The 55164-nt window shown below is 65.5% G+C and carries 55 protein-coding genes (1 of these 55 only partly in view); 15 read left to right on the top strand and 40 right to left on the bottom strand.

The window, feature by feature from the left end; genetic code table 11:
- The 3 genes in view from ACTJKQ_RS13090 to ACTJKQ_RS13080 are tightly spaced (at most 35 nt apart) and all read left to right on the top strand, a layout consistent with a single transcriptional unit that may run on beyond the window.
- On the top strand, nucleotides 1–553 hold the 3' portion of the coding sequence (locus tag ACTJKQ_RS13090; RefSeq protein WP_015014896.1) for a response regulator. It extends 116 nt beyond the left edge of the window; the window shows 553 of its 669 coding nt (coding positions 117–669); the start codon falls outside the window, past its left edge; its stop codon occupies nucleotides 551–553.
- Nucleotides 554–562: 9 nt separating this feature from the next.
- Entirely contained in the window at nucleotides 563–1951 is a 1389-nt protein-coding gene (locus ACTJKQ_RS13085) for a sensor histidine kinase (RefSeq protein WP_440597173.1), read from the top strand.
- Nucleotides 1952–1986: 35 nt separating this feature from the next.
- Entirely contained in the window at nucleotides 1987–3036 is a 1050-nt protein-coding gene (locus ACTJKQ_RS13080) for a Bug family tripartite tricarboxylate transporter substrate binding protein (RefSeq protein ID WP_440597060.1), read from the top strand.
- Between the two features lie 46 nt (nucleotides 3037–3082).
- Here ACTJKQ_RS13080 and ACTJKQ_RS13075 read toward each other — a convergent pair whose 3' ends face one another.
- From ACTJKQ_RS13075 to ACTJKQ_RS13020, 12 genes are all read right to left on the bottom strand, one after another.
- Nucleotides 3083–4372, bottom strand: a complete 1290-nt coding sequence (locus ACTJKQ_RS13075; protein WP_440597059.1) for a type IV pilus assembly protein FimV — start codon at nucleotides 4370–4372, stop codon at nucleotides 3083–3085.
- 143 nt (nucleotides 4373–4515) lie between these two features.
- Nucleotides 4516–4728, bottom strand: a complete 213-nt coding sequence (locus ACTJKQ_RS13070) for a DUF2788 domain-containing protein (RefSeq protein WP_056064510.1) — start codon at nucleotides 4726–4728, stop codon at nucleotides 4516–4518.
- Nucleotides 4725–5588, bottom strand: coding sequence for a DUF2189 domain-containing protein (locus tag ACTJKQ_RS13065; RefSeq protein ID WP_440597058.1), 864 nt, complete (start codon nucleotides 5586–5588; stop codon nucleotides 4725–4727). Before ACTJKQ_RS13065 ends, ACTJKQ_RS13070 begins: the two co-directional genes overlap by 4 nt.
- Nucleotides 5589–5700: 112 nt before the next feature.
- Nucleotides 5701–6408: an HAD-IA family hydrolase gene (locus ACTJKQ_RS13060; RefSeq protein ID WP_015014902.1), complete on the bottom strand. Its 708-nt coding sequence runs from the start codon at nucleotides 6406–6408 to the stop codon at nucleotides 5701–5703.
- Between the two features lie 100 nt (nucleotides 6409–6508).
- Entirely contained in the window at nucleotides 6509–7585 is a 1077-nt protein-coding gene (locus ACTJKQ_RS13055; protein WP_440597057.1) for a LacI family DNA-binding transcriptional regulator, read from the bottom strand.
- Nucleotides 7582–8607, bottom strand: a complete 1026-nt coding sequence (locus ACTJKQ_RS13050; protein WP_440597056.1) for a 2-hydroxyacid dehydrogenase — start codon at nucleotides 8605–8607, stop codon at nucleotides 7582–7584. The genes ACTJKQ_RS13055 and ACTJKQ_RS13050 overlap by 4 nt, the downstream gene beginning before the upstream one ends.
- On the bottom strand, nucleotides 8604–9554 hold the full coding sequence (locus ACTJKQ_RS13045) for a sugar kinase (RefSeq protein ID WP_440597055.1): 951 nt from the start codon (nucleotides 9552–9554) through the stop codon (nucleotides 8604–8606). The genes ACTJKQ_RS13050 and ACTJKQ_RS13045 overlap by 4 nt, the downstream gene beginning before the upstream one ends.
- Nucleotides 9551–10297 (bottom strand): sugar phosphate isomerase/epimerase family protein, encoded by a 747-nt coding sequence (locus ACTJKQ_RS13040; protein WP_440597054.1) that lies wholly within the window; start codon nucleotides 10295–10297, stop codon nucleotides 9551–9553. Before ACTJKQ_RS13040 ends, ACTJKQ_RS13045 begins: the two co-directional genes overlap by 4 nt.
- Before the next feature lie 90 nt (nucleotides 10298–10387).
- Complete coding sequence (locus ACTJKQ_RS13035; protein ID WP_056638118.1) at nucleotides 10388–11167, bottom strand: amino acid ABC transporter ATP-binding protein; 780 nt, start codon at nucleotides 11165–11167, stop codon at nucleotides 10388–10390.
- A 27-nt stretch (nucleotides 11168–11194) separates the two neighbouring features.
- Nucleotides 11195–12001, bottom strand: coding sequence for a transporter substrate-binding domain-containing protein (locus ACTJKQ_RS13030; protein WP_056747112.1), 807 nt, complete (start codon nucleotides 11999–12001; stop codon nucleotides 11195–11197).
- Between the two features lie 63 nt (nucleotides 12002–12064).
- Nucleotides 12065–12718, bottom strand: a complete 654-nt coding sequence (locus ACTJKQ_RS13025) for an amino acid ABC transporter permease (protein ID WP_440597053.1) — start codon at nucleotides 12716–12718, stop codon at nucleotides 12065–12067.
- An 11-nt stretch (nucleotides 12719–12729) separates the two neighbouring features.
- Entirely contained in the window at nucleotides 12730–13401 is a 672-nt protein-coding gene (locus ACTJKQ_RS13020) for an amino acid ABC transporter permease (protein ID WP_015014910.1), read from the bottom strand.
- Between the two features lie 202 nt (nucleotides 13402–13603).
- Between ACTJKQ_RS13020 and hemH the strand changes: the two genes are divergently transcribed.
- The 3 genes from hemH (at nucleotide 13604) to ACTJKQ_RS13005 (ending at nucleotide 17929) form a co-directional block, all read left to right on the top strand.
- The gene (gene hemH / locus ACTJKQ_RS13015; RefSeq protein WP_395453776.1) at nucleotides 13604–14716 is read left to right on the top strand and encodes a ferrochelatase; all 1113 of its coding nucleotides are present in this window, start codon (nucleotides 13604–13606) and stop codon (nucleotides 14714–14716) included.
- A 241-nt stretch (nucleotides 14717–14957) separates the two neighbouring features.
- Nucleotides 14958–17441: a Lon protease family protein gene (locus ACTJKQ_RS13010; protein ID WP_440597052.1), complete on the top strand. Its 2484-nt coding sequence runs from the start codon at nucleotides 14958–14960 to the stop codon at nucleotides 17439–17441.
- A 122-nt stretch (nucleotides 17442–17563) separates the two neighbouring features.
- Nucleotides 17564–17929: a hypothetical protein gene (locus ACTJKQ_RS13005; protein WP_440597051.1), complete on the top strand. Its 366-nt coding sequence runs from the start codon at nucleotides 17564–17566 to the stop codon at nucleotides 17927–17929.
- Between the two features lie 806 nt (nucleotides 17930–18735).
- On the opposite strand, the gene ACTJKQ_RS13000 is transcribed toward ACTJKQ_RS13005, so the two are convergent.
- The 4 genes from ACTJKQ_RS13000 to ACTJKQ_RS12985 form a co-directional block, all read right to left on the bottom strand.
- On the bottom strand, nucleotides 18736–19623 hold the full coding sequence (locus ACTJKQ_RS13000; protein WP_440597050.1) for a lysophospholipase: 888 nt from the start codon (nucleotides 19621–19623) through the stop codon (nucleotides 18736–18738).
- Between the two features lie 71 nt (nucleotides 19624–19694).
- Nucleotides 19695–20495, bottom strand: a complete 801-nt coding sequence (locus tag ACTJKQ_RS12995) for an alpha/beta fold hydrolase (protein ID WP_440597049.1) — start codon at nucleotides 20493–20495, stop codon at nucleotides 19695–19697.
- Nucleotides 20496–20669: 174 nt separating this feature from the next.
- On the bottom strand, nucleotides 20670–21095 hold the full coding sequence (locus ACTJKQ_RS12990) for a hypothetical protein (RefSeq protein WP_440597048.1): 426 nt from the start codon (nucleotides 21093–21095) through the stop codon (nucleotides 20670–20672).
- Nucleotides 21096–21311: 216 nt separating this feature from the next.
- Complete coding sequence (locus ACTJKQ_RS12985; protein WP_108498796.1) at nucleotides 21312–22010, bottom strand: class I SAM-dependent methyltransferase; 699 nt, start codon at nucleotides 22008–22010, stop codon at nucleotides 21312–21314.
- Nucleotides 22011–22154: 144 nt separating this feature from the next.
- On the opposite strand from ACTJKQ_RS12985, the gene ACTJKQ_RS12980 reads away from it, so the two are divergent.
- From ACTJKQ_RS12980 to ACTJKQ_RS12970, 3 genes are all read left to right on the top strand, one after another.
- Nucleotides 22155–23036 (top strand): LysR family transcriptional regulator, encoded by an 882-nt coding sequence (locus tag ACTJKQ_RS12980; protein ID WP_440597047.1) that lies wholly within the window; start codon nucleotides 22155–22157, stop codon nucleotides 23034–23036.
- Between the two features lie 113 nt (nucleotides 23037–23149).
- A complete protein-coding gene (locus ACTJKQ_RS12975; protein WP_056747101.1) occupies nucleotides 23150–23398 on the top strand; it encodes a DUF2805 domain-containing protein in 249 nt (82 codons plus the stop codon).
- 128 nt (nucleotides 23399–23526) lie between these two features.
- Complete coding sequence (locus tag ACTJKQ_RS12970; protein WP_156379521.1) at nucleotides 23527–23694, top strand: hypothetical protein; 168 nt, start codon at nucleotides 23527–23529, stop codon at nucleotides 23692–23694.
- Between the two features lie 43 nt (nucleotides 23695–23737).
- Here the strand turns inward: ACTJKQ_RS12970 and ACTJKQ_RS12965 are convergent, their stop codons facing one another.
- The 8 genes from ACTJKQ_RS12965 to ACTJKQ_RS12930 form a co-directional block, all read right to left on the bottom strand.
- Entirely contained in the window at nucleotides 23738–24763 is a 1026-nt protein-coding gene (locus tag ACTJKQ_RS12965) for a phosphotransferase enzyme family protein (protein ID WP_440597046.1), read from the bottom strand.
- Nucleotides 24764–24897: 134 nt separating this feature from the next.
- Entirely contained in the window at nucleotides 24898–25635 is a 738-nt protein-coding gene (locus ACTJKQ_RS12960) for an SDR family NAD(P)-dependent oxidoreductase (protein WP_440597045.1), read from the bottom strand.
- A gap of 47 nt (nucleotides 25636–25682) precedes the next feature.
- Entirely contained in the window at nucleotides 25683–27233 is a 1551-nt protein-coding gene (locus ACTJKQ_RS12955) for a cryptochrome/photolyase family protein (protein WP_440597044.1), read from the bottom strand.
- Complete coding sequence (locus ACTJKQ_RS12950) at nucleotides 27230–28546, bottom strand: DASH family cryptochrome (protein WP_440597043.1); 1317 nt, start codon at nucleotides 28544–28546, stop codon at nucleotides 27230–27232. The genes ACTJKQ_RS12955 and ACTJKQ_RS12950 overlap by 4 nt, the downstream gene beginning before the upstream one ends.
- Nucleotides 28543–28716, bottom strand: coding sequence for a DUF2256 domain-containing protein (locus ACTJKQ_RS12945; RefSeq protein WP_440597042.1), 174 nt, complete (start codon nucleotides 28714–28716; stop codon nucleotides 28543–28545). The genes ACTJKQ_RS12950 and ACTJKQ_RS12945 overlap by 4 nt, the downstream gene beginning before the upstream one ends.
- Before the next feature lie 3 nt (nucleotides 28717–28719).
- A complete protein-coding gene (locus ACTJKQ_RS12940; protein WP_440597041.1) occupies nucleotides 28720–30294 on the bottom strand; it encodes a deoxyribodipyrimidine photo-lyase/cryptochrome family protein in 1575 nt (524 codons plus the stop codon).
- A 23-nt stretch (nucleotides 30295–30317) separates the two neighbouring features.
- Entirely contained in the window at nucleotides 30318–31325 is a 1008-nt protein-coding gene (locus ACTJKQ_RS12935) for an NAD(P)/FAD-dependent oxidoreductase (protein ID WP_440597040.1), read from the bottom strand.
- 11 nt (nucleotides 31326–31336) lie between these two features.
- Nucleotides 31337–31903, bottom strand: a complete 567-nt coding sequence (locus ACTJKQ_RS12930; RefSeq protein WP_440597039.1) for a lipocalin family protein — start codon at nucleotides 31901–31903, stop codon at nucleotides 31337–31339.
- 116 nt (nucleotides 31904–32019) lie between these two features.
- Here ACTJKQ_RS12930 and ACTJKQ_RS12925 point away from each other — a divergent pair, with 116 nt between their 5' ends.
- Nucleotides 32020–32262, top strand: a complete 243-nt coding sequence (locus ACTJKQ_RS12925; protein WP_056064575.1) for a glutaredoxin family protein — start codon at nucleotides 32020–32022, stop codon at nucleotides 32260–32262.
- A gap of 169 nt (nucleotides 32263–32431) precedes the next feature.
- Here ACTJKQ_RS12925 and ACTJKQ_RS12920 read toward each other — a convergent pair whose 3' ends face one another.
- The 15 genes from ACTJKQ_RS12920 to ACTJKQ_RS12850 all read right to left on the bottom strand — a co-directional run bounded on the left by ACTJKQ_RS12920 (nucleotide 32432) and on the right by ACTJKQ_RS12850 (nucleotide 49878).
- Entirely contained in the window at nucleotides 32432–32899 is a 468-nt protein-coding gene (locus ACTJKQ_RS12920; protein ID WP_056747093.1) for a DM13 domain-containing protein, read from the bottom strand.
- Between the two features lie 41 nt (nucleotides 32900–32940).
- A complete protein-coding gene (locus ACTJKQ_RS12915; protein ID WP_440597038.1) occupies nucleotides 32941–33807 on the bottom strand; it encodes an alpha/beta fold hydrolase in 867 nt (288 codons plus the stop codon).
- A 175-nt stretch (nucleotides 33808–33982) separates the two neighbouring features.
- Entirely contained in the window at nucleotides 33983–35149 is a 1167-nt protein-coding gene (locus tag ACTJKQ_RS12910; RefSeq protein WP_056064584.1) for an ABC transporter substrate-binding protein, read from the bottom strand.
- Between the two features lie 102 nt (nucleotides 35150–35251).
- Nucleotides 35252–37408, bottom strand: coding sequence for a D-(-)-3-hydroxybutyrate oligomer hydrolase (locus ACTJKQ_RS12905; protein WP_440597037.1), 2157 nt, complete (start codon nucleotides 37406–37408; stop codon nucleotides 35252–35254).
- A gap of 93 nt (nucleotides 37409–37501) precedes the next feature.
- Nucleotides 37502–38575 carry a branched-chain amino acid ABC transporter permease gene (locus ACTJKQ_RS12900; RefSeq protein WP_440597036.1) on the bottom strand — a complete coding sequence of 358 codons (1074 nt, stop codon included), beginning with the start codon at nucleotides 38573–38575 and terminating at the stop codon, nucleotides 37502–37504.
- A 16-nt stretch (nucleotides 38576–38591) separates the two neighbouring features.
- Nucleotides 38592–39578: a branched-chain amino acid ABC transporter permease gene (locus ACTJKQ_RS12895; protein ID WP_056064590.1), complete on the bottom strand. Its 987-nt coding sequence runs from the start codon at nucleotides 39576–39578 to the stop codon at nucleotides 38592–38594.
- A 115-nt stretch (nucleotides 39579–39693) separates the two neighbouring features.
- Entirely contained in the window at nucleotides 39694–40431 is a 738-nt protein-coding gene (locus ACTJKQ_RS12890; protein ID WP_056064594.1) for an ABC transporter ATP-binding protein, read from the bottom strand.
- Entirely contained in the window at nucleotides 40428–41210 is a 783-nt protein-coding gene (locus ACTJKQ_RS12885; RefSeq protein ID WP_440597035.1) for an ABC transporter ATP-binding protein, read from the bottom strand. The genes ACTJKQ_RS12890 and ACTJKQ_RS12885 overlap by 4 nt, the downstream gene beginning before the upstream one ends.
- 82 nt (nucleotides 41211–41292) lie before the next feature.
- The gene (locus ACTJKQ_RS12880) at nucleotides 41293–42777 is read right to left on the bottom strand and encodes an extracellular catalytic domain type 2 short-chain-length polyhydroxyalkanoate depolymerase (protein WP_056064600.1); all 1485 of its coding nucleotides are present in this window, start codon (nucleotides 42775–42777) and stop codon (nucleotides 41293–41295) included.
- A gap of 185 nt (nucleotides 42778–42962) precedes the next feature.
- On the bottom strand, nucleotides 42963–44156 hold the full coding sequence (locus tag ACTJKQ_RS12875; RefSeq protein WP_056064604.1) for a substrate-binding domain-containing protein: 1194 nt from the start codon (nucleotides 44154–44156) through the stop codon (nucleotides 42963–42965).
- Nucleotides 44157–44307: 151 nt separating this feature from the next.
- Nucleotides 44308–45819, bottom strand: a complete 1512-nt coding sequence (locus ACTJKQ_RS12870) for a sigma-54 interaction domain-containing protein (RefSeq protein WP_121942500.1) — start codon at nucleotides 45817–45819, stop codon at nucleotides 44308–44310.
- 118 nt (nucleotides 45820–45937) lie between these two features.
- Entirely contained in the window at nucleotides 45938–46576 is a 639-nt protein-coding gene (locus tag ACTJKQ_RS12865) for a DUF2325 domain-containing protein (protein WP_440597034.1), read from the bottom strand.
- A 222-nt stretch (nucleotides 46577–46798) separates the two neighbouring features.
- On the bottom strand, nucleotides 46799–48304 hold the full coding sequence (locus tag ACTJKQ_RS12860) for a tripartite tricarboxylate transporter permease (RefSeq protein WP_056064614.1): 1506 nt from the start codon (nucleotides 48302–48304) through the stop codon (nucleotides 46799–46801).
- Nucleotides 48305–48316: 12 nt separating this feature from the next.
- The gene (locus tag ACTJKQ_RS12855; protein WP_440597033.1) at nucleotides 48317–48835 is read right to left on the bottom strand and encodes a tripartite tricarboxylate transporter TctB family protein; all 519 of its coding nucleotides are present in this window, start codon (nucleotides 48833–48835) and stop codon (nucleotides 48317–48319) included.
- 83 nt (nucleotides 48836–48918) lie between these two features.
- Nucleotides 48919–49878, bottom strand: coding sequence for a Bug family tripartite tricarboxylate transporter substrate binding protein (locus tag ACTJKQ_RS12850; protein ID WP_056064618.1), 960 nt, complete (start codon nucleotides 49876–49878; stop codon nucleotides 48919–48921).
- 129 nt (nucleotides 49879–50007) lie between these two features.
- Here ACTJKQ_RS12850 and ACTJKQ_RS12845 point away from each other — a divergent pair, with 129 nt between their 5' ends.
- From ACTJKQ_RS12845 to ACTJKQ_RS12830, 4 genes are all read left to right on the top strand, one after another.
- Nucleotides 50008–50691, top strand: coding sequence for a response regulator transcription factor (locus ACTJKQ_RS12845; RefSeq protein ID WP_056065161.1), 684 nt, complete (start codon nucleotides 50008–50010; stop codon nucleotides 50689–50691).
- Nucleotides 50688–52127, top strand: coding sequence for a sensor histidine kinase (locus tag ACTJKQ_RS12840; protein ID WP_440597032.1), 1440 nt, complete (start codon nucleotides 50688–50690; stop codon nucleotides 52125–52127). Before ACTJKQ_RS12845 ends, ACTJKQ_RS12840 begins: the two co-directional genes overlap by 4 nt.
- 17 nt (nucleotides 52128–52144) lie before the next feature.
- Entirely contained in the window at nucleotides 52145–52576 is a 432-nt protein-coding gene (locus ACTJKQ_RS12835) for an RNA-binding S4 domain-containing protein (protein ID WP_116747503.1), read from the top strand.
- Nucleotides 52577–52845: 269 nt separating this feature from the next.
- Nucleotides 52846–53841 (top strand): hypothetical protein, encoded by a 996-nt coding sequence (locus ACTJKQ_RS12830; RefSeq protein ID WP_440597031.1) that lies wholly within the window; start codon nucleotides 52846–52848, stop codon nucleotides 53839–53841.
- A 7-nt stretch (nucleotides 53842–53848) separates the two neighbouring features.
- Here the strand turns inward: ACTJKQ_RS12830 and ACTJKQ_RS12825 are convergent, their stop codons facing one another.
- On the bottom strand, nucleotides 53849–54442 hold the full coding sequence (locus ACTJKQ_RS12825; RefSeq protein WP_440597030.1) for a recombinase family protein: 594 nt from the start codon (nucleotides 54440–54442) through the stop codon (nucleotides 53849–53851).
- Between the two features lie 455 nt (nucleotides 54443–54897).
- Here ACTJKQ_RS12825 and ACTJKQ_RS12820 point away from each other — a divergent pair.
- The coding region (locus ACTJKQ_RS12820) for a hypothetical protein (RefSeq protein WP_440597029.1) at nucleotides 54898–55164 on the top strand (267 nt) is incomplete at its 3' end.

Below are 55164 nucleotides of genomic sequence, written 5' to 3'. Positions count from 1 at the left end.
GCTGCAGCAGCACGACAACTACGACGCACTGGTGCTGGACCTGGGCCTGCCCGGGCTGGACGGGCAGGCGGTGCTGCAACGCCTGCGCGACCGCGACCAGCGCCTTCCCGCGCTGATCCTCACAGCACGCGACTCGCTGGACGAGCGCGTGCGCTCGCTCAACGCGGGGGCCGACGACTTTCTGGCCAAGCCTTTCGAGCTGGCCGAGCTGGAGGCACGCCTGCACGCCCTTGTGCGCCGCGCGCGTGGCAACGAGCACCAGCGCCAGGCCTGCGGTGCGCTGGTATACGACAGCGCCCGCAAGCAGTTCACCCTGCGCGGCGAGCCCCTGGCCCTATCCCCGCGCGAACATGCGGTGCTGCGCGTGCTGGTGCAGCGCAGTGGCGAGCCGTTTTCCAAGCAGCAGATCCTGGACCGCGTGTTCACCGACGATGACGATGTGCACCCCGAAGCCGTGGAGGTGTTTGTGCACCGCCTGCGTAAGCGGCTGGATGGCAGCGGTGTGCGCATCACCACGCTGCGCGGCCTGGGCTACGCGCTAGAGGCCGACTGACCAATGGCAATGGGCCTGACCGCGCGCCTTCGCCGCGCCAGCCTGTGGCGCCTGCTGGCCATGCTGTTGCTGCCGCTGCTGGCCCTGGTGACGGGCGTGGAGCTGTGGATGACCCGGCACGATGCGCTGGAGGCCGCCAACGCGGCCTACGACCGCTCGCTGCTGGGCGCGCTCAAGTCCATCGACGCCAACATATCCACCGCCTCGGGCGGCCTGTCGGCCGAGCTGCCGTACAGCATGCTCGAATTCTTTGAGCTCACGGCCAGCGGCAACGTGTACTTTCGCGTGGCGTCGTCCGACGGGCTGGTGGAGCTGGGCAATGCCGACCTTCCCCTGCCCGACGGCCCTCTGGAGCCCGGCGTGCCGCGTTTTTATGACGCCACCTACTTTGGCGAATCCGTGCGGCTGGCGGCCTACCGCCGCGCGCTGGATCGTGCGGAGCCCGCATCCACCGTACTGGTGCAGGTGGCCGAAAGCACCCGGTCGCGGCAGGATTTCACCGTCCGCTTTGTACGCCGCGCGGTGCAACGCGATGCGCTGGTGTTGGCCCTGATGGTGCTGGGCACCGCCGCGCTGCTGGCCGTGGCACTGCGCCCGCTGGCGCGGCTGGCGCGCGAGGTGCAGGCCCGCAACGGCGACGACATGACCCCACTGGCATCCAACGACCTGCCCGCCGACATCCGCCCGCTGGTGGACGCGGTCAACCAGCAGATGGCGCGCACGCAAGACCTGGTGGCGCAGCAGCGGCAATTTCTGGACGACGCCTCGCACCAGCTGCGCACCCACCTCACCACGCTGCAGATGCAGATCGACTACGCGCGCCGCGAGGGCGACACCGCGCAGGTGCAGCACACGCTGGCTGCCATCGGGGGCGAGATCGCCCGCGCCACCCACAGCACCCAGCAACTACTAGCGCTGGGCCGCAGCGACACAGCGGCGGTGGAGCTGACACCGTTTGACCTGGCCGCGCTTCTGCGCACGGTGGCGCTGGAACTGCTGCCCCAGGCGCGCGCCAAGCAGATCGACTTTGGCATCCATACGCCCTCCGCTGGCATCGAGGCCGTGGGCGACAGTGGCTTGCTGCGCGAGGCCCTGACCAATCTGGCCGCCAATGCCATCGCCTACACCCCGGCGCTGGGCACCGTCACCGTGTCGGCCGCGGGTGACAGCCTGGGCTGGAGCATCTGCGTGGAGGACAACGGCCCCGGTCTGCCCGCCGAGGAGCGCGACGCACTGGGCCAGCGCTACCGCCGCGGCTCGCAGGCTACGGCGGGCGGCTCCGGCCTGGGGCTGGCCATTGCGCGGTCGATTGCCGAGCGGCACCGGGGCAGCCTGCGGCTGCAGGCGCGCGCTGAAGGGCCAGGGCTCCTGGCGATACTCTGGTGGCCCCGCGCCTGACACAGTCTGCTGAACAAGTGAACGCTCCATACCCCATGACGCAGCCCTTGCCCACCACAGACCGCCCGCTGAACGCGCCTTGCAGCCGCCGCCAGCTGCTGCAGACGCTCGCCGCATACACCACCGCTGGCGCAGGCCTCGCCCCTTTTCCGGCGGCTGCAGACGCATCGCGTGAGCCAGCAGAGTGCATTGCGCCCTCACGCCCCGGCGGTGGATTTGACCTGACCTGTGGTCTGGCCTCGCAGGCAATTCAGGCCGTGCGCCCTGGCCGCACGCCGCTGCGCACCCGCTACCTGCCCGGCGGCATCGGCGCGGTGGCATTTGACCAGGTGGCCACAGGCCGCCTGGGGGGACCCGGCACACTGGTGGCGTTCTCCAGTGGCTCACTGCTCAACATGGCGCAGGGCCGCTTCGGCCCACACCCGGTGAGCGCCGTGCGCTGGATAGCGACGCTGGGCAACGACTATGGAGTGGTGGCTGTGCACCGCGACGCCCCCTACCAACGCTTGCAAGACGTAGTCGCCGCGCTGCAAAAAGATACAGGCCGCGTGGTGTTTGGTGCCGGCGGCACGCTGGGCAGCCAGGACTGGGTCAAGGCCGCGCTGCTGGTGCGCGCGGCGGGGCAAGACCACAAGCGCATGCGCTTTGTGTCGTTCGAAGGCGGTGGCGAAGCGCTCAAGGCTCTGGGCGGCAGGCACATCGACATCTTCACCGGCGATGCGGCCGAGGCCACCCGGGCCGCTGCAGAAGGCCTGCCGGTACGAATCCTGGCAGTGCTGGCCCCCGCGCGGCTACCCGGAGCCCTGGCCGCCCTGCCCACCGCACGCGAGCAGGGCATTGACCTGCAATGGACCACAGTGCGCGGCCTTTACATGGCTGCCAGCGTGCCCGATGCCGACGCCCACGCCTGGACGACCGCCCTGCAGGAAGCCCAGGCAGCGCCTGGCTACGCGGCCCTGTGCGCCCGCCATGGGCTGTACCCCTTCGCGCTGAGCGGCGCGGCGCTGGATGACTATGTGCAGCGCAGCCTGGCCGACTATCGCCGCCTGGCGCAGGATCTGGGGCTGCGGTCCTGGCCGCGTTGATCTGCGCTGCGCACCACCTCCTGAGCGATTGGTCCGCTGACCGTCCCTACGCGGGCAAGGCACCCACTCCTTGTAGTCCGGGCAACCCAGCAGGCCGGTCATCGGCCGGTAGCACTGCTGTGCGGCGCTCGGCCTCAGCGTCTCCCGCTGCGGGCAAGGAAGACTGCGCCACATAGGCCGTCAGGGTGCTGCGCCACTCTTCGTTCGATGCGTCCATGGCGTGTCGCATGCGCGCCAGCAGCCAGCCTGCTGCCCCGACCGTCAAGGCCAGCATAGCCAGAAGCCCATACACCAAGGACGCCGGGAAATGCCCCGCATTCAGCTGTTCCACACGGGCCAGCAATGCGAGCGTGGCCTGATGGTCTTGCTCGGCCTGCGCGCGCATGCGATCCACTTCCACCTGCAAGGCCTGCATGCGCGCGCCGGGGGATCCCGCGCCGTCCGGCGCGTTGACCTCCGCAGCCGAAGCCGCCACCGGCATCAATGTTGCGCCGTCGGACGGAGCCCCTTCGCCCGAGGCGGGTGGCGTGACCAGCGCCGTCAACGGCTCCATCACCAGCCGGGGCTTGGAAGGTCCAGGCGCAACAGATGCCGCTGCTGGAGCCACCGAGGCGGTGGACGATGCCGACGCCTGTGCGGGGGGCGCTGCTGCGGCCTCAGGCGCCATGCTGGGCGCGGTGCTGGGTGGCTCCTGAGGCGCCGTCTGCGCAGTGCTGGTCGCGGAAGCCACTGCCGCTGTGTCAGCGGACGGGCCGCGCGCAACGGGAGCCCCCGCAGACTTTGCGGCCAGTTTCGTGCCCTTGCGGGCTACCCGGCTGGCGGCCGACGCCTTGCGCGGCCGCGAGGGGCCCATTGCGGGTACAGACGACGCTTCTCCGGCAGCCACCCCAGCCGCCCGTGAGGGGGAGGCATCTGCCAACGGCACCTCCCAGGGAATCGCCACTGGCTTCAGCCCGGCCGCAACGGTGGCGGGCAGATCGGCCAGAAAGGTGTATTCGCGCGTCACCCGGCCCGTGCAATGCACGGAGACCTGGGCCGTCAGCACCGGCTCGTCGGCCAGATGGGAGGACTGCACCCGCAGCACCGGGTTGCGCTCCGGTTCGCTCGGCCGCACGCTCACCTGGACACGGCCTGCCGGCACGGCCACATCGCCGGACACCAGCCGCGCTTGCGGGCACAAGGCATCCACCGACATGCCGGGGTCCAGCTGGACTTCAAAGCCCAGGTCGATGGGCTGTCCCAGCCACACCTTGCCTTGCGGCGCGCCCAGGGACAGGGCTTCCGCCGCCTCGGCCAGCAGCGCCAGGACGACGACGATCAGGGAGTTACGAAGCATCACAACCACCTCCAGCCATTGCAATTAGTTTCTACAGGAAACAAAACACAACGGAAAGAAATGAATGCGCAGGCCTCAGTGCCAGACCCCGGACAGATCGCGGTTGGGTGCGCCTGGCGTTGAGCAACGGGCCGTGTGGCCCGCTACCGTTCCAGCCACCACTGGATCACCACCTTGGCCAAGAACCCCAGAAAACCCACGCCCAGGCCCAGGAAGAGCACGAAGGTGCCAAAGCGTCCGGCCTTCGATTCCCACGCGAGCTGCCCGATGATGAACAGCATGTAGGCGATGAACGCCCCCACCCCGTAGGTGAGGAAGAAGCCCGAGATCTGCGCCTCGGTAAATCCAAAAATCACGATGTCCCTCCAGGCCGGCGCACAGGGGCAGCTGGCACTGCGGAGGCCACCAGGTCACGCTCGGGCAGGCTGGATGCATCCACCAGGTCGCGGTATGCGTGCCAGCTGGCATGCCCCAGCATGGGCATCACAGCGATCAGGCCCAGCAGCAGGGAACCCAGGCCCAGCAAGGTAAAGCCCAGGATGATCGCTGCCCAGAACGCCATCGGCACCGGGTTGGTGATGACCGCCTGCCAGCCCGTGAGCACCGCCTGCAGCAGCGTGGCGCGGCGGTCCAGCAGCAGCGGCATGGCCACCACGCTGGACGCAAAAATGGGCGCGGCCATCAGGCTGCCCAGCGCCAGCCAGATTTCAAACAACCAGCCGTCACGCGCCATGACCACGTGGCGCAAAAAGTCGAGCGGTGTCTCGATGGGCACGGGCGCCAGCAGCGTGATGAGCGCCGCAGATGTCATGACCCAGCCCGAGGCGGCCAGCGCCAGCAGGGCCCCGAACTGCAGCATGCACCAGTAGTCGCTGCCCCATTTGTTCACATGGCTGTTCTGCCAGTTGAGCCAGGTCTTGAGCACCACGCCCAGGTTGGCGGCTTCGCCACGCTCCAGCGCACGGCTCAGCGCATACAGGCTGGTGGCCAACACCGGCGCCACCACCAGAAAGCCCGACAGAGCCCCCGCCAGCAGCCAGAAGCGGTGGTGTGCCACTGCAAAGATGGCGGCGCCAAACAGGGTGAGCGCCAGGCCATGCGCAAAACTGATCCAGCCCGCCCGCGCCATGTCGCGCCAGGCCAGCACCAGCCAGGTCATGGGCTGCATCATGCCGATGGTGCGGATGGCGGGCAACGGGGGGGGAGTACGGGGCATGGTGGGAGGGGTCGCTGAGCGACGATGGAGTGTGACTCGATCGGGCTGCGGCATCAACCGCCGCGCGCCCAAACCTTGACCTGAGGCAAGAAACCGAACCCTGTAGAACCCGTCAGGCCAACAGCCGGCACAGCGCCGTAAGGCTGTCCACCGTGGCATGGGGCGGTGTGTCGTCGTGCGGCCAGGGGTGGTTGGCACTGTTGATCCACACCGCCTGCATGCCTGCGTTCAGCGCGCCCTGCGCATCCAGCGTGGCGTCGTCGCCCACGTGCAGCACCTCGTGGGGCAGCACGTCCACGGCCGTGGCGGCCGCATGGAAGATGCGCACATCGGGCTTGGCGATGCCAAAGTCCGACGCGCTGATGCTGTGGCGAAAGTAGTGGCCGATGCCAATGCGGTGGATATCGGCATTGCCGTTGGACACCGCCACCACCGGGTAGCGCGCTGACAAGAAAGCCAGCGTGTCGTGCGCATCGTCAAACAGCTCCACCCGCTGGCGCTCGGCAAAGAACAAATCAAACGCCGGTTCGGCCAGCGCGGGCTCGTCACCGGCCTGCGTCAGCGCCAGCCGGATGGACTCGCGCCGCAACGCGCTCAGGTCGCCCTTCAGGTCAGGGCGCAGGGTCACCATCTGGTTGCGGATGGCGCGCAGGGCCTCGGTGTCCGAGAAGAGTGCCGCTGTGGCGGGCGCGTGGTGGGTCAGCCAGTCCAGCAGCACACTTTCGGCCCGCGTGATGGTGGGCCAGATGGGCCAGAGCGTGTCGTCCAGATCGATGGAGATGGCGCGGATGCGGGAGGTGTCCAGAGAGGGATTTGGCACAGGGCGCACCTGAAGGATGAAGGCGAAAAAAGAGGCCCCGGCGATGCACCAGGGCGAGGGCCGCAAAGCATACCGCAGGCCTTTGCGGAATGCAGTGCGTTCAACCCGGGTCTGGCGGGCCCCCAGGCCCCAACGAAGATCCGCGCACCACCAGCAGCCCGGGCAGCAGGCTCTCGCGCGCAGGGCCTTCCAGGCCGTTGATGCGCTCCAGCAGGCACTGCGCTGCGCGTTGCCCGATGGCATCGGTGGGCTGGGCCACCGCGCTCAGGCCGGGCCGGATCAGCGACGCCCATTCGGGGTCGTCAAAGCCTACGAAACCCAGCTGTTGCCCAAACGTCCACCCCAGGCGCGAGACGGACGCTGCCACCCGCAGCGTGACCACCGAATTGCCCGCCACCACCGCGCAGCGCTCACCGGGCCGGGCCTGCCGCAGCAGATCGGTGAGTGCCTGGTCCAGTACGTCGTCGCCCTGTTCGGCCGCCAGCTCCAGCACTGTGCCGCGCACCGCCGAGCCCTTGGAGGACACCAGCGCACGAAAGGCCTCCGTGCGCTCGATGCGGGAACTCACACCCAGCAAGGGCTGGGTGATGTAGAGCAGGCGCTGCCAGCCTTGCTGCTGCAGATGGGCGCAGGCTTCGCGCATGGCGCCCTGGTTGTCCAGCGAGACGAAGTCTGCAGCCAGCCCGGCATGGCGCCGGTCCACCAGCACGGCGGGCTTGCCGTGCAAGGTGTTCACATCCGCCTGCCCCTCGCCCTGCCCCAGCGTATTGAGGATGAAGCCATCCACCTGGTAGCTGGCCAGCGCGTCGATGGCCGCGCGCTCGCGCTCGCGGTCGTTGCCCAGGTTGAACAGCATGACCAGGTAGCCCGCGTCCTGGCAGGCTTTCTCGGCCCCGCGCAGCACAGCCACCGAATAGGGGTTGGTGATGTCGGCCACCACCAGGCCAATGAGCCGCGAGCGGCCATGGCTCAGCGCCTGGGCCATGGGGCTGGGCACATAAGCCAGCTTGGCGATGGCCGCCTCGACCCGCGCGGCAATGTCGGGGCTGAGCAGGCGTTCGCGGTGGTTGAAGTAACGCGACACCGTGGCCTTGGACACACCGGCCTCGGCCGCCACATCGGCGATGGTGGGACGGACGCGCGGCGCGGTGGAGGGCGCGGGTGTCGGCGGGCTCATGCGGGCACGGCGTTGTACACAGCAGCGGGCCGTTCGCCCGCCAGGGCCTGCAGCAGGTTGGTGGTGGCCAACGCGGCCATGGCATGGCGCGTGTCGTGCGTGGCCGATCCAATGTGCGGCAGCGGGGTCACGCGCGGGTGGGTGCGCAGGGGGGACGCCAGCTGCAGCGGCTCGGTGGCAAACACATCCAGCCCCGCTGCGCGCAGCGGGCCATGGTCCAGCGCGTGCAGCAGGTCTTGCTCCACCACGGTGGCACCCCGGCCGCCGTTGATGAAGATGGCGCCGGGCTTCATGGCTGCAAACAGTTCGGCGTTGACCATGCCCCGTGTGCTGTCCGACAAGGGCAGCATGGCCACCACAAAGTCCGACTGCGCCAGCAGCGCAGGCAGCGGCGTGTGGATGGCCTTGCCCTGTAACTCAGGGGCCTGGGTCGCCAGGTCCACCGGGCGGCGGGCGTGGTACATCACCGGCATGCCGAACCCCAGTGCGGCGCGGCGCGCCACGGCCTGGCCAATGCGGCCAAATCCGAGCAGGCCCAGCGTCTTGCCATGCACATCGCTGCCAAACAGGTCTTCTCCAATATTCTTGGTCCACCGGCCCTCGCGCACCAGCTGCGACAGCTCCACCAGCCTGCGGCTGGTGGCCATGAGGAGGGCAAACACCGAGTCTGCCACCGTTTCGTCGAGCACTCCGGGGGTGTGGCACAGCATGATGCCGCGCGCCTGCAGCACGTCCAGCGCGTAGTTGTCCACGCCCACCGAAATGCTGGACACCGCCTGCAGCCGGGGCGCACGTGCCAGCACGGCGGCATCGATGGGAAAGCTGGAGCCGATGAGCCCATGCGCCTGCGCCAGCGCTGCGTCAAACCGCGCGCGCTCGTCGGGCTTGCGCGGGTCGGCCACTGTCACGTCGTGCACGACAGTCAACCGCGCGAGCTGGTCGGGCGGCAGCTCGCGAAACACCAGCACTTGCTTGCGCGCTGGGCTTGTGCTGCCGTCTGTTGAAGGTAGCGGCAGGCTCACAGGCCCGCCTCCTGCAGCTGGGCGCGGGTGGGCAGCCCCTCGGTGTCGCCCAGCACCTGCACGGCGCGGGCACCAATCCAGGCGCCACGGCGCACGGCGGCGGGCACAGTCAGGCCTTCCAGCAAAGCGCTGATCACGCCCACCGCAAAGCCATCGCCCGCGCCCACGGTGTCCACCACCTGGGCCACGGGCACGCCGGGCACGCGGCCGGTGCCGGCCACGTCGCTGTCGTAGTACGCGCCCTCGGGCCCGAGCTTGACCACCACCAGCTTGGCGCCGCGCTCGCGGTAAAAACGTGCCACACCCTCAGGGGTGGTTTCGCCGGTCAAAAACACGCCCTCTTCCATGCCCGGCAGCACCCAGTCGGCATAGGTGGCCAGGGTGTTGATCCAGTGGCGCATGGTCTCGGGTGACGACCACAAAGTGGGGCGCAGGTTGGGGTCGAAGGAGATGGTGCGGCCTGCAGCGCGCATCACCTCCAGCGTGCGGATGGCGGCCTGCAGGCTGGTGTCGGAGATGGCGGCAAACACGCCTGTGGCATGCAGGTGGCGCGCGGACTGCAGCCAGGGCTCGTCCACATCGGCAGGCCCCATCTGGCTGGCGGCAGAGCCCTTGCGGTGGTATTCCACCTGCGGGTCGCGGCCATCCATCACGCGCTCCTTGAACTGGAAGCCCGTGCGCTGCGTGGCATCACACACCACGTGCGAGCAATCGATGCCCTCGCCCTGCATGGCGGCCAGCAGCGCGCGGCCCATGGAGTCGGTGCCCAGGCGGCTGGCCCAGCCCACCTTCAGGCCCAGGCGCGCGAGGCCGATGGCCACATTGGTCTCAGCCCCGGCCGTGCGCTTGTGGAAGCCGGTGGCGTTCTCCAGCGGGCCGGGCTCGTTGGCCACCAGCAGCAGCATGGCCTCGCCAAACAGTGCCACGTCGAAGACTGAATCACTCATGCAGCCTCCCGTGCAGCGCGGATAAAGGCCACCTGTTCGCGCGTGACAGCCACCAGGTCGTCACCCACCAGTGGGTATTCAATGGCATGCGGCACATCGGCAGGCAAGGCGCGCAGCACGGCGCGCCAGGGCGCCACCGAATCGGCCAGCGGCACCGCCACCCACTTGGCGGGCAGCCGCTGCACGCCCTTGCAGTGCACATAGCGCACATAGGGTGCCAGTGCCTGCGCGGCCTGCAGCGGGCATTCGCCCTGCCAGTGCCAGTTGCCCATGTCAAAGGTCATGCCCAGGTCGAGCCCCGCCTGCGCCTGGGCTGCAAAAAACGCCTGCATGGCCGCCAGCGTGCCGGCGGTGGCGGTCTGGTCGTTCTCGATCACCAGCTCCACCTGCGGGGCGGCCTGCAGCAGGGCCTTGAGGCGATGCAGCGAGGCATGCGACGAAGGACCAAAGCCACCAATCGACATCTTCAGGCGCGGCGCGCGCAGCACCTGGGCGGCCTGCACGCCGCGCGCCAGGGCAGCTTCATCCAGCTCGCCCTGCGCGGTCCACAGGCCTTCGGGGCTGGAGTACACCGCCGCCCGGCCCGCCAGCGCTGGCAGCTCGGTGGCCGCATCGCGCAGCAGCTCGCCACGCACCTCCACGCCGTCCGCGCCCGCTTGCTGGGCCAGGTCGGTGCACCACAGCTGGCCGTGGCGTCCTGTTTCGGCCGCGCCGAAGGAGGACAGGGAAATCAATACCTTCATGTGTTTCTTTCAGGCCGCGCCCCCACGGGGCGAAGTCCATCAACCGCACGACCTGTCAGGTCTCAATGTGCGTGGGTCTGTGCGTGGGTCTCAATGTGCGTGGTGGGAACTCAGGATCTGGCCCAGGAACTGCCGCGTCTTGTCGTGCTGCGGCTGGCCGAAGAACTGCTGCGGCGGCGCCTGCTCCAGGATCTTGCCGTCGGCCATGAAGATCACCCGGTCGGCCACGCTGCGGGCAAAGCCCATCTCGTGCGTCACGCAGAGCATGGTCATGCCGTCTTCGGCCAGGCTGATCATGGTGTCCAGCACTTCCTTGACCATCTCGGGGTCGAGCGCCGAGGTGGGCTCGTCAAACAGCATCACCTTGGGCGCCATGCACAGCGCCCGCGCAATGGCCACGCGCTGCTGCTGCCCGCCCGACAACTGGCTGGGGTGCTTGTGCGCCTGCTCGGGGATGCGCACGCGGGTCAGGTACTTCATGGCCACTTCTTCGGCCTGCGCCTTGCTCATGCCGCGCGATCGCATGGGGGCCAGCGTGCAGTTTTCCAGAATGGTGAGGTGCGGGAACAGGTTGAACTGCTGGAACACCATGCCCACTTCGGCGCGCACGGCATCCACGTTCTTGCCGCCAGCGGTCAGGTCGATGCCATCGACCTCGATGCGGCCCTTTTGCACCGTCTCCAGCCGGTTGATGCAGCGAATCAGCGTGGACTTGCCTGAGCCCGACGGCCCGCAGATCACGATTCGCTCGCCGGGCCGCACCGACAGGTTGATGTCGGTGAGCACCTGGAAGCTGTCGTACCACTTGTTGACCCCTTCCATGCGGATGATCGGCGGCGTGCCGGGGGCGGTCGTGACTGCGTCGCTCATCAATGGCTCCTTATCGTTCAGGCAGGCTTACTGCAGCTTGGGCAGGTCAGCGCCCAGCCACTTCTGGTACAGCTTGTTCAGCTCGCCATTGGCAGTGTTGCGTGCCACAAAGTCGTTCACGGCCTTGGTCAGCTCGTCCTGGCCGGGGCGCAGGGCAATGCCCATGGCTTGCTGCAGCAGGTTGAACTTGTTCTCGAAGGTGTTGGCGGGCACGCGCTTGGCGATCTGCGCCGCCACGGTGACCGAGCAGCCAATGGCATCGACCTGGCCCGAGATCAGCGCCTGCATGGCCGACGCGTCGTCGTCAAAGCGGCGGATCTCGGTACCCTCAGGCGCGGCCTTGGTCACGGCCACGTCCTGCGTGCTGGCGCGGGCCACGCCCACACGCACGGTCTTCAGGTCTGCCGCGCTCTTGATGTTGGCGCCCGTCTTGCCGTACAACACAATGGTCGCGGCCGCATAGGGCTGCGAGAACTGCACCTGCTTGGAACGCTCGGGCGTGATGGCGAGCGACGCCACCAGCACGTCGACCTTGTTGGTCAGCAAAAACGGGATGCGGTTGGGGCCAGTGACGGGCACGATGTTGGCCTTTACGCCCAGGTCCTTGGCCAGCAGCTTGGCCACGTCGGCGTCGTAGCCGTCGGGCTGGTTTTGGGCGTTGGTGGTGCCGTAGGGCGGAAAGTCCACCAGCATGCCGATGGTGATCTCACCCTTCTTCTTGATGTCCGCCACGGACTGGGCCGAGGCCAGCGGCGCAAAGGCCGTGAGCGCGGCACCCAGGCCCAAGGCGGCCAAAGCGGCGGTGGCAGTGCGGCGTTGCAAAGAAAAAGTCATCGCATGTCTCCTGGTGGTTGGTGTGAACGAGAACAGAAAGAAAAGAGGATGGCGGCGCGCGGGTCAGCGCGCCAGAGCGCGGGCGCGCTTGCGCTCCATGCCTGCGGCCAGCAGCGACAGCGGCCAGCAGATCACGAAGTACAGCGCGGCCACAGTGGTGAACACATGCAGCGGCTGAAAGGTGGCGTTGTTGATGATCTGCCCTGCCCGCGTGATCTCGGTGAAGCCGATGATGGCCGCCAGCGATGTGCCCTTGATGATCTGCACCACGTAGCCCACCGTGGGCGGCAGTGCAATCTTGAAAGCCTGGGGCAGCACCACAAACCGCATGCGGGCCACGTACTTGAGGTTCAGGGCCTGGGCGGCCTCCCACTGGCCGCGTGGCACAGCCTCGATACACCCGCGCCAGATCTCGGCCAGAAACGCCGCGCTGTTGAGCACCAGCGCCACGCCCGCCGCCACCCAGGGGTTGATGTCAAACCCCAGCACGGGCGCACCAAAGAAGATGAGGAACAGTTGCAGCAGCAGCGGCGTGCCCTGGAACACCTGGATGAACACGCGCGATGCATTGCGTGCCGCAGCGTTCTCTGAGGTGCGCGACAGCGCCACCACCAGCCCCAGCAGCGCACCGCCCACGAAGGCAATGGCCGACAGCGCCAGCGTCCACTGCGCGGCCTGCACGATGAAAAGAAACTCGGAGAGTCCGAAGGTACGCATGGTCGGTCTCCTTATCGGCGGTCTGGGTAGTTAAGGACGCGCTGATAGATCAGCTTGAACAGCGCCGAGAAACTCAGCGCCAGCGCCAGGTAGATGGCCGTCACCACGATGTAGATCTCAAAGCTGCGGAAGGTCTGCGACTGCAGGTTGGCCGCCACCGAGGTCAGGTCGTCCGCCGAGATCACCGACACCACGGCCGAGCTGAGCATCAGCAAGATGAACTGGCTGGTGAGCGCCGGGTAGATGGCCTTGAGCGCGGGCTTGAGGATGACAAACCGAAAGATCTCCCACGGCTTGAGGTTGAGGGCCTTGCCCGCCTCGATCTGCCCCTTGGGAATGGACTCGATGCCCGCCCGCACGATCTCGGCCGCATACGCCCCCAGGTTGACCACCATGGCTGTCAGCGCCGCCGTGTAGGGCGACCAGCGCAGGCCGATGGATGGCAGCGCAAAGAAGAAGAAAAACAGCTGCACCAGAAACGGCGTGTTGCGGATGACCTCGATGTACGCATTGATCAAAAACCGCAGCCAGCCCGGCCCGCCGGTCTTGCCCCAGGCGCAAAAGATGGCCACCACCAGCCCCAGCAAAGTGGCGGTGAGCGACAGCTGCACGGTGATCCAGGTGCCCTTGAGCAGCAAGGGCCACGCGGCAAACACGGCATCGAACTGGAACTGGTAATTCACGGTGGACAGTCGTTATTCCAAAGTGGCGCCAGTTTATGAAACCGGTTTCATAACCACATCAGGGAATACCCGATGCACCCCAAAAAGGGGCTGAAAACACCTGAAGACGCCATGCCCGGCACTGATCTCGCAGGCGGCTGTGTGCCGGGCGGCAAATAGGCTCCCAGCCCGCACTGGCCCGGCGCGTGGGTGAAAATGCCGCATGCCTTCCTTCCACCCCGAACCCCCTTTCACCCACGGCCAGGCCGACCGCACCGCTGTGCTGCTGTGCAACCTGGGCACGCCCGACGAACCCACGGCCCCGGCCGTGCGCCGCTATCTGGCGCAGTTCCTGGGTGACCACCGCGTGGTGGAGATCCCCAGGCTGCTGTGGATGCCCATCCTGCACGGCATCATCCTGCGCACGCGCCCGGCCAAGTCGGCCGCCAAATACGCCAGCATCTGGACGCCCGAGGGCTCGCCCCTGGCGCACTGGACGGCCAAGCAGGCCACGCTGCTGCGCGGCTGGCTGGGCGAGGCAGGCCACGCGGTGCTGGTGCGCCACGCCATGCGCTACGGCAACCCGTCCATCGCCAGCCAGCTCGATGCGCTCAAGGCCGAAGGCGCCACGCGTATCCTCATCCTGCCGCTGTACCCGCAGTACTCGGCCACCACCACAGCCAGCGTGTTTGACGCCGTCTACACCTGGGCCGCCGCCACACGCAACGTGCCCGAGCTGCGCTTCGTCAACCACTACCACGACGCCCCCGGCTACATCGACGCCCTGGCCCGCACCATCGAAACGCACTGGAAGCACCACGGCCAGCCCGACCAGCTGGTGATGAGCTTTCATGGTGTGCCCGAGCGCACCCTGCACCTGGGCGACCCCTACCACTGCGAGGCCCGCAAAACCGGCCGCCTGCTGGCCGAGCGCCTGGGCCTGCGCGAGGAGCGCTACCGCATCACCTTTCAGTCGCGCTTTGGCAAGGCCAAGTGGCTGGAGCCCTACACCCAGCCCACCATCGAGGCGCTGGGTAAGGCGGGGACGCGGCGGGTGGACGTGGTGTGCCCCGGCTTCACCAGTGACTGCCTGGAGACGCTGGAAGAAATCAACATGGAAGTGCGCGAGGCCTTCTTGCACGCGGGGGGCAAAGAGTTTCACTACATCCCCTGCTTGAACGACAACCACCACTGGATCACCGCGCTGAGTCGCGTGGCCCAACAGCATCTGGCGGGCTGGCCCACCGAGGCCCCCACCGCCGCCGCACTGGCCGATGCGCGCAGCCACGCGCTGGCCGGTGGTGCGCCCGCCGGGGTATGCCCGGTGGCGCATTGATGCAGTTGCCGCTGCAGACGCCCATGCCATCGCGCATCCGAACGGGAAAGCGAATGGCTCCGGGCGGCCTGCACGCCCGGCTTCATTCACTACATTATTGATAGCAACCAGGGCATATTGCACTAGCGCATCTGCCCGTTTTGGCTCATATTTTGGTCGCCAGGTGCTACACGGCTGCCTGCCACGCCCTCCGCACCGTCCTTCTGCCCTTACGCCCTTTCGCCGTCCCACACCCACATCAATGCCCGCATTTGCCCTTGCCCCCCACCAGTTGCGTCTGACCATAGACCCCGCCACGCTGGGCTTTGCCAGCACCGCCGAGCTGCAAGACCTGCCCCTGCCCTGGATCGGGCAAGAGCGTGCCCAGGCCGCTGCGCAATTTGGTCTGGCAATGCAGCAGCCGGACTACCACCTGTTTGTGCTGGGCGAAGTGGGCAGCGGGCGGGCGTCACTGTTGCGCCAGGCCATGCAGGCCGAGGCCGCAAAACGCGCGGTGCCGCCCGACCTGTGCTACCTGCACCACTTTGACCAGCCCGACCGCCCCCGCGCGCTGCGCCTGCCCGCAGGCGAGGGCCGCCTGCTGCGCCAGGGCCTGGCCGACATGGCACGCAGCCTGCAGGCCGACATCCCCAAGCGCCTGACCAGCCCCGACTTCAAGGCCGAGGCCGAGCGCATCGAGAAGACCTGGCAAACCCAAGAGAACGAAGCCTTTGCAGCGCTGGACGCATTTGCCGAGGCGCGCCAGTTCCGCCTGAGCCGCGAGGCCGGGCACATGGTGTTCACCCTCACCGGCCCCAAGGGCCAGCCGCTGACCGAGGGTGAAGCACGCGCCCTGCCCCGCGAGCGCCGCGCCGAGATCGACGCCGCCGAGCTGGAGCTGCGCGCAGAGATCGCCAAGTTTCTGGAAACCACCCGCCCGCTGGAGCGCGCGCGCGACGATGCCCTGGCCGCCCTGCGCCGCCAGACCATCAAGCCCCTGGTGGAGCACGCGCTGCACGGCATCCGCCAAGGCCTGCGCAAGCAGATCAAAGACGCCGTCAAGCTCACGCAGTGGCTGGACCAGGTGGAGCGCGCCGTGCTGGACCACATCGACCTGTTCGAGCCTGGCGACACCGACCAAGGCCAGGACGCAGAGGACGACCGCAAGGACGCGCTGGACGACCTGCTGGCCCGCTGCCAGGTGAACGTGGTGGTGGACAACCACGGCCGCACCAGCGCCCCGGTGGTGGTGGAAGACAACCCCACGGCCCGCACCCTGTTCGGCAGCATCGAACACGGCGCAGACGCCGACACCGTGCAGGCCGACCACGCCAGCATTCACGCGGGCAGCCTGCTCAAGGCCCATGGCGGCTTCATCCTGCTGCACCTGCACGACCTGGCCGCCGAAGAAGGCCTGTGGCCGCGCCTGCGCCGCTTTCTGCGCTGCGGGCGTTTGCAGATCGAGGACGGCGGCGGTGGCGGCCCCGCCCATGCGCCCGGCGGCGCCGTGGCACTGCAGCCCGAGCCGGTGGACGTGGATGTGAAGATCGTGCTGATCGGGTCGGTAGAGGAGTACTACGCCCTGCAAGATGCCGACCCCGACGCCGCGCGCCGCTTTCGCGTCAAGGTGGACTTTTCAGACCGGTTCATCGCCACCCCCGGCACCCACCAGTCCTCAGCCATCCTGGTCGCGCAAGTCTGCAAAAAGCGCGGCCTGCCCCACTTTGCCGCCGGCGCCGTGGCCCTGCTGTTGGAGCAATCACACCGCGAGGCCGACGACCAAGGCCGCCAAAGCGCGCGCTTTGCCCACACCGAGGCACTCGCCATCGAAAGCGCCGCCCTGTGCCAGGCCCGCACAGGCACCCTGGTGCAAGCCGCCGACGTGCAAGCCGCCCTGGCCGCCCGCACCCTGCGCCACAACCAGCCCGAAGAAGAACTGCACGAGTCCATCACCGAAGGTGAGCGCCTGATCTCGCTGGCAGGCTCCATCACCGGCCAGATCAACGCCATGACGCAGATTGACCTGGGCGACTACCGGTTTGGCTTTCCGGTGCGCATCACCGCGCGCACCTTTGCCGGGCAAGAGGGCCTGCTCAACATCGAGCGCGAGGTCGATATGTCCGGCCCCATCCACGACAAGGGCGTGCTGATCCTGCACAGCTACCTGACGGCCCTGTTCAGCCACGTGGCCCCGCTGGCGCTGAATGCGTCCATCGTGTTCGAGCAGGAATACAGCGGCGTGGAAGGCGACTCGGCCTCGTGCGCCGAGCTGTACGCGCTGCTGTCCAGCCTGTCAGGCCTGCCCCTGCGCCAGGGCATTGCAGTGACCGGCGCGCTCAACCAACACGGCGAGGTGCTGCCCGTGGGCGGCATCAATGAAAAGATCGAAGGCTGGTTCCGCGCCTGCACAACGGCCGGGCTGGACGGCACCCACGGCGTGCTGATCCCCGCCCGCAACCAGCGCCACCTGATGCTGGACCGCAGCGTGCTGGACGCGGTGGAGCGCGGGCTGTTCCATGTCTACACCATGGGGCATGTGAGCGAAGGCATTGCGCTGCTGACGGGCGAGGCATCGGGCATGAGCCCGGCGGAGCTGCTGCAGGCGCAGGCCGATGAACTGGCCGGGGGAGCGGCCACGGTGGAGGACACGGTGATGCAGCGGGCGGAGGTGACGCTGCGGGCGTATCGGAGGGCTTGTCAGGTGGCGGGGGGTGCGCGGAGGGGGCGAGCGGTGCGGGGTCGGTAGATATAGCTCAGTGGCCGACGAAATTGAATGCTCGGGGTTCTGGCTGCTTGGCAGTGGTTGCCATCATCCGACGATTGCCATCGAACACGTACTATCGGCCACAAGCGGACCTTGGAGAAACCATGAAGCATGTCATTTGGTCCCGCAAAGCTTGTGGCGCCGCAGATCTGGCTTCAGCAGTAGAAGCTGAAAATCAACTTGGGGGCACCTTCTATGACTACCTAAGGGATGCCAGCGGAGATGTTGTGGGTGTTGATTACTACTTAGACGAGGAGGTTGCGTTTGACCGACATCCAGCCTACCGACATTTCCTCGAAGATTCCAGAGTGGTTTTAGGTCAACAGTCAGTACAGATTGTGTTTAGCGAGCATGACGCTCAGCTCCTCCAGTCTGGAGTGCTGATTCGAGACACCACACAAGACTTTGGAGGCGAGTGCGTGGTAGCGACTACCGACCGGATTGGGATCGAGTTTTCTCTTAGTCTTTAGGACGATTCGCAGTTCCGCTTTGGGCCCTGAGCAGCCGTTGGGCGAAACTGCCCCAAGCTGCCGTTCGTTCAGCACCCGCTGCCTAGTAGTCCAAACCGCGGGATCGCAGTGCTCGCAGCCTTCGTATTGGCAAGCTATTGCTTGCTGAATTGATGCTTGCCGGTTTGTAGGAAACTCATGCCTGTGCTTTTGAACGGTACCACTGACCGCAAGCTCAATCTGCAAGCCAACTCCAGGGGGAGTCAGATTTGAGAATACCCCTCAAAATCCAGTTTATCTCGCAGGTGTTGTGGGAGGCATCACGTTGAACACTATGACAAGACCGGCCCGCAAGCATTTGTCAATCGGCTGGGCAATGTTGGCCTGCGCAATGGCTGGGCTAGTTGCCTTTCAGGCCAACTCGATAGGCGGCTTTGGGCATCTCGGCTGGCCGGCTGGACTAGAAGCTCTCCTCGCGTTCTTGAGTTTGGTAATTTCTAGAGGACTCTGGACGGGGCACACAGACGTGCACGTGTTAGTCAGGTGGACTTCTTTTTTCCTACTGCTCCTGCTTTGGCCAGCTGTAGTGATACTCATGTTCCTCTCCCCGATCTTTTCGCTGCCGTTCATCCTTGTTCTTGTGCTGGCGCATGCCAGCAGAAGCGCGCTGGCCGAGGCGTGATGTCTTACATGTAAGTCGACACGGATGCTCCAAGAGCATGCGCTCGCTTAGGTCACTGCTGGCCTTGTCTTTAAGTTGCCGCAACCGACTGCTCTTGGCCGAAAACAGGCATCGACCAGATCGCCACCACGGCGTCGAGCATCGACTACGCGAAGTCAACGCGCTCCCGCAGCCACGCAACGACATCCCCCGTCACCTCATCCCGATTCGTCTCATTCAAGATTTCATGTCGCGCCGCCGGGTACAGCTTGACCGTGACATCGGCCACACCGGCGTCCCGATACCGCTGCCCCAGTTGCTGAATCAATACCCCGCCTGCGGCCAGCGGGTCCGCATCGCCAGACGCGATGAGGACGGGCAGGTCGCTGCGAATGCGCGCGAGTTGCGCAGGGTCGGCCAGCCGGGGGGCGGGGGCGAAGAGTGAGGGAATCACGTCGAGCGGTACGTCCCAGCCGCACCACGGGTCGGCCACGTAGGCATCGACCTCCGCAGCGTCGCGCGACAGCCATTCGTAGCCGGTGCGGTGCTCAAAGCCTGCGTTAAAAGCGGCGAGCCCAGCGGGCGCATCGGCGGGGGCGTTGGCCATGGCGGCGGCGAGCAGATCGAGGGCGGTGGAGCCTGACAGGATGACGCCGGACCAGGTGGATGAATGGTCCAGGATGGCCGCCTGCGCTGCGAACGAGCCCATGGAGTGGCCGAACAAAAAGAGCGGGAGCTGCTGCGGCCCATGCTGCGCGCGCAGCAGTGCGCCGAACTGCGCCACGTCGGCAATGAGGCCGCTGAACCCTGCGCTGCCAAAGTGCCCCAGCCGCCCACCAGCAGTGCGCCCGTGGCCGCGATGGTCCACGGCGTGGACGATGAAGCCTGCGGCGTTGAGGGCCCGCGCAAAGCGGTCGTAGCGCTCGCCATGCTCGGCAAGGCCGTGGGAGATTTGAACGACGCCCACTGGTTGACCCAGGGTTTGGGCCCAGGTGTAGGTGGTGACCTGGGTGCCGTCTGCGTTGGATTGGAAGGAGGAGGTGGTGGTGCTCATCGTTTCATTCTGGCATGGGGTTTGGTTGCCACGCCACGATGAAATTGCCACAGGCGTGGCCGCCTCCGCCTTCAGCGAAGCGCGCGGGCCGCTTGCAGTGCTGCGCGAATTGCGCTGACCACAGCTTCGGGCTTCTCCAGGGGGATGCCGTGCCCGCTGTCCACCCACACCTGGGTGGAGCCGGGGTAGAGGTGGGCGAAGTCGGCGCGTTTTTGGCGCACCTCTTCGGCCAGCGCAGATGACGCCCCCGGGGTTTGCAGTGCGCTGAGCACAAACACGGGCAGGGTTGGGTCCACCGGCAGGCTGACAACGCGCTGCCCTGTGGCGTCCAGCGCTGCCAGCTCTTGTTTGACCACGTCAGAGGTGCCCAGGCGGAAGGCCACTTTCAGCCAGGTCGGCCACAGGTCGGGGTTGCCAGCCCCCCGCATCTGCTCGGGGTGGGTGGAGTCCACCAGCACCAGCGCCGCCACCTCTGCGGGGTATTGGCGCGCGTACAGCTGCATGTACAGGCCGCCCAGCGAGTGACCGACCAGCACATAGGGCGGCGGTAGCTGGCGGGCCCTGAGCAATGCCCGCAGCTCTTGCACTACCTGCGCCCCATCGCGCGGCTGGGAGGACGCATCGCTGCGGCCGTAACCCGCGCGGTTGTAGGCCAGCGCGCGGGTTTCTGCCACGGTGTCGGGCCAGACCTTGGACCACCAGTCCAGCCGGGCGCCCAGCCCGTTCTCAAACACCACCACGGGGGTGCCCTGCCCCGCCTGCACATATTCCACCGTGCGCCCGTCCACCGTGTCGGTGGTGGCGCCGGGCAAGCTTGCGCAACCGCTCAAGCAGACTGCCAGCAGCAGGCTGGCCCAGTGCCATCGGTTCATGGTCTCAAGTCCTTTGCATTCGGGTTCGTGGCCCGCAGGCCAAAGCAGCGCGCTGCCATTGAGAGCGGCTAACAAAGCTCAGCGAAGCGGTTCTGGCTAGGCGCTGTGTCGCAGGCAGTACGAGCAGTACGACAAGACACAGCAACGACGCCAGAAGAGTTTTGTCAGCCGCTCTTAGCAGCGGCCCGCCGTGCGCAGCAGCGCATTGCATTCCTTGGGCGCAGCGCGGCCCTGTGGCTGAGCGGCCGTTGCCGGTGCCTGGGCGCCACCAGTGCCCGCGCCGCCCACCATGGCGGTGCAGATGGCGTCGGAATGGGGTGTCTGGCCGAAGCTCATGGCTTTCTGAAAGCCCGTTGCGCCGTACAGATAGCACCGGTAGCTGGCGCCGTCGCGGGTGTTGACGGTGTAGTTGATGCGGCCACCGGTTTCCTCCTGCCGGTCGGTGATGGTGAACTGGCCTGCCGTGCGCCCGATGGCTTGCCCCGTGCGCTGCTCCAGGCCTGCCTGGTCGAGGGTGGACGCGCAGCCGGTGAGGAACGCCACAGCGGCGACGAGGCCAGCGGCGGAGGTGAGAGACAGGGGGTGGTTGCGATGGTTCATGGTGTGAGTGGCATTGATGGGGGGTTGTGGGTGAGCGAGCGGAGCCGTGGGGGCAAGAGGTGGGTGATGACGGCAGGGCCGCAGCAAATCGAATATCTGGGGACCCTTCTGCGGCGCATGGGATGAACGCAGGGGACTGGCAGCACATCCGTGGGCAAGGCTCCGCCCGGCGGCCTTGCAAAGTCGCCAGGCTGTGCTGAAGTGGATGGGTAAAACTCAGCCCGGTTTGCGGGCCACGATGAAGGCGCGGATGTCCTTGCCGCGCGTGCCGTGCCGCTCGGTGCAGACGATTTGCAGGCCCTGCTGCACCATGGCCGAGCGGAGCCGCTGTTCGTCAAAGGACAGCACCGGCGGGGCCTTGCCGATGGCGCGCATCAGGGGCACGGCCAGGTAGGGGATTAGCGGGTTCATCTCTGCGATGCAGGCGGTCTTGGAGATCAGCAGCCCACCCGGGCGCAGCACCTTCACCAGTTGCCTGAGCGCGTCGTCCAGATCGCTCATCAGGTGCAGCACGTTGAAGGCCAGCACCGCGTCGTACACCTCTGGCCCTGGGGCCATGGCCTCTGCGTCGGCCACGGCGAAGCGTAAGGCTGCTGACGGTTGCGCGGCCAGCCGCTGGTGGGCGATGGCGATCATCTGCGACGACACATCGGTGGCCAGCAGGCTGCGGGTGAATGGCGCCAGCCGCAGCGCCGTGCTGCCGGTGCCGCAGCCAATCTCCAGCACGTCATGCTGGGGCGACAGCAGGCCTTGCACGCGCTGCAAGGTGGCCTCGTACCCTGCCAGGTCGGCAATGGGGTCGGCGGCGTACTTGGGTGCAATGCGGTCCCAGAAGCGCGCTTTGGCTGACGCAGCCGGCGGGGTGGCGGCGGAGGGCAATGCGCGGGAGACGGGAGCAATGGCAGAAGACGACATGGTGTGCAGACCGGGTGAAGTGCTGAAGCGGCGAGGTAAAGAGGCAGTTTGTGGAGGCAAGTGCAATGAGCAACACCCAGATGCTATCCATGCATTGAAGCTCAGGAAACTGCGGTAAATTGCAGTGAACATATACGTTTACGCATGGATAACCTCGACTGGAACCAACTGAAGGCGTTTTTGCAAACGGCGCAGACCGGCTCGCTGTCTGCCGCCGCGCGCAAGCTGGGCCTGACCCAGCCCACCCTGAGCCGGCAGGTGGCGGCCATTGAGCAGCAGATGGGCGTGACCCTGTTTGAGCGCGTGGGCAAATCCATGGTGCTCACGCCCACCGGGCTGGACCTGCTGGAACACGCCCGCGCCATGGGCACTGCTGCAGAGGCCCTGGGCCTTGCCGCCAGCGGGCGGTCGCAGGCGGTGGGGGGCGTGGTGTCGGTGTCAGCCACCGATGTAGTGGCGACGCACTTGCTGCCCCCGATCTTGCAACGCTTGCGGGCACGGGAGCCAGGCATTGCAGTGGAAGTCATCGCCTCCAACGCGCTGAGCGACCTGCTGCGCCGCGAGGCCGACATTGCCATCCGCCACGTTCAGCCCGAGCAGCCCGAGCTGATCGCGCGCCTGGTGCGCGAGGCCCGGGCTTGCTTTTACGCGTCGGAGAGCTGGGTTCAGGCCCACGGCCACCCCCGCAGCGCGGAGGACGCTGTGAATGCGGAGTTTGTGGGTTCAGACCGCAACGGCCAGTACCTTGCGTATCTGCGTCAGTACGGTTTGAGCCTGAGCGAAGACAACTTCACCTGCTACGCCGACCACACCGCCGCCCACTGGGCGCTGGTGCGCCAGGGCATGGGCATTGGCGCCATGATGGACGAGATCGCCCGCGAAACGCCGGGCATCGTCCGCGTGCTGGACGATGTGGCGCCGGTGCGTTTTCCCGTCTGGCTGGTGTCGCACCGCGAGCTGCGCACATCACGGCGGATTCGGGTGGTGTTTGAGGCGCTGGCCGAGGGGCTGGCGTTAGATCGCTGAACGCACGCACCAAGGGGTCGGGGAGGGCTTGCATGGCAAGGGTGAAAGGGCCACCGCAGCGCAAGGTGAAAGCAGGCGCACTACCCTCGCGCCACCACCTGAACAATCTGACCATGACCACACCGCGCGCCGCCGACTTGCCGAGCACCCACCCGAGCGCGCCGCTGGACGCCGCCACCGTGGGCGAGATCATCCAGATGGCGCTGAGCGACCACGTGAGCTTTGCGCAGATCCGCGCCGTCCACGGCCTGCACCACGATCAAGTCAAGGTGCTGATGCGCACGCACCTGGCGCCGGGCAGCTACAGGGCGTGGCGCAAGCGGGTGAGGGAGTTTGGAGAGCGCCGGGAGAACTACAAGTAGGCGGTGGGCAAGCGCCGCCCAGCACCTGTTCAGCACCTGTTCAGCCTGGTACCGGCAACATGGCGGCAAGGGTCAAGGCGGCATCTGACCCCGACCCTTCTCCACCTCTAGCCGCTGCAGGAACCACCATGAACACCGACCTCAAGAACTTTGTGCTCCCCATCGCCCGGGCCGTGTCCGCCACGCTGTTTTTTGTGTTCAGCGTGGCCTTTCTCTCGGTCCCGTACAGCCTGGAGCAAGACCCCAGCGATGCGCAGCAACTGACGCATCCAGTGGCCCCACGCCACATGACCTGAGCCTGGGTGCCAGCGCAACCCATCGGGGCTCGGCCAAGGCCCATCAAGCGGGCAAATCCAGGCGGGCCCAGGCGGCCATCACATCCGGCTGCTTCTTGATCCAGTCGGCAGACATCATGTTGGCGCCCCAGTGGTGGATGCGCGCCACGCCCTCCCCCATGTTCCACAGGTGCCTCAATTGCACGAAGAGCGGCAGGGCGGCGAGGTCGGCATCGGTGACATGACCGCCACCTGCGCGGTAGCCAGCCAGGTACTGCTGCCAACGCTTCAGCAAGGCTTCGTCGGGCTCCATGGGGGCCTTGCGCGGCAGGTTCGACCACAGCCATACACACAGGTCATAAGCCAGGAACCCCGGCCCGGCGTCATCAAAGTCGAAGAAGGCGGCACGGCGCACACCCTCGGCATCGGTGTACACATGGTTGTTGAAACCATGCGTGTCGCCGTGGCACATCACACGGGTCAAGGTGCTTTCAACATCCGCCAGCTCACCCAGAAGGCGGTGGATCAGTTCGCGGTAGGCATCCAGCACGGTGGGGGCCACCTCAGGATGGGCGGCAAGGTACTCCAGCGTGCGGCCCGCCAGATGGTGGCCGTCCAGTACGTAGAGGCTTGCGGGGCCGGTGTAGCTTTGCGCGGCTCTGTGAATCTGGGCCAGCGTGGCGCCGGTCAGGTGCAGGTCTTCGGGGGTATCCGGCACAGCGCCATCGCAGTGACGGAAGAGGACCAGCACACGAGGGCCCTCCGGGAACGAAAGGGTCACGCTGATCGTGCCGTTCGCAGCCAACACCGGAGAGGCCACACCCACGCCCTGCGCTTCCAGATGTGCCAGCAGTGCGACCTCAAAATCTACGTTGAACGGACCGCGCGGTCGGATGGCGCAGAGCCTTGCCACGTAGCGGCTGCCGTCCGCTGTTCGCACAGCGTAGTTGTCATTGAGGTTGCGGCGGATCAGGTAGCACTGCTGCACGGGCAGGCCGTAGTGGCGTTCTACCCACTGCGTCACGGACGCGGCTGAGGCCGTGGTGTGGGAGGCAAACAGGATCGTGTCGGGCGATGGGGTGGAATGCATGCGGCATTCTGCATGCAAGCCATACGGCGGTCGCGCACGGACAGTGGCACATGGCGCGCCTTGGAGCAAATGGCCTGCCAGCGCTTACTGCTGGTACGCAAGCAGTATCAAAACCATAACACCGCGCGGCACGCTTACCAGGGGAGTGGCGCGCCACTGTAGGCGTAGAAGCTGCCCGTCTCCTCGGGCGCGAGCCCATCCAGCACCCGCAGCATGTCGCCCGCCGCATCCGCCGCCGGACGGCCTATTTCTGCGCCATTGAAAGGGGCCGACAAGGCCGAGTTGACGGTGCCCGGGTGCAGCGCCACCAGCACGGCCTGCGGGTGGGTGCGGGCCACTTCGATGGACGCCGTTTTGACCAGCATGTTGAGCGCGGCCTTGCTGGCGCGGTAGCTGTACCAGCCGCCCAGGCGGTTGTCGCCAATGCTGCCCACCTTGGCCGAGAGCACCGCCAGCAGGCCTCGCTCCTGCTTGGGCAGCAGCGGTGCAAAGTGGGCCAGCACCAGCGCGGGGCCGAAAGTGTTGGTGCGGAAGGTGGCTTCCATCTGCGCGTAGTTCAACTGGCCCAGGCGCTTTTCAGGCATGCCGTGGGGACCGTGCAGCAGGCCTGCGGCGTGGATGATGCAGTGCCATGGTCCCTGTGCCTTGAGCTGCTGGGCTGCTGCGGCGATGGTGGCCTCGTCGTCCAAATCGACGGCCGGCTGGGTGTGGCGGCCCAGGCCCACGGCCAAGGCGCAGCGCGGATCGGTCTGCAGGTGGGCGAGGAAGGCACTGCCGATGCCACCCGTGGAGCCGATGACCAGGGCGTGGTAGCCATCAGGCAGCGACTGCAAAGAGGTGAACGGCGTTGCGGTGGGTTGTGCTTGAGACATGGCGCGGTCCTGCGGTGAGGGTGTCGTGGGGTGGTTCGGCAAGCGGGCTACAGCGCATCCAGCCGCGTGCGCAGGCTGGCCGCATGCTCGCGCAGCGCATCGAGCTGCGAGCCCTGCATCTTCTGCAACTGGCGGTACACCATGCCCAAGCGGAAGTTGTTGCCCAGCGTGCCCTCGTTGCGTGCGAAGAAGTCCCAGTACAGCGCGTTGTACGGGCAGGCGCGCTCACCCACTTTTTGTTTTTTGTCGTAGTGGCATCCGCTGCAGTAGTCGCTCATGCGGTCGATGTAGGCAGCGCTACTCACATAGGGTTTGGTAGCGAGCAGGCCGCCGTCGGCAAACTGGCTCATGCCCACGGTGTTGGGCACTTCCACCCATTCAAAGGCATCGACATACACACCCAGGTACCAGCGGTGCACGGCAGTGGGGTCGAGCCCCGCCAGCAGCGCAAAGTTGCCGATGACCATGAGGCGCTGGATGTGGTGGGCATACGCATGCTCCAGCGACTGGCCCACGGCGTGCTGCATGCAGCGCATGCGAGTGTTGCCCGTCCAAAACCACTCTGGCAGCGGCGTGCTGTGGCCCAGGGCATTGCGCTCGTCGTAACCGGGCATGTGGGCCCAGTAGATGCCGCGCACATATTCGCGCCAGCCAAGGATCTGGCGGACAAAGCCCTCCACCGCAGGCAGGGGCGCAGCGCCTGCGTGGTACGCAGCAGCGGCGCGTTGCACCACCTCTTGCGGGCGCAGCATTTTGGTGTTGAGGGCAAAGGCCAGCAGGGAGTGAAAGAGCCTGCTGCTCTTTGTGCTCATGGCGTCTTCATACGCGCCAAAGTGCGGCAGCGTGGTGGTGATGAAGTGATCGAGCCACGCCAGTGCCTCGGCCCGATTCAGCGGCCAGCGCAGCGCGCGGGCCTGCGGGTTGCCAAAGCTTTGCACGCCCGCGGCCTGGATAGTGGCCCACAGGGCGCTGTGGTCGTGCGTGGGGCGCGCGTCGGGCGGCAATTCGGGCGTGCCAGGCCAAGGCTTGCGGTTATCGTGGTCGTAGTTCCATTGGCCGCCTTCAGGCTCTCCGGCTTCATCGATCAGCACGCTGTGGCGCTGGCGCATGCGGCGGTAGAAGTGCTCCATGAGCCATTGCTTACGGCCTTGGAACACCTCGGCCATTTCGGTGCGGGTGGTGTAGAAGTGCTCGCTGCTGACGGCCTGCACGGCAAAGGCTTGCTCTGCACCCCAGGTGCGCAGCTGCTCGTCCAGCCGCCATTCGTCGGGGTGCTGGTGTTGCAGCGTGCGCGCGCCGTAGTGGGCCATGAGGGCGGCCAGGTTGTCGGGCATCGACTGGCGGTTGCTGGCGTCATCAATCGCCACGTAGCGCACGCGGTGCCCGGCCTCGCGCAGGTGGCGGGCCAGGTCGCGCATGGCGGCAAAAATGGCGAGGATCTTTTGTGCGTGGTGCAGCACATAGTCGGTCTCTTGCCGCACTTCCATCAGCACATAGACCACGCCCTCGTCCGGCGTGGCAAACCATGAATGCGCGGGGTTGAGCTGGTCACCCAGCAGCAGGCGCAGGGTGTGGGTGCGCGGTTGCGGGGTACTCATGCCGTGCCCCATAGGCGGCGGTAGCTGCCGTCGGCGTCGTGGTCTTGCGCCTGCTTGATGGGGTTGAAACGCCGCCCCCCGCGCGGGTCGGTGCCGCGCCCGGCGATGTAGAGCCAGTTGGCCTGGTTGCTGTACACGTCGTAGTCCACCAGTTGCGATTCAAACCACGCCGCGCCCGCGCGCCAGTCGCTGTGCAGGTCGTAGATGAGGTAGCTGGCAACCACCTGGCGCAGGCGGTTGCTGAGGTAGCCGGTGGCGGCCAGCTCGCGCATGGCGGCATCGACCAGAGGCTGGCCGGTATCGCCCCGGCACCAGCGGTCAAAACCGCGTGGATTGTGTGGGGCGGGCGGCAGTTCTGACAGCCCCCGCGCCCGGTACAGCGCTGCGCCGTATTGCAGGTGCAGCAGCCGGAAGTAATCGCGCCACAGCAGCTCAAACCACAGCCAGTAGGTGCCGTCATTGGCGCCATGGTCGCGCTCGAAATTTTTCAGATCGGCATAGATCTGGCGCGGAGACAGCCCACCCGTGGCCAGCCAGGGCGAGAACTTGCTGGAGTAATGAAGCCCCGTGAGCCCGTTGCGCGTGTCCTTGTAGCTGTGGGGCAGCTTGCGGGCCAGATACTGGGCCAGATGGGCCAGCGCTGCGGCCTCGCTGCCATCACACGCAGGCGTGCCGTAGGGGAAGGACGAGCGGGCATCGCTGCCCTGCGGCGGCGCGGGTTGCAGGATGGCTGCCGTGCCCTGCTCTGCCCCCACGGCCTGCAGCACATGCGCGGGCACATTGGGTGGCGGGGGCAGTTTGGTCGGTAGCGGCAATGGTGCGGCAGGGGTGATGCCTGCGCGCTCTATCTTCTGGCGAAAGCTGGTGAACACGCCGGGCAACTGGTCCACCGGCCAGGGCATGCGCGCCGGGGGCAGCAAGCTGCTGTGCCACACAGCGCGCACCTGCAGACCTGCTGCGCGCAGTGCGGCCACCTCGGCCTGTTCGTAGGGGGCGGCAATGTCTTCACACACCACGGTGGTGGCACCCACGGCCTGGGCCAGTTGCAGCAAGGCGGTGGCAGGCGGGGCCTGGCAGATGAGCAGTGGGTTGCCCAGTGTGCTCATCTGCCCTTGCAGCCCGCGCAGTGCGGCGGCGGTGAAGGCCCGGCGGTGCGCGCCTACACGAGCAAAGCCCCATGGCGTGGATTCATCCGGCGCGGGCAGGCACACCACGGACAGCAGGTGCGTGGCACCGCTGGTGAGGGCTGCACGCAGCGCGGGTTGGTCGTGCAGGCGCAGGTCGTTACGAAACCAGAACAGCACGGTGCTCATGCTGCGCCCTCCCCTGCGGACTTGTCGGTGCGCTTGCGTTCGCTGCGGCAGCGGTCGGAGCAGTACTTCACCTCGTCCCATACCTTCTCCCACTTCTTGCGCCAGGTGAAGGGCAGGCCGCAGTGTTGGCAGGTCTTTTGCGGCAGGTCGGTTTTTTTGCGCATGCGCATGGTTCAAAAGTCCAGGGTTTGCTGCTGGGGATGCTGGGCGGCGTTGAGTGCGCGAGCCCGGGCGCGTGCCTGGGGGCTGCCGCCATCGCGAAACTGGCGGGAGCCGTGCTTTTCCACAATCGCAGCCTGGGCGGCGCGCACGGCGGGCTGGGCGCGCAGGCCGTGCACGCGGGCCTTGGCGGTGCGGGTGGCGGTGTCCAACTCCACTAGCGGCACGGCAATGTCGTGGCCTACACGCACGCCGCAGCGGGCCTGCACATCGGGCGGCATGCGCCAGGGCTCCAGCAGCCAGGCATCGGGCACGCGGCGCAAGGCGGGCAGCCACTGGCGCACAAAGTGGCCGTGGGGGTCGTGGTCTTGCGCCTGCTTGATGGGGTTGTAGACGCGGGTGGTGTTGATGCCGGTGGTGCCCGCCTGCATTTGCATCTGACTCCAGTGGATGCCGGGCTCATAGTCCAGAAACTGGCGGGCCAGCCATTCGCCCACGGGCCGCCAGTGCAGCCACAGCGGGTACGAAGCCACCGACACCAGCATGGCGCGCATGCGGAAGTTGACCCATCCCGTCTCGCGCAGCATCGCCACGCAGGCATCCACCATGGGCCAGCCGGTGCGCCCGGCCACCAGGGCCTCGAAGTGAGCGGGGTTCCATTCCGCTTCGCGCAGGCCGTTATAGCCCCGGTGCAGGTTGTGGTGCTCCAGCGCGGGTTCCGATTCAAGCTTCTGGATGAAATGGCAATGCCAGTGCAGGCGGCTCATAAAGGCCGTCAAGCCTTTGCGCTGCCACGCAGCTCCAAAGTCGGTGCTGGCCTTGAGTTGCTGCTCGCGCCGCTGGGTGGCCTTCACCACCTCGCGCATGCCCAGGCAACCCAATGCCAGGTAGGGCGACAGGCGCGAGCAGGCGCTGGGCGCTGTCAGCGGCGACGAGATGCCGCCCCGGTAGCCCTGGCTGCGCTCCGCCAAAAAGTCTTGCAGCACGCGCAGGCCTTCTTTGCGCCCCCCGCGCTGGCGCTGGGCTGGGTCATGCGCGGGCAGGCCCAGTTCAGCCCCGCTGGGCCAGGGCTGTGCAGGCCACGGCAACGTACGGGCCTGCAAGAGATCAGGCCCGGGGGCGAGCACCACCGGTGCGTGCATGTGGGCCTGCCAGTGTCCCTGCCAATCATCGCGTGAGCGCAGGCGGCGCACCACGCCGTGCTGCGGCCATTCGCGCCATGCCACGCCCTGCGTGCGGCACCACCGGCCCACGGCCAAGTCGCGGGAATAGGTGTGGGCATTGCCGGTTTCTTCGTGCGCCTCAAGAGTGTGGAACGGGGCCAGTGCATGCAGGCGGGTCAGCACGTCCACCATCTCGCCCACGGCCACCTGCAGCGTGGCGCCGCGCCGTTGCAGGGCCTGGGCCAGGTCGTGCACGCTTTCTTGCACAAAGTGGTAGTGCTGCAGGGCCGCATCAGGCTGCTGCGCCCAGAGGCTGGGCTCGACGACATACAGACACAGCACCGGGCCCTGGGCGGCGGCGTGCTGCAGCGGGGCGTGGTCGTGCACGCGCAAGTCGCGCTTGAACCAGACCACGGTGTAGCTCATGGCACAAGCCCTGTGCGCACAGATCAGGCGGCTGCGACCTGTCGCGCCAGCGCCAGGCCGCTGAGCCAGGCGCCCTCGACCTTCCCGCCATTCAGCCAGTCACCACACAGCCCCAGGCGGGCATTGGCGTCCCACCAGCAGCCCAAGGTCAGTGCGGGTTCGGTATCCGCATAGCGCCAGCGGTGCGCCGTGGCAGCCAGGGGTGTGGGGCCGCCCAGGGCCGCAAAGGCGGCGAGCAAGGCAGCGGTGACGCTGTCCGCGCTGTCTTCAATATGCGCCTCGCTCCACTCGGCACTGGCGTGCAAAAGCCACGTTTCTGGCCCCGTACGGCCGGGCTTGCTGCTATCGCGTGCCACCCAGCGCAGCGGGCCGGTGTTGACGAAGGCGCCGTCCCACGGCAAGGCCACAGGCGAGGCATAACGCAACATGACGGCCCAGCTGCCCCGCATGCGGGCGCTGCCTGCTACCGCAGCGCCAGTGGGTGCCACCTGGGTCAACAGCGGCGCCACCTGAGGCGCGGGCACAGCCAACAGCACAGCGCGGTAGCGCGGCGCATGCAGCCCCTGCTCTGCGCAAGTGATAGTCCATCCTTCGGGGTGCCGCTCCAGCCGCTGCACGGTGGTCTGCCACTGGGTGTGGGCGCGCTCACCGGCCTGCGCCAGGCCCTGCACCAGCCAAGCAGCGGGCGATGTCATGCGCGGTGTACCCACAAAACGCTCAAGGAGCGTGTGCGGGGTGGTCCACGCTGTGCCGTCAAAACTCGCCAGGCGTGCGCCCCATGGGGCGACCACACCGGCCTGCTGCCACCGGGCAACTTCTGAGCGAAAAGCGGCATCACGTGCGGTGAAATACTGCGCGCCGTGGTCGCACTGCCAGGGTCCGTTGTCGTCCTCCGCGCGCCGGGTGCTCATGCGGCCCGACGGCCCCCGGCTCTTGTCGAAAACATGCACCGTGTGCCCCGCCTGCAGCAGCGCCTGTGCACACGACAGGCCCGCCAGACCTGCACCGATGACGGCGATGGGTTGTGACATCGTCAAAACACTCATGGCTGCGGGTCAGTGCGTTCTTGGGCTACCCAGATCAGCGCCTGGGTATCGATGCCCATTGCCTGTGCGCGGGCCAAAAGTTGCTCGCGCACAGCAGGCTGCAGCTGCTTCGTCCGTGACAGGATCCAGCAGTAACTGCGGTCTGGCCCCACCACCAGCGCCCATTGGTAATCGGCATCCAGCGCGGCCACGTGGTAGCCGCCGTAGAACGGGCCAAAGAACGAGACCTTGAGCGAGGCGGTGTTGGTGTCGCCGGTGAACTTGGCTTTGCCCTCCGCCTGGCGCCAATCGCCCTTGCCCGTATCAAAACCGCGATTGAGCACACGCACGCTGCCATCTGCCTGGCGCTGGTAGGTGGCGCTCACGTCCGTCATGCCGCGCTCGAAAGAATGGTCGAGCCGCGCCACCTCGTACCAGCGGCCTTCGTACCGGGCCAAATCAAACGGGGTGACGGGGGTGACACCGGGAGGCGGCGTGGTGGATGAGCAGCCCACCAAGGCCACAACAAAAGACGCCGCTAAAAGCAGAACCGAACGGCGGACCCAAGGAAATAGCAGAGCCATAAATTACCAATCAGTCACAAAACAAACCGAATGGTAAACCACTCCGCTACAGCCACGGTACAAGCCAGAGGTCGGCGCGGTCTCATGACCCACTCCACGCCCCGTAAACTCGCACCATGACCCTTCAAATCACTGTGTATTCCAAGTCTGCCTGCCCGCAGTGCGAGTCGGCCAAGATGCTGCTCAAATCCCGCTCCCTGCCCTACGAGGAAATCAAGATCGATGACGAAGCCGAGCGCCTGGCGTTCTATGCCAAGTGCGGGCCATCGGTGCGGCAGATGCCACAAATTTTCATCAATGACCAGCGTGTGGGCGGACTCGCCGGGTTGCAAGCCGCGCTGGCGCAGCTGGGCGCCTGAACGCCTTTTCCGACATCTGCGGGCAGTGCAATCGGGGGGCGTGGATGCCCTGGACGCCCCGCATGGGCTGATGCACATGCCACTAGCCGGGGCGCCCATTACCCCTTCGTGGCTCCACGCCTTCCGGCAGAGCACTTGCACACACCTGGCATGACCTTGAACAGTCGTTCTACCGGTACTGCGCGGCCGTGATGAACTGGCCGAAGGTCTCACACCACACGATCACGGTGTTGAACCGTGCGGGGTCCACGCCCTGCGGCACCGGAACGATGAAGTTGTTAAACGTCTTCACATCCCCCACCCGCAGCATTTGTGGCTTGAGGCGCTGAAAGTCCGCCTCTGTCTCCACAAACGCAGGCGACAGGTACAGCTTGTAGTCGGGCCCCGGTGCCAGCTTGCCTGCCAGGCTGATGGCTTGCGGGCCAATCGACACCACGCCCTCGCCCCAGTGCAGGGCGTCGCTGTCCTTCAGATCGCGGCGAAAGGTGGCTTTCCATGCTGCCGTGGGCAGGCTTGCCTGCACCTCCTGCAGCGTAGGGGCTGCGGGCGCGATCAGGATCGGCAACCAGTACACACCTGCAGCGAACCCCACAGCCAGGGTGAGCAAATGCGAGGCGATCAACAAGAACGGTTTCATGGCGGTAGGCAACAGTTGGAGCCAATGTACCGCCAGTCGCGTCACCCCGCCCGAGCCAAAAACCCGTCTACCAGTGCGTAATGCTCGGGCACGTTCAGTGCTGGCGCATGGCCGCAACCGGGCACCTCGACCACCTGGGCCAGCCCCCGGGCACCCGGGCCGCGCGTGAGCATTTCGGCGGTGACATCGGGGAGCACCAGGTCAGACTCCGCCCCGCGCAGGCACAGCACCGGAATGCTGAGCGCGTCGTAGTGGTCCCAGATCAGGTAGTCATTGGCATGGTGCGTGAACTGCTGCACCATGGCGGGGTCGTAGTGCGGCGTCACACGTCCGTCGGCAAGGCGGCGCGTGCTGCTCTCGGTCAGCAGACGCCACTGCGCGTCGCTCAGCCAGCCGTAGGGCTTGTACACCTGCCTGAAGAACGCCTCCAGCTCCATCACCGTATCGAACGCGGGTGGATGACCCGCGTAGGCCTTGATGCGCTCCAGCGCGGCATCGGCCAGGCGCGGTGCGTTGTCGTTGAGCAGCAGGCTGGTGATGCGGCCCTTGAGCTGCGGCTCGAACAGACCCGATGCGCACACCGTGCCGATGGCTCCACCCATCGACGTGCCCACCCAGTGCGCTTTCTCGATCCCCAACTGGTCAAACAGGCCGGCCGCAAGGCGCGCGTAGAACGACAGGCGGTACTCGTCGTGCGGCGCGCGCGCCCACTGGCTAAGGCCTCGGCCCAGGGTGTCGGGGCAGATCACGCGGTAGCGCGGTGCCAGGTGCGCGGCCAGCTCGTCCATGTCGCGCCCGGTGCGCGCAAGACCATGCCATGCAATCACCACGGGCGCGTCACGCGCACCCCACTCCGTATAGTGGATTTCATAGCCAGCACAGGTGGCGTAGCGCGATAACGGAGTCATGGTGGACAACCTTGTGAGTCGGTGGAGGGATGCAGGCTGCGTACATAACAACCTGAGGACGGGTAGCGGCTCACAAAACTCAGCGAAGCGGTCCTGGCTAGGCGTTGCGTCGCAGACAGTACTGCAAGTACGGCAAGACGCAACAACGACGCCAGGAGAGTTTTTTGAGCCGCGCTCATTTCATGAGGCGGCCGTTGCTGCCGATGACGGTAACCTCGACATAGCGCGAGCCGATGCGGTTGGTGGGCGAATAGCCCAGCGTGATGCCGCCGAGGTCATAGCTTTGCAATGACTCCAGCGCTTTCACCACCTTGGCGCGTGTGGGCGCAGGCCCGGCGCGGCGCAGAGCCTCGACCAGCACCTTGGCGCCCAAAAACTGCTCGAAGCTGGTGTAGTTGACCTCGGCCTCAGGCGCGTACTTCTTCAGCAACGTCTGGTACTCGCGCACCACGGGCAGTTGCGGGCGGTAGGGGTACGGCACCACCTGACTGATGCCCAGGCCGTGGGCGTTCTTCAGGCCCGCGAGCTTCACCAGCTCCGTTGGGTCCACCACCGAGATGTTGTACAGCTGCGCGCCGCCGCCCTGCTCGCGGTAGCGCTGGATGAAGGCCGCCGCAGGCTTGTTCACCGCAATCATGATGACCGCATGCACATCGGCAGCCTTGATGGCCTTGACGGCGTCATCCACCTTGTCGGTATTGCGCTCATAGCCTGCTGACACCACGAGCTTGAGGCCGCGCTTGGCCAGCGCCGCCTCCACGCCCGCGAGGCCCGCCTTGCCAAAACCATCGTCCTGGTACATCACCGCCACGCGGTTCATGCCCAGGGTGGTGAGCTGCTGCACCATGTGCTCGGTTTCGTCCACATAACCCGCACGCACATGAAAGATCCAGGGGTTGAACGGGCTGCGCAACGACTCGCCACCGGTGTACGGCGCCACCAGCGCGGCGCCGCCCTGCTCCAGCACGCCATCGGACAGCAGCTGGGTGATGTTGGCCGTGCCTGCAAAGCCGTAGAGCGCCACCACCTCGGGCTTGGCCAGCAGCTCGCGGGTGCGGGCCACCGTGTCTGCCACCTTGTAGCCATCGTCGGCCACCGCCTGGCGAATGCTGGCGCCGTGCACGCCACCCTGTGCATTGACCCAGTCAAAATAAATCTTGCCGCCCAGCACCATCTGCGCGCCGGTGCTGGCCAGCACGCCAGACAGCGGGGCCACCTGCCCCACCACCACATCGGCAGCCCTCGCTGGCACCGAAACGCCTGCGGCCAGTGCCACCATCAGCGCGCCACTCCACCTAAGGGCGGCCGACGCGCGGCGTGCCCAACTCTTCACAGTGTTCATTGGTTCCATCCTTGTGATGACTGCGCCTTCAATGGCCCGGGGAGCCAGGCACCAGCGGTGCACGGGCCTCCGGGCTTCCACATAGGTCGTTCAGCGTCCCGGTCAGTCGGGGATGGAAATGGCGCCCGCCGTGATGGCAATGGCGTTGGCGGCAGCGGGCGTGGCGGCCAGCGGCGGCACGTTGGCGGCGGTGATGGCCGGGGCGCTGCCCGGTGTGCCGCCACGTGGCACCGTGCGCACCACCTGGCTGGCGGGCAGCGCCTTGCCGTTGGCGAGGTGGTCGTACACGGCGTCGAGCGCATGGTTCAGGTACACGTGCAGCGGTACGTAGCGGCTGTCATAACCCGGCAGCACGGTGGGCAAGCCGATGAAGCTGTCGAAGTGCTGGGCATTGGCCACTTCCACATAGCTGAGCTTGCTGGCGGCGCCTTCGACCTTCTTGTTCAGCGCAGCGTAGGGGCGCGAGGTGTGGCTCACGGGCAGCAGTGCATCGGCACGGCCATGCACGATGACGGCAGGCTTGCCACGCAGGTTGCCGTTGCGGCGGGTTTCCTGAACACCGGCCTGCAGCTTCTTGGCAGCAGCGTCGTTGCCGGTGACGAGGTTGCGCAGGCACAGCGCACCGCTCAGGTTCCAGTCGGCCACGCCAGCGTCCGACACCGACAGGAAGTCGCGTGCCGGGCCCAGCTTGCCCAGGTTGTTGACCAGGTTGATGCCGCCCGATGGAGGCACGCCATTGCCCGTGGCAAACATACCAGCGAGGGCTGCGGGTGCCAGTGATGTCACCGCGCCCGTAGCCGCTGTGGCCGCGTAGCTGAAGCCGCACAGGTGGTCCTTGACACTGGCACGCGACAGGCTGTTGGCGAACGTGACGGCCACCGCCGGAGCGACTTCAAAAGCAGCCAGCGATGCATGCAGGTCGTTGGACTCCGGCTCCCAGCCGTAGGCGCGCAGCTTTTGCAAGGCCTCCTCGGCCTGCGTGGCCGTGGTGGAGGCCGTGAGCAGGCCCGCGGTCTTGAGCGAAGCGCACCGATTGGGCGCAATGGGCAGGGCCGCACTGCCGAAGCCCGCGGCAAAAGCGGCTGCGTAGGGGCTGGTGCTGACCGATGGCGCCAGCGATGCGCAGGCCTGGTAGAGGTTGGCGTAGGTCGTGAAGTCCACCAGCGTCTTGCCAGTGACGGCCACATCGGCGCTGCCACGGCGCACCGTGACGCCTGGGTTGGCCGGCATCTCGATGGCCGGCTCGGACACGGCCACGCCGCTGATGAGGCCCTGGGTGTCCAGCTCGGCCGCAGCAATCGCGGAGCCACCACCGTTGGAGATGCTGGATGCAATCACGATGGTGTTGGCCGGGGTCAGCGTCTTCAAGCGCTGGCCCGCCGCATCGGTGGCGCCGTAGCGCTGGTTGAGCACGTAGTAGCCAAACTCCACCGCCTGCAGGGTGGTGGTGCCCCAGTCCTTCTCGGCGTTCTGGCCCGAGTGCGCGTGTTTGAAGGCAAAGCGGTTGGGTGTGGCGGTGTTGAAGGCCGCCAGCTCGGTGGCGGTGAGCCCTGCATTGAAGGCCGCCGCCTTGCCCGCTGCCGTGGCCGTGGTGCGCGTGCCGTCCATCAGCGGCACGGTGTCGTTTTGCAGGTCGTGCGGAGCACCGCCCGTGCCCTTGTCAGAGTACGCCACGGCGCAGCCCTTCTTCAGGCCCCACTCGCCCGTGGAGATGCCACCGTACACACCGCGCGACCCCGAAGCCGTGGCGGTGATCATGCAGGGCTTCTTGGGGTCGAAGCTGGCAGGCACCTGCACCATGAGGGTGACGTTCTTGCGGCCTGTGCCGTCATCGGCGAACGCGATGTATTCGGTGCCTGCCACCTTGCCTTCGCCGGTGGTGACCTTGCCCTGCGCATCCACGTTGGGACCATACAGCGTGCCGTACCCCCCGGCCGCCGTCATGTCGAGCATGGCGCGGTAGTTGGTGTGGATGGCGGTGCGGCGCAGCTCGGCTGCGGTGGGCTTGACCGGGTCGGCATAGGCCGGTGGCACGGCCGCCGCTAGCCCCGTGGCGCCCAGACCCGCGGTGAGCAGGTCGTTGCTGGTGCCGTCGTACATGGCCTCGCTGATCGCACCCAGGTAAGCGGGCTTGATGTTGAGTGCGGCGCTGTCGCCATCACTGCCGCCGCAGGCGGCCAGCACGGCTGCAGCCAGCACGGCGGGAACGAACGGACGAGAAAAGGGACGAAAACGCGGGTTCTTCATGCTCATCTTCATGTGCTTGTCTCCTGGTGTTTTTTTCTTTGCGTCTTGTTGCACAGCTCACCCACACACCCAGGCCACGCCAGTCACCCGGCGCGGCTGGGCCACTCACCCCACCTTGCGCGCAGCTGCCGCGCGCAGGCGCCCCACCACACCGGTGGGGAAGTAGTAAACGGACAGAACGAACAGCACGCCCAGCCACAGCAGCCAGCGGTCGGGCGACAGCAGCGCCGACAGCCAGGGCAGGCCCGACGTGGCCTCGCTGCCCAGGCGCAGCAGATCCTGCAGGTAGCTTTGCGCCACCAGAAAGAGCACGGCGCCAATGGCCGAGCCGTAGATGGTGCCCATGCCGCCGATCACCACGATGAGCAGGCAGTCCATCATGATTTCGAAGCTCAGGGACGTATCCGGCCCGTTGTAACGCAGCCAGAGCGCGAGCATGGCGCCTGCCATGGTGGCAAACAGCGCCGACAGCACGCTGGACGTGGTGCGATACACCACCACGCGGTAGCCAATGGCCTCGGCGCGGAACTCGTTCTCGCGGATGGCCTGCAGCACGCGGCCGAAGGGTGAATTGACGATGCGCAGCAGCGCCAGCACCAGCGCCACGGCCGTGACAAAGAGCAGGTAGTAGCAGATCAGCCGCCCATCGATGCTCACGCCCAGGAAGGGGTCGTCAAAGGGCTCGAAGCTGGGCGACAGGAACTCGGGCACCTTGAAAGTCAAGCCGTCTTCGCCGCCGGTGATGTCCGACAGCTGCGAGGCCAGCGTCTGGAATGCAACCGCCACGGCCAGCGTGATCATGGCAAAGAAGATGGCCCGCACCCGCAACGAGAAGAGCCCTACCGCCAGCGACAGCAGCAGGGAGAGCACCAGCGCCCCGGCCAGCCCCACCAGCAGCGCCGACCACGTGGGCCCCATGCGGGTGGTGGCCACGGCAATGCCATAGGCCCCGATGCCAAAGAACATGGTGTGCGCAAAGCTCACGATGCCGGTGTAGCCCAAGAGCAGATCGAAGCTGGCGACCAGCACCACAAAGATCAGCACCTTGGCTGCCACGGACAGCGCCTTGACACCCGGGAAGAGGAACGGCGCGAACGCCAGGCCCACAAAGATGGCCACCAGAATCACCGCCAGCACCTTGCTGCGCGGATAGTCGCCAGAGAGAAGTCGGTTCAGCATGTCAGTCGGCTCCTCATCAGCGGTTGGCCACGGGATAGACGCCCTGCGGACGCCACAAGAGAATGGCCACCATCAACGCGATGTTGGAGAACAGCGCCACCTTGGGCACCAGGAAGCCGGTGTAGTTGGCCATCAGCCCCACCAGCAGCGCACCGATGAGCGCGCCGCCGGTGCTGCCCAGGCCGCCGATGATGATCACGATGAAGATCAGCACGTTGACCTGCGCGCCCATCTGGGGCACCACGTTCTGCTGGTACAGGCCCCACATCACACCGCCCAGGCCCGCCAGAGCCGAGCCCACCACGAACACGCCCACAAACAAGCGGCGGATGCGGTAGCCCAGGCTTTCGACCATCTCGCGGTCTTGCACGCCAGCGCGGATCAGCAGGCCGACCTTGGTGCGCGACAGCGTCCAGGCCAGCACGCCAAACACCAGCAGGCCCACAGCCACCGCGACGAGGCGGTATTTTTCGATGGCAGCATCGCCCACCAGCAGCGAGCCGCGCATGCCCTCGGGCAGTGGCAGCGGGATCTGCGCGGGGCCCCAGATGACCTTGATGAGCTCTTCACCAATGATCATGCCGCCCATGGTGATGAGGATCTGCTTCAGGTGCTGGCCGTACACGGGCCGCACGATGAAGCGCTCGAACGCCAGGCCCACGGCCCCGGCCACCGCCATGGCCACCACCATGGCGGGGAGCACGGCCATCAGGTTGCGCCACAGCTCGGCACTCTGGGTGTAGTCGCCCATGGCGCCCAGCACGCTGGTGGCCACAAACGCACCCAGCGCAATGAACACGCCATGGCCAAAGTTCAGCACATCCATCAGGCCAAACACCAGCGTGAGGCCTGAGGCAATGATGAAGATGATCATGCCCATGGCCAGCCCCGCCACCGTGAGCGTGAGCCAGGTGCTGGGCGAGCCGATGAACGGCAGCACCAACAGCGCAAGCGCCGGCACCAGTGCCAGGGGCTTCCAGTCGAAATCGCGGGTGACGCTCATGCCCGACCTCCAGCGGCAGTCGCCGCACCACGTACATCAGCTACACATTTGATAGCTAACAGGGCAATAGATACCTGCGCTACCGCCCGAAAACATCTGAAATTACTCACACAACTCATAGCGCCAACCCCAGCAGCGAGCGCTGCAGTTCTTCGTCTTGCGCCAGCGCGGCCATGCTGCCCGCATGCACCACCTGGCCGTTGTCCATCACGGCTACGGTGTCACCCAGCCGCTTGGCAAAGTTGATGTTCTGCTCGACGAGCAGGATGGTCACGCCGCTCTTCTTGAGCTGGTCGAACGCATCGATCATGTTGTTGATGATGGCGGGCGCGAGGCCCTTGCTGGGCTCATCCACGATGAGCAGATCGCGCGGCTCGACGATGGCGCGGCTCACGGCCACCATCTGCTTTTGGCCGCCGCTGAGCTTGCCGGCGGGGTGGTTCCAGAACTTCTCCACCGCGGGGAAGAGCTTGAAGATCCACTGCAGCCGCGCCTCGTCCATCTGCGCGGCGTTGCGGGCACTGCGTGCGGCCAGCAGCATGTTTTCCTTCACAGTGAGGTCGGCAAAGATGCCCATGTTCTCGGGCACATAGGCGATGTTCAGGCCCGCGATGGCAGGCGTATTCATCGCGGTGATGTCTTTGCCGCCAAAGTGGATGGAGCCCTGCGACGCATGCCACAGGCCCATGATGGTGCGCAGCGTGGTCGTCTTGCCTGCGCCGTTGCGGCCCAGCAGCATGGTGAGCTGCCCTTTGGGCACGGCGAGATGAACGCCGTGCAGGATGTGGTACGCCCCGATGTGCGTGTGCACACCCTTGAGTTCGAGCAGGTTGGTCGTTGGCGTCGTGCTCATGCGGCCTCCTTCTCTGCGTCCTTGGAGACGCCCAGGTAAGCCTCTTGCACCACGGGCGATGCGATCACCTCGGCTGGCGGTCCATCGGCCACCAGCGTGCCGTTGGTCAGCACGATGATGCGGTCGGCCAGCTCGCGCACCACGTCCATCTTGTGCTCCACCAGCAGGATGATCTTGGTCTTGTCCTTCTTCAGCTCGCGGATCAGGTTCAGGATCACGGGCGCCTCGTCGTGGCTCATGCCGGCCGTGGGCTCGTCGAACATGTAGACCTGCGGCTCCAGCGCCATGAGCAGCGCCACTTCGAGCTTGCGCTGGTCGCCGTGCGGCAGGCTGGCCACGGGCGTATCGGCCCGGTCGGTCATGGCCACGGCCTGCAGGATCACGCGGGCGCGCTGGGTCAGCGCGCTGTGGTCGCTCCAGATGCTCCACAGGTTCATGCCCCGGCGGTGCTTGCCCTCCTGCGTGGCCTGCACGGCCAAGCGCACGTTCTCCAGCACGCTGAGGTTGGGGAACAGGTTGGTGAGCTGGAAAGCACGGCCCAGACCCGCGTGTGTGCGTGCCGAGACGGACTGGCCCGTGAGGTCGTGCCCGCCCAGCGTGACGCTGCCGCTGGTGGCCTTGAGTTGCCCCGAGATCAGGTTGAAGTAGGTGGTCTTGCCAGCGCCGTTGGGGCCCACGATGGCGGTCAGCGTGCCGGGCTCGAAAGAGCATGTCACGCCGTTGACCGCCACGTGGCCGCCAAAGCGGATGGTCAAGTCCTTGGTGGCCAAGGTGCTCATGGGTGGGGGTTCACTTTCACGGTCTGAGTCAATCGATGGAATGGGTGGGGCGCCCTGCCCTGCGGCAGCGCGCCCCGGCACTTTAGGGGCAGGTGCCGATCACGTAGTAGTTGGTGCTGGTCTGCTTCAAGGTGTTGGTGACGAACACGTTCCACAGGCCCATGCTCTGGTTGGAGCCCAGCGCATAGGTGTAGCCCCCGGCGGCATACGCGCGCCCGGCCAGGGTGTGTGCATAGTTGCTGGCGGTGGTGCAGGTGGCGGTGCCGCCGCCCGATGCGGCCAGCGTGGTGCCCGAAGCTGCGGCCGATGTGGCGCCCTCGGCCCCGTTGGCATCGGCCGCGCGCACCGTCCAGCTGTAGGTGGTGGACGCGGCCAGGCCGGTGTCCGTGTAGCTGGTGGCAGTCACAGGCAGCGCGTTGACCTTGTTGGCGTTGCGGTACACGTTGTAGCTGGCCGCGCCCGTGACAGCGGCCCAGCCGATGGCCATGCTGCTGGCCGTGGCGCCCGACGTGCTCACGCCCGTGGGGGCTGGCAGAGCCACAGGGTCGGGGGGCGTGGTGCCACCCGTGCCGCTGGAGACGCGGTCCACCATGGCCTTGACGGCCGCCATTTGCGGGCCCGACTTCTTGGAATAGTTGGCGCTGTCATAGCCCCACCAGTCCCAGCAGCTGTTGGTGGCTGCGGTGCTGGTCTGCGGGTACAGCATCACGATGTTGTTGGTGTCAGCCCAGCGGTTGTAGCCGGTGTTGCGCACGTACTGCTGCTGCACATCGCTGATGTTCTGCTTGCAGCCATGCAGCACCACATGCAGCTTGCAGGTGGCCGTGCCGCCCGCCTGGCAGGCCTGGGGCACATAGGCCCAGCCCGTGGTGGCCATGCCATGGTTGGTGATGAATTCGCTCTGGTTGAACTCGATGTAATTGCCGGTGGGCAGGGTGGCGTTGTTGCGGGCGTTCAACGTGCCGTACAGGTGCTGCAGCATGGCACCGGCGAGGTCGAAGTTGCAGTCGCTGATGTAGGGCGCGCCCTTGGTGGAGCAGGCGTTGCCGTAGTCGTCCGTCACCATGGCGTGTTCGGCCGCAATGTCTTTTTTGTAGACCACATTGGCGGCGGGCACGAAGCTGTTGTAGTAGGTGCGCAGCGCGTCCATCACCCCGGTCTTGACCACACTGTCGAGCGAGCCCGAGAACAGGTAGACCTTGGAGTTCTGCAGGTTGGCCACGGGGTCGATCACGCCCTGGCTGGCCCAGGTGTTGGTGGTGCTGACCAGCGTGCTGGTGGGGATGCCTGCCGGGCTGGCCATGCAGCGCCCGGTGGCGTTGACGACCGATCCCTCGGCGCAATAGAACGGGCCGCCCGCGACCACACCGGCGCCCTTGGCAAACGTTGCCGAATACGCCACGTGCAGCTGCACGGCCATGAAGCCGCCCGAGGACAGGCCCGATACCGTGGTCTGTGTCTTGTCGATCTTGAGTGCTGGCAGGTTGACGGCAGCGTGAACACTGCCCACGCCACAGAGAGCCATCGCAGCCCCTGCTGCCGCCGCCCGGATGAAATTGAAAGCCATGTTGTCTTGTCTCCAAATAATTTTTGAGAAAAACCGACCCAGCCCCCGTGTAGACCCGGGGGTTCATGCATCAATTCACTGGAAAAAGAGGGGCGGCCGCCCCTGCGGGATGGACCCCGAAGGAGCAGGACGGTGATCCTGTCCGACGGGCCTCGCTAACTCGCTAACGGAATCGAAAATCCGGCTTATCGCTTGTTGCGAATCGGCACGTTCATTTCTTCAGGCTTGATCTCGCGCACCAGCTCGGGCACGCCCCAGGCAAAGGCCGGGTCCACTTTGATCTTGAAGTGGTACATGCTCTGCATGGCCTGGTGGTCTTCCTTGCGGAAGGTCATCTTGCCCTTGGGCGTCTCGAAGCTCATGCCCTCCATGGTCTTGATGAGCTTGTTGGTGTTGGTGTCGCCGTTCGTGGCCTTGAGGGCGGTGACCAGCGCCATGGCAGAGCTGAAGCCGCCGGCCGTGAAGAAGTCTGGCGGGGTCTTGAACTCCTTGTAGTGCGCAGCCACCATGGCTTCGTTCACGGGGTTCTTGGGGATGCCGAAGTAGTAGTACGTGGCGCCTTCCATGCCGGGGAAGTTCTTGTAGGCAGCCATGGCGGGCAGGATATTGCCGCCGGTGGCGATCTCGATGCCATAGCGCTTGAGGTCCATGTCAGCGATCTTGAACGGGTTGCCTGCACCGGCCCAGATGATGAAGATGACCTTGCGGCCGGGCACGTCCTTGAGCTTGTCGATCAGGCGCTGGGCACCGGCGGTGAAGTCGGTGGTGGTGGTGGGCAGGTATTCCTCGTGCACCAGCTTGGCGTTCTTCAGCGCGTCCTTGAAGGCCTTCACGCCATCGCGGCCGAAGGCATAGTCCTGCGCCAGCGTCGCCACCGTCACGCCGGCCTTGTCGATGGCCACGGCGTTGGAGATCGCGTCCTGGCTGCTGTTGCGGCCGGTGCGAAAGATGTACTTGTTCCACTTGTCGCCGGTGATGGCGTCGGCCACGGCGGGCTCCACCAGCAGGATCTTCTTGTATTCCTCAGCCACGGGCAGCAGGGCCAGGGCAACGCCGCTGGAGGTGGGGCCGACGGCAATGTCGGCCTTGTCATCCGAGTAGGCCGAAGCCAGCAGGCTCTTGCCCAGGTCAGGCTTGCCCTGGTCGTCCTTCTCGATCACGACGAGCTTCTTGCCATTGACGGTCATGCTGCCGCCGGTGGCGTAGTTCAGGCCCATCATCAGGCCGGTCTGGGTCTGCTTGCCGTAGGCCTCCAGCGGACCCGTCTTGCTGTACACGTGGGCAATGCGGATTTCACCGGTCTGCGCGAACGCGGGGGCAGAAAGTGCGGCAGCGGTAACGGCTGCGGAAGCGAGGGCGACCAGAGTGCGACGGTGCATGGCGATGTCTCCTGTTGTGATGCTTCTTTATTGCACAGTCTGTGCCAGCAGCCAAGTGCTTGATTTCAAAGATACTTTTGCTGACACCCTGGCGACACTGCCTGATTTCAATACACATTGAATGTCTAATTTTTAGACATTTGCCTGATTTTTATTCAGGGTTTTCCAGACGTCCATAGAGTGTGGCGCGCGAGATGCCCAGCTGGCGAGCAGTGGCCAGCTTGTTGCCGCCATGGGCTTTGAGCGCAGCCGCGATGGCCTTGCGCTCCAGCTCCGCCACCTGCTCGGCCAGCGGGCGCAGGTATCGGCTTTCGTCCTCGGCATCGGCGGCGTGGCCCGGGTCCTGCACCGGGGCGGGGGCGGCGGGCTCCACGCCCGCTTCGCGCAGGATGCGTTCGAGCTGCGCGGCGTCGATGGACTGCGAGTCGCTGCGCATCACCGCCTGCTCCAGCACGTTACGGAGCTCGCGGATGTTGCCGCGCCAGGGCTGGCCCGCCAGCAGGGCCATTGCATCGGGCAGCAACTCGGGCGGCGCGGTGCCGTTGCGCAGGGCCAGGTCTTCGCCCAATGCTTCGACCAAGGCAGGTATGTCGCTGCGCCGCACGCGCAGCGGCGGCACACGCACCGGCAGCACATGCAGGCGGTAGAACAAATCCTCGCGGAATTTGCCCTCGCGCACCAGCGACGCCAAATCGCGCGACGTCGCGGCCAGGATGCGCACATTGAAGGGCACGAGCTTGTTGCTGCCCAGCGGCTCGATCTCGCCCTCTTGCAGCGCCCGCAGCAGCTTGGCCTGCAAGCTTTGGGGCATGTCGCCGATTTCGTCGAGGAACAGCGTGCCGCCATCGGCCAGCTTGAACTTGCCGTCGCGGCCCTTGCGGTCGGCGCCGGTATAGGCGCCAGGCGCCACGCCGAAGAACTCGGCCTCGAGCAGCGTGTCGGGCACGGCGGCGATGTTGACGCTGACGAACGGGCCACTGGCGCGGCTGGACGCTGCGTGGATCGCATGGGCCAGAAGCTCCTTGCCCGTCCCCGTCTCGCCCAGCAGCAGCACAGGGCTGCTCGACTGCGCTGCACGGCGCGCCTGGCGCTTGACCTCGGCCGCCGCGGGGCTGGAACCGATGAAGCTGGCAAAGGTGTACTTGGACCGCCGCTCGCCGTCGCCGGCCACCGCCAGGCTGCGGCGGCGCTGGCTGGCCAGCTCGCGCCGGGCGTCGTCCAGGTCGCGCTGCAGCAGCGCAAACTTGCTGATGAGCGGCTGCAGCGTGGTTTCGGGATGGTCGAACAGCACGATGCCAATGGCGCCGATCACGCGGTCGGCATCGTCGCGCAGCGGGATGCGGCTGACCACGAAGGTGCCGGCCTTGTTGGTGAGCAGGTCGATCAGCACGGGCTGGCCCGTTTCGAGCACGCGGCGCATCTGTGTGTTGGGGATGACCTCTTCCACCGTGCGGCCCACGAACTGGTCCACCGACGAAAAACCCAGGTCCGGCAGAAAGCGCTGGTAGCCCTCATTCACCCACACGATGCGCCCGCTGCGATCCACCAGGAACATGCCCTGGCTGACGCTGGAGAACAGCTGGAACATGGAGCGTGCCGCCAGTTCCAGAATGCCCTGGGCATCCAGCGGCAGTGCGGGGGCGTCATCAGCGAGCAAAGGCATCCGCGGATGGTAGCGCGCTGGCGGGGCGCAGGATCTGCCCCCACAGGCAGCAGACGCCCGGCATGGAGCCATGACGCTACAAATTGGATAGCTACCTAGGCAAATGGCACTAGCGCTATCAGGCGTTTTTATCCAAAACAGGAGTCAAAGAGGTGTACAGGGACGCCTCACATGCTGCCAGCGGCTGGTCCACCAAGATGCAGGGCTTGCCCGTGCGGCGGCACTGGTCCTGCACCCGCCAGTAGGCGTCGTGGCTGATGCAGCCCGTCTGGCAAATCACCAGGTCAGCGGCGGCCAGGCTGGCGTCGAAGGCCGCACCCGCGTCTGCGTCCGGATGGGCCTCGACCACCACGGGCACGCGCACCCTGCGGGGGTGTGCCGAAGCATCCGGGGGCGCGGCGCTGGCTGCCCCACCCAGCTCCGGGTGGCTCACTGCCCTGGTGTCTGACTGCGCCGCCAGTCGCCAGCGCAGGCATTCCCGCGACAAGGTGGCAATGCGCTCCGCCAGCACTGCGATATGGCGTGCCATGGTCTGACGGCGGGAGAGCCCCGGCACAGCAGCCCGTAGCTGCGCCAGCTCGTCGTACGCCATGGCCAGCCGCGTATCGCGCACCACCAGCGCCCCACGCAGCCGCACCACCTCGGCCTGCAGCGCCTGGATCTCGGCGGCCTGCGCCGTCAGGGCCGCGCTGCAACGCCGCTGGGCTTCGCCCCACTGACGACAAAGCACCAGAAACTCCTGCGGAAATGAAGACATGCGCCATCCTGCAAATAAGAACTATTCGCATTTTATGGTACGATTCAGCCTGAGTTCACAGCAAGCCACCTGGTGGGGAGGGCTCCGGGAGCACAGCGCCTGGGGGTCTGGCTTGCCAAGAAAATCGTCGGCACGGATCTGCCCGCGCCGTCTGGACGAAAAAAAACCGCGCCCGATGGCGCGGTTTTTTTACGGGTGCGAGCCTGGGGCCTCGCCACGGTTTCAGGCCTCTGCCAGCGCCATCTTGCGGGCAGCCCAACGGCGCAGCAGGCGCGGAACGATCAGCACGGCCAGCACGATGACGATCAGGGTCACCGAACCGGGGCGCTCCAGGAAAATCGTCCACTTGCCTTCACCAATCGACACCGCATTGCGCATCTGAGCCTCAGCCAAGGGGCCCAGGATCATGCCCACCACCACCGGCGCGGCGGGGAAGTCAAAGCGGCGCATCACCACACCCAGCAGGCCGATCGCGTACAGCAGCACCAGGTCGAATGCGCTCTGGCGCATGCCATACACACCCAGGGTGGAGAAGACCAAAATGCCCGCGTACAGGTACGACTTGGGGATGTTCAGCAGTTTCACCCACAGGCCCACCAGCGGCAGGTTCAGGATCAGCAGCATCACGTTGCCGATGTACATCGACGCGATCAGCGCCCACACCAGCGCGCCGTTGGTGTCGAACAGCTGCGGGCCGGGCTGGATGCCATAGTTCTGGAACGCGCCCAGCAGAATGGCCGTGGTGTTCGACGTGGGGATGCCCAGCGTCAGCAGCGGGATCAGCGTGGCCGTGATGGCCGCGTTGTTGGCGGCCTCGGGGCCTGCCACGCCTTCGATGGCGCCCGTGGTGCCAAACTCTTCCTTGTGCTTGCTCAGTTTCTTCTCGGCGGCATAGCTCAGGAAGGTTGGAATCTCGCTGCCACCTGCAGGCACGGTGCCAAACGGAAACCCGATGGCCGTGGCGCGCAACCATGCGGGCCAGGAGCGCTTCCACTCTTCCTTGGTCATGTGGGTGCTGGTCAGGCGGTTCTGGGTTTCGTCGGACTTGCCTTCGTACATCACGTTGTACAGCGCCTCGCCCACCGCAAACAGGCCCACGGCGATCAGCACCACTTCGATGCCATCCATCAGCTCAGGCACACCCCCGGTGTAGCGCGCCTGGCCCGTGATCTGGTCGATGCCGATCAAGCCCATGGCCAGGCCCACAAACAGCGCCACCATGCCACGCAGCGTGCTCTTGCCCAGCACCGCACTCACGGTGGTGAAGGCCAGCACCATCAGCATGAAATACTCAGGTGGGCCCAGGCGGATGGCGTATTCGGCCACCAGCGGCGCGCAGAAGGTCACCAGCACCGTGGCGATGGTGCCCGCCACAAACGAACCGATGGCGGCCGTGGCCAGGGCCGCACCGGCGCGGCCATGCTTGGCCATCTTGTTGCCCTCCATGGCCGTGACCATGGACCCGGCCTCACCCGGGGTGTTGAGCAGGATGGACGTGGTGGAACCGCCATACATGGCGCCGTAGTAGATGCCTGCAAAGAAGATCATCGAGGCCGTGGCCTCGACCTTGACGGTGATGGGCAGCAGCATGGCCACAGCCACTGCGGGGCCGATGCCTGGCAACACACCCACGGCGGTGCCAATCATGCAGCCCACAAAGGCCCACATCAGGTTGATGGGTGTTGCCGCGGTGGCAAAACCCTGCATCAAAAGGTTTAAGGTTTCCATGGCGCGCAGGCTTTACAGCCACCCCGTGTTGGTCAGGCCGGGCAGGTTGATGGCCAGCAGTTGCGTAAACATCCAGTACACCGGGGCGGCTACCGCGATACCGATGAAGGAATCCTTGATCCAGGCCTGCAGGCGCAGGTCGAGTTCACCTTCCGAGCTCTTGAAACCCCGCACTGACAGCACGAAGCACAACGCACAGCTCAGGATGAAGCCCAGCGTGGTGATGAGCAGGGCGTTGAGCAGCAGCCCTGCCGACACCCAGATGAAACCCTTCCAGTGGGCACGCTCGTCGCCGGAGCCCTCTTCCAGCTCCCGAAACCCGCCGCTCAGCGCATGCGCCACGCACAGCACGCCACAGATCAGGATGGCAGTGCTGACCACCCAGGGAAAGAAGTTGGGTCCCACGCCACCATAGCCCGCTTCTGAACTGACCGAGCTGGCCCCCCAGGCCAGACCCAGCGCGAGCACCACCAGCCCGACCCCGATCAGGGTCTGCAAGGGCTTGGAGCGCGATGAATGTTGTTGTGTCATGTTTTTTCCTTCGCACCAACCAATGCACGGCCAGGCCGCCTGCCCAGAGGCAGAAATGACGGCTGCCGCGCCTTGCTTCGGGATCAGATCATTCCGGACTTGGCCATCGTGGCGCGCATGCTGGCGAACTCGGCATCCACGAAATTGCCGAACTCGTCGCCGGCCATCCATGCGGGGGTCCAGCCGTTCTTTTCCATCGCGTCCTGCCAGGCCTTGTGCTTGAAGGTCTTGGCCAGCGCATCGATCAAGGCCTTGCGCTGTTCTGGCGTGATGCCAGGCGCGCCGTACACGCCGCGCCAATTGCCGATTTCCACGTTGATGCCCTGCTCCTTGAGCGTTGGCACGTTCACGCCCTTGAGGCGGGTGCCCGAGGTCACGCCCACTGCGCGCATCTTGCCGGCAGAGATGTACTCGGAGAACTCGCTGTAGCCGCTGCCGCCCACGGTCACGTTGCCACCCAGGATGGCGGCAGTGGCCTCACCGCCCCCACGGAACGCCACGTAGTTGATCTTGGCGGGGTCCACGCCCACTTCACGGGCGATCATGGCGGCGGCAATATGCTCGGTAGAGCCGCGCGAGCCGCCACCCCACTTCACGCTGCCGGGGTCCTTCTTGAGCTGTTCCACCACATCCTTCATGGTCTTGAAAGGCGAGTTGGCGGGCAGCACAAACACGTTGTATTCGCTGGTCAGGCGCGCCAGGGGCGTAACCTTGTCCAGGCCCACCGGTGGTTTGCCGGTGATGATGCCGCCCAGCATCACGGCGCCCATCACCATCAGCGCGTTCGGGTCGCCCTTGCTGGCGTTGACGAACTGGGCCAGGCCAATCGCGCCCGCTGCGCCGCCCTTGTTGTCGTAGGACACCGACGATGCGGCGCCCGCATCCTGCATCGCCTTGCCCAGCGCGCGACCGGTGGAATCCCAACCGCCCCCGGGGTTGGCGGGAATCATCATCTTGAGGGCCGCTGCCGTCTGGGCCGACACGGGCAACGCACCCGCAGCGGCCAGGGCGGCCAGTGATTTCAGAAAGGTATCGCGACGCATGGTGTCTGTCTCCTGATAAGGTTTGCGAACCGCCCGATGATGCGCGCGCTGCCTGTCAAACGGCTGTCCTCAGACTCAGGGAAAACACTCATGCACCCGGCCCAATGAGACGGTGCTATGGTGCCGCGCATGCAATTGCTCCTTGTAGAAGACGACCCCACCATGCAGGCCACGCTGCACCGCGCACTGACCCGGCGTGGCATGGAAGTGACCGCAGTGGGCGACGGACGCGCAGCGCTGAGCCAATGGACTGCCCTGCAGCCCGACGCCGTCATCCTGGACCTCACTCTGCCGGGCCTGGACGGCTTGCAGGTGCTGCAGCAGGCGCGATCACGTGGCCTGCGCACCCCCGTACTGATCCTGACGGCACGTGGCACCGTGGGCGACCGCGTAGTGGGGCTGAACGCTGGCGCCGACGACTACCTGCCCAAACCGTTCGATTTGGACGAGCTGGAGGCACGCCTGCGCGCGCTGGTGCGCCGCAGCGCCGATCCCGCCGTAGCGCCGCTGGCACCCAGCACTGTGCAGATCGGAGCCATCCGCTACGACAAGGACAGCGGCGCGCTGTACCTGAACGGCGAGGTGATGGAGCTGACCCCGCGCGAGCTGGCACTGATGCACGCCCTGCTCGCGCAGCCCGGGCATGCCGTGACCAAGGAGCGACTGTATGAGCTGGTGTTTCCGGGCCAGCTCGACGTGCAGTACGAAGCCATCGAGGTCGTGGTGTACCGGCTGCGCAAGAAGCTAGCAGGCACAGGCCTGACCCTGATGACACTGCGCGGCCTGGGCTACCTGCTGCGGGCCGACGCATGAGCGAGGATGGAGTGCGCCACCACTCGCTGCGGCGGCGCCTGCTGCTGGGCATCTTGCTGCCTGTAGCCCTGTTCATCGGTTTCAACACCTGGAGCCTGTACCACCAGACGCTGGCATCGCTCAACACCGCGTATGACCGCACCCTGCTGGCATCCGCCAAAAGCATCAGCGAACAGCTCGATGTGAAAGGCTTTGACGACGCAGCGCAGCTGCGCGCCATCGTTCCTTATTCGGCCCTGGAGGCCTTTGAGGCCGACAACCAGAGCCAGATGTTCTACCGCGTTTCGACCCTCAAGGGCGAGATCGTGTCGGGCTTTGAGGACCTGCCGGTGTGGCACGGCAGCATCCCTGCCCGCCCTCCCTATGCGGCTCTGGTGGACTTTTACGATGACCGATTTCGTGACCGCGATGTGCGCGTGGCGGTGCTGCTGCAACCGGTGGCCAGCTCCGAAGGCCGGGCGATGGCCGTGATCCAGGTGGCGGAGACGCTGGAGGTGCGCGAAACCCTGGCACTGCAGATCCTGTGGAACACCCTGTTGCGACAGGCGCTGTTGATCGCCGTGGTGGCCTTTACCGTGGTGTTGGTGGTGCAGCGCGCCACCCAGCCCGTGCGGCAGCTCAGCCAGCAGCTGCAGGCCCGGCGCGAGGGCGATCTGAGCCCCATCGCGGCCCCGCTCGCCCCACGCGAGCTGCAGCCGCTGGTGGACGCCACCAATGAGGTCATGCAGCGCCTGCGTCACCTGCTGCGGCACCAAAAGCGCTTTGTGCGCGATGCCTCCCACCAGCTGCGCACACCGCTGGCCGTGCTCAAGACCCAGGTGCAATCGGCCCTGCGCGGCGACGTGGAGCCGCAACAAGCCCTGCACGAGATCAGCGACACCGTGGACCGCGCCACCCAGCTCGCCAACCAGATGCTGGCCCTGGCCAAAGTGGAGCAGCTGCGCCAACAAAGCGCTCCACCAGCCACCCGCTTTGATGACATTCTGCGTGCCGTGGCGCTGGAGATTTCGCCACTAATTGCTCAGCGCGATCTGGACTTTGGCATCCACACCGAGCCAACCCTGGTGCAATCGCATGAATGGATGCTGCGCGAACTGAGCCGCAACCTGCTGCATAACGCCGTGCGCCACGCACCGCCCGGCAGTGAGTTGACCGTGGACTTGCGCAGCGACGGGCGGCATGCGGCGCTGACGATCAGCGACCACGGCCCCGGCATTGATGACGAGCTGGCGGCACGCCTGTTCCAGCCCTTTTCTGCAGGAGACGTGCGCACCGGCAGCGGCCTGGGCCTGGCCATTTGCCGTGAGATCGTGCAGGCCCTGGAAGGCAACATCACACTGACAAACCAGGTGCAAGGCCACAAGGTGACCGGGCTGAACGCCGTGGTTCGCCTGCCTCTGCCTGCGCCCTTGACCGACAGCACACCCATGGCCTAGACGGCACAATCTCGCCCATGAACACCTTGGAGACGATGCGCCTGGACAAGTGGCTCTGGTGCGCCCGCTTTTACAAGACCCGCAGCCTCGCCACCGAAGAGATCGGCAAGGGCCGGGTCACTGTCAATGGCCAGCTGGCCAAACCTGCACGCGACCTGCGCTGCGGCGACACCGTAGCGCTGCGCCAGGGCCCCGTGGCACGCACCGTGCTCGTACGGGGCCTGAGCGGTGCCCGGGGCCCCGCGCCAGTGGCCCAGCAACTGTACGAAGAAACCCCTGACAGCATCGCCGCCCGCGAAAAGGCCGCAGAACTGCGCCGCTTGGCCCCCGAGCCAGCGGCGACATTGCAAGAAGGTCGCCCAACCAAACGCGACCGTCGCGAGATCGACAAGGTGAGCAACAAGGGAAACGATTGGGGCAGCCGGTGGAGTGCGTCCATCGACGAGTGACTGCGCGAGGAGTTCGGACAGTTCGCAGGCGGCGTCAGATATAACTAGGCGGCTGAAAAACTCAAAAGAAAAAGCCCCAAGCGCCTTGAGCGCTTGGGGCTTATCTTGGCGGAAACGGATAGTTTCGAATCTTTGTTACAGACATCTTTTTAGACCTCTTGCGCGCTGGATGTGTGAAAACGCAATGCTGCGCTTTGCCGAAGTGAGGTTTCTTACAGCATTGTAAGTTTCGCGCCGTAACATCTTGAGATCGCAATGTGGAGGGTTTTATGGCGAAGCAGTTTCAAGTTTCGGTGTTGGATGATTCATCACATGTTGGAGATGTCGCGGTACTAAGAGTTGCGTCCGCCGCAAACAATAGTCTGAGCCAGTTCTACTCGAAACAGGTGCAAGTGTCACGTGCCGCACTAGCAGACCTCAAGCAGAACATTGAGCGCAAACTAGCACTCAACAGAGTGCCGAAAGACGAAATTAATTTTTCAATATCCATAAAATTTGCAAACGACAAGACAATAACATTAGACGCCCCAGAAAAGTTGTCTAGTGGCGTCGATTTGCAGCAGGTGCCATCAACTACGCAAATGGTGACATTTCGCGTTAGCTTTCCTTGCGATTTACATGGATCGGGAAAGTCAGAACTTCACTCCATATACATAAGAATAGCGGAGCGGCCGCATCCAGCGCTCATACTGCAGAAAGCAATGAGCGGTCTGAGTGATGACCTAGAGAGCCTGGACAATGAGGCTTTTTCACCAGTATCGTGCAAAATTGATTTTGTAGACGGAACATTCAGTGATGAGCTTCTGTCAATTGTCACTCAGTGGGTTGAGTCATTACCACAAGGTTCTTCCACATTTGGCATTGTGAGATGGGCCCAAAGTCATCAAAGTGAGATTCACAACTGGATTTTTGCTACATTCCCATGCCTCGCGTTACTCGCCTATGCCGGCATTTGGTTTAGCTTAAACCCAGAAGGAACGACGACCAGAATAGCGGTTGCCTGGGTAATATGCGGAACCGTAGTTTTTGAAGCTGCGCGATATTTAAGCGTAATATTCAGCCAAACTTTTAGCAAGCAAGTTCAACGCATAAATAACGTACCAATATTTAAAATTACCGCCGGCGATGAAAACAAAATGACAAAATATCTGGCAAAAAACCAGAAGTCATGGATTGTATTAGGCATTACAGCGTTATGTTACGGGGCGCTAAAAGGACTCGGTTTGTACTTAGCCAGCAAACTCTTGACGAATTTTTTTGGTTAGAAGCAGATCAGCATTTGCCCCTCTTTAAATAATCTGATGGCTTTGTAATGCGGTATACCGCACGCTTAACAGTAGATATGGAAACTTGATATTTCCTACTTAACTGTTCGTAAGTGAATGCTCCCGACAAGTACTCGGAAACCAACATGGGCTCGTCAGATTTAGAAAGGTTGCGACTTCGTCCTGGCAGACGCCCACGCTCTCGTGCTGCGATCTGGCCAGCTATTGATCGTTCTCGAATCATCGACCGTTCAAGCTGAGCCACTGCACCAAGTATCTGTATCACGAAAACCCCCATGCTGTTTGTTGTGTCAAGAGGTTCCGTAACGCTTTTGATAGTGGCACCAACGCTTTCAAGTTGTCGCAAAATCTCAAGCAGATCAAAAAGGCTCCGTGCTATTCGATCTATTTTGTAGACGACCAAAACATCACCTTTTTCGAGTGATGCAAGGCACCTAGCGAGCTCTTGTCTTCCACGTCTTGTTGATCCGCTGGCTTTCTCCTGGTAGATGACGTGACAACCGGCCTTGCCTAGAGCATCCAATTGCAAAGCATTGTCCTGATCCTGTGTTGATACACGGGCGTATCCAATAAATGCCATTTTTCCTTCCCTTCTGTGGGAAATCTAGGAGCTTTTACCAAGTGGTAAAAGCCGAAAATAGCGACCCCATCGCTCGCAGGAAATCAGGGCCTTGTCAGTGCAACGTGCACGTCAAGTGAACAGCCAAACTAGACGTTGCTACGCACGTTGAGGCGCTCGCCGCGCGGCGTCCGCTGCCCGTGAGAGGTAGCGCCCAGCACCATTCCCCAGATTTCTTCGCCTCTTCGGCCAACGCTAAGCCAGGACCGCGCCGAGGGCGCTTTGAGTTCCTGCGGGGGGAATCCATAAAGCTGCGCTTTACAAACCCTCCCCCCTCCGCAACTCAATCCCGGCACCGCTAATGGCACGGCGAAGAACTCAGGGGAACGGTGCAAGCAAGGCCAGCTTGCACGGGCAACAGACAACAGTTGTCCGGCTCGGAATCTAGGGGCCCGGTACACCTGAAGGGGAACACCATGATCGCAAGCAACTACCGCAAATTTCCTGAAGCTCTGGCGCTGCAGATGCCTTTGCAGTTCGGGCGCTTGCTGGTGTGGGCTACGTCGCGGCCGACGACGCGGCTGCTGCGGGCGATCAGGGCAGAGCGCGGCGCAGCTTTCAAGGCAGCGGGCCGAGTAGCCTATCCAGTGCGCAAGACCACGCCGAGCTGGGCGCGTGAGCTGGCGAAGAAAGTGCGCGACCTGGGCAAGCTGGTGAAGGCTGCGCAGGTGGCGCTGGTGTTC

This window comes from Acidovorax sp. 22279 (genome assembly GCF_052045435.1).
In the GTDB taxonomy this organism is placed as follows: domain Bacteria; phylum Pseudomonadota; class Gammaproteobacteria; order Burkholderiales; family Burkholderiaceae_C; genus Acidovorax; species Acidovorax delafieldii.
Note: the sequence above shows the minus strand (reverse complement) of the source record. Positions and strands in the feature narration are given on the sequence as shown.

Excerpts from the sequence above, each read along its gene's own strand:
- ACTJKQ_RS12865 (WP_440597034.1), bottom strand. The coding sequence starts at position 46,576 with ATGTCTTCATTTCCGCAGGAGTTTCTGGTGCTTTGTCGTCAGTGGGGC.
- ACTJKQ_RS12900 (WP_440597036.1), bottom strand. The coding sequence starts at position 38,575 with ATGCTGAACCGACTTCTCTCTGGCGACTATCCGCGCAGCAAGGTGCTG.
- ACTJKQ_RS12825 (WP_440597030.1), bottom strand. The coding sequence starts at position 54,442 with ATGGCATTTATTGGATACGCCCGTGTATCAACACAGGATCAGGACAAT.
- ACTJKQ_RS12960 (WP_440597045.1), bottom strand. The coding sequence starts at position 25,635 with ATGTCTCAAGCACAACCCACCGCAACGCCGTTCACCTCTTTGCAGTCG.
- ACTJKQ_RS12985 (WP_108498796.1), bottom strand. The coding sequence starts at position 22,010 with ATGTCGTCTTCTGCCATTGCTCCCGTCTCCCGCGCATTGCCCTCCGCC.
- ACTJKQ_RS12895 (WP_056064590.1), bottom strand. The coding sequence starts at position 39,578 with ATGAGCGTCACCCGCGATTTCGACTGGAAGCCCCTGGCACTGGTGCCG.
- ACTJKQ_RS12910 (WP_056064584.1), bottom strand. The coding sequence starts at position 35,149 with ATGAACACTGTGAAGAGTTGGGCACGCCGCGCGTCGGCCGCCCTTAGG.
- ACTJKQ_RS12855 (WP_440597033.1), bottom strand. The coding sequence starts at position 48,835 with ATGACACAACAACATTCATCGCGCTCCAAGCCCTTGCAGACCCTGATC.
- ACTJKQ_RS12840 (WP_440597032.1), top strand. The coding sequence starts at position 50,688 with ATGAGCGAGGATGGAGTGCGCCACCACTCGCTGCGGCGGCGCCTGCTG.
- ACTJKQ_RS12835 (WP_116747503.1), top strand. The coding sequence starts at position 52,145 with ATGAACACCTTGGAGACGATGCGCCTGGACAAGTGGCTCTGGTGCGCC.
- ACTJKQ_RS12890 (WP_056064594.1), bottom strand. The coding sequence starts at position 40,431 with ATGAGCACGACGCCAACGACCAACCTGCTCGAACTCAAGGGTGTGCAC.
- ACTJKQ_RS13075 (WP_440597059.1), bottom strand. The coding sequence starts at position 4,372 with ATGCTTCGTAACTCCCTGATCGTCGTCGTCCTGGCGCTGCTGGCCGAG.
- ACTJKQ_RS13005 (WP_440597051.1), top strand. The coding sequence starts at position 17,564 with ATGAAGCATGTCATTTGGTCCCGCAAAGCTTGTGGCGCCGCAGATCTG.
- ACTJKQ_RS13035 (WP_056638118.1), bottom strand. The coding sequence starts at position 11,167 with ATGAGCGACGCAGTCACGACCGCCCCCGGCACGCCGCCGATCATCCGC.
- ACTJKQ_RS12830 (WP_440597031.1), top strand. The coding sequence starts at position 52,846 with ATGGCGAAGCAGTTTCAAGTTTCGGTGTTGGATGATTCATCACATGTT.
- ACTJKQ_RS12885 (WP_440597035.1), bottom strand. The coding sequence starts at position 41,210 with ATGAGCACCTTGGCCACCAAGGACTTGACCATCCGCTTTGGCGGCCAC.
- ACTJKQ_RS13065 (WP_440597058.1), bottom strand. The coding sequence starts at position 5,588 with ATGCCCCGTACTCCCCCCCCGTTGCCCGCCATCCGCACCATCGGCATG.
- ACTJKQ_RS12905 (WP_440597037.1), bottom strand. The coding sequence starts at position 37,408 with ATGAAGATGAGCATGAAGAACCCGCGTTTTCGTCCCTTTTCTCGTCCG.
- ACTJKQ_RS12950 (WP_440597043.1), bottom strand. The coding sequence starts at position 28,546 with ATGAGCACCGTGCTGTTCTGGTTTCGTAACGACCTGCGCCTGCACGAC.
- ACTJKQ_RS13010 (WP_440597052.1), top strand. The coding sequence starts at position 14,958 with ATGCCCGCATTTGCCCTTGCCCCCCACCAGTTGCGTCTGACCATAGAC.
- ACTJKQ_RS13025 (WP_440597053.1), bottom strand. The coding sequence starts at position 12,718 with ATGCGTACCTTCGGACTCTCCGAGTTTCTTTTCATCGTGCAGGCCGCG.
- ACTJKQ_RS12880 (WP_056064600.1), bottom strand. The coding sequence starts at position 42,777 with ATGGCTTTCAATTTCATCCGGGCGGCGGCAGCAGGGGCTGCGATGGCT.
- ACTJKQ_RS12980 (WP_440597047.1), top strand. The coding sequence starts at position 22,155 with ATGGATAACCTCGACTGGAACCAACTGAAGGCGTTTTTGCAAACGGCG.
- ACTJKQ_RS12860 (WP_056064614.1), bottom strand. The coding sequence starts at position 48,304 with ATGGAAACCTTAAACCTTTTGATGCAGGGTTTTGCCACCGCGGCAACA.
- ACTJKQ_RS13000 (WP_440597050.1), bottom strand. The coding sequence starts at position 19,623 with ATGAGCACCACCACCTCCTCCTTCCAATCCAACGCAGACGGCACCCAG.
- ACTJKQ_RS12970 (WP_156379521.1), top strand. The coding sequence starts at position 23,527 with ATGAACACCGACCTCAAGAACTTTGTGCTCCCCATCGCCCGGGCCGTG.
- ACTJKQ_RS12870 (WP_121942500.1), bottom strand. The coding sequence starts at position 45,819 with ATGCCTTTGCTCGCTGATGACGCCCCCGCACTGCCGCTGGATGCCCAG.
- ACTJKQ_RS12990 (WP_440597048.1), bottom strand. The coding sequence starts at position 21,095 with ATGAACCATCGCAACCACCCCCTGTCTCTCACCTCCGCCGCTGGCCTC.
- ACTJKQ_RS12935 (WP_440597040.1), bottom strand. The coding sequence starts at position 31,325 with ATGTCACAACCCATCGCCGTCATCGGTGCAGGTCTGGCGGGCCTGTCG.
- ACTJKQ_RS12920 (WP_056747093.1), bottom strand. The coding sequence starts at position 32,899 with ATGAAACCGTTCTTGTTGATCGCCTCGCATTTGCTCACCCTGGCTGTG.
- ACTJKQ_RS13085 (WP_440597173.1), top strand. The coding sequence starts at position 563 with ATGGGCCTGACCGCGCGCCTTCGCCGCGCCAGCCTGTGGCGCCTGCTG.
- ACTJKQ_RS12995 (WP_440597049.1), bottom strand. The coding sequence starts at position 20,495 with ATGAACCGATGGCACTGGGCCAGCCTGCTGCTGGCAGTCTGCTTGAGC.
- ACTJKQ_RS12845 (WP_056065161.1), top strand. The coding sequence starts at position 50,008 with ATGCAATTGCTCCTTGTAGAAGACGACCCCACCATGCAGGCCACGCTG.
- ACTJKQ_RS12915 (WP_440597038.1), bottom strand. The coding sequence starts at position 33,807 with ATGACTCCGTTATCGCGCTACGCCACCTGTGCTGGCTATGAAATCCAC.
- ACTJKQ_RS12925 (WP_056064575.1), top strand. The coding sequence starts at position 32,020 with ATGACCCTTCAAATCACTGTGTATTCCAAGTCTGCCTGCCCGCAGTGC.
- ACTJKQ_RS13040 (WP_440597054.1), bottom strand. The coding sequence starts at position 10,297 with ATGAAGGTATTGATTTCCCTGTCCTCCTTCGGCGCGGCCGAAACAGGA.
- ACTJKQ_RS12965 (WP_440597046.1), bottom strand. The coding sequence starts at position 24,763 with ATGCATTCCACCCCATCGCCCGACACGATCCTGTTTGCCTCCCACACC.
- ACTJKQ_RS12850 (WP_056064618.1), bottom strand. The coding sequence starts at position 49,878 with ATGCGTCGCGATACCTTTCTGAAATCACTGGCCGCCCTGGCCGCTGCG.
- ACTJKQ_RS12930 (WP_440597039.1), bottom strand. The coding sequence starts at position 31,903 with ATGGCTCTGCTATTTCCTTGGGTCCGCCGTTCGGTTCTGCTTTTAGCG.
- ACTJKQ_RS13030 (WP_056747112.1), bottom strand. The coding sequence starts at position 12,001 with ATGACTTTTTCTTTGCAACGCCGCACTGCCACCGCCGCTTTGGCCGCC.
- ACTJKQ_RS12945 (WP_440597042.1), bottom strand. The coding sequence starts at position 28,716 with ATGCGCATGCGCAAAAAAACCGACCTGCCGCAAAAGACCTGCCAACAC.
- ACTJKQ_RS13055 (WP_440597057.1), bottom strand. The coding sequence starts at position 7,585 with ATGAGCCCGCCGACACCCGCGCCCTCCACCGCGCCGCGCGTCCGTCCC.
- ACTJKQ_RS13080 (WP_440597060.1), top strand. The coding sequence starts at position 1,987 with ATGACGCAGCCCTTGCCCACCACAGACCGCCCGCTGAACGCGCCTTGC.
- hemH (WP_395453776.1), top strand. The coding sequence starts at position 13,604 with ATGCCTTCCTTCCACCCCGAACCCCCTTTCACCCACGGCCAGGCCGAC.
- ACTJKQ_RS12975 (WP_056747101.1), top strand. The coding sequence starts at position 23,150 with ATGACCACACCGCGCGCCGCCGACTTGCCGAGCACCCACCCGAGCGCG.
- ACTJKQ_RS13045 (WP_440597055.1), bottom strand. The coding sequence starts at position 9,554 with ATGAGTGATTCAGTCTTCGACGTGGCACTGTTTGGCGAGGCCATGCTG.
- ACTJKQ_RS12875 (WP_056064604.1), bottom strand. The coding sequence starts at position 44,156 with ATGCACCGTCGCACTCTGGTCGCCCTCGCTTCCGCAGCCGTTACCGCT.
- ACTJKQ_RS12955 (WP_440597044.1), bottom strand. The coding sequence starts at position 27,233 with ATGAGTACCCCGCAACCGCGCACCCACACCCTGCGCCTGCTGCTGGGT.
- ACTJKQ_RS12940 (WP_440597041.1), bottom strand. The coding sequence starts at position 30,294 with ATGAGCTACACCGTGGTCTGGTTCAAGCGCGACTTGCGCGTGCACGAC.